Origin of the sequence: Streptomyces roseolus, assembly GCF_014649855.1 — a bacterium.
Classification (GTDB): domain Bacteria; phylum Actinomycetota; class Actinomycetes; order Streptomycetales; family Streptomycetaceae; genus Streptomyces; species Streptomyces roseolus.
In genome coordinates this window covers 56,011-104,281 of the sequence record NZ_BMTV01000022.1, presented here as the reverse complement: position 1 = coordinate 104,281, position 48,271 = coordinate 56,011, and the positions used below count along the sequence as shown (strand labels likewise).

Genomic DNA, 48,271 nt, shown 5'->3' with positions numbered 1-48,271 from the left:
TCCGCCCGGAGGCCGAACGCGTCGGCCTCATCCAAGAGGCTCGCCGCGCGCTTGCCCAACGGCGCGAGCTGCGGGCCCTGGAACGAGGTGAGCGAGGCTGACGCCGACAACGCCCCCGACATACGAATGCCCCCGCACCGGAAACGGTGACGGGGGCATTTTTTTGTGCCTTTGCACAGCTACCTACGGCCTGGCCGGCCTCATCGAATGATCTTCAGTCCCGCCGGCATCATCGAATGATCTTGAAGTCGGACCGAAAATGCGGACCGCGCGCCGGACCAGGGGGCGGACCGCGCGCGGGACCTCGGGACCACCGGCCGGACCGGGGGGCGCAGGACCGCGCGGGTGGAGGCGCCGGCCGGACCAGGGGGCAGGACCAGGAGCCGGACCGCGCGCGGAGGGCTTCTCAAGCTTCGTGATGATCTTGGATACAGGTCTCGACCATCAAGTTAGAACGGTATGTCCGGAACGTACCTTCTGTCAATCCCCCGGATCAAGATTCTTTCCGGACCTCGGACCGCGCGCGGGGGAGCGTTGGACCGGCGGGGGCGGCGCGGTGCCGGTGGACCGCCGGGCCGGCAGCTCGAACACATCCCAGAGCGCGTGTGCCGCCGTGCCGTACCGAGTGATCCGCCCCTCATTCGCCCAGCGGTACAGCACCTGCCGGGACCGGCCGGTCCAGGCGACGGCGGAGGCGGTGGGGATGAAGCGCTCCCCGGGGTTGTCCGTGTCGGCGGAATGGTGGCGGATCTTCAACGCCCTGATGTGTGCCATCAGGGCCGGCGACTGCTCGAACCACTCGCCCCGGACCCTCGCTGACTCGAACTGTCGGTGGCGGGCCCACTCCGTCTCCCGGGTGCCGGCTTCGGTGGCCAGGACCTCGTCGGGAGACAGTTCCAGCATGCGGCGGACCAGGTTCGTGGTGAAGCCGATCTTTATGCGACAGCAGGTCCGGATGTAGTAGACCACCCCGGATTGGTCGTTGGCCTCCCAACGGTCCACGCCGAGCTCGCGAGCCTTCTCGTGGAGGGCCTGCTTCTGCTCTTCGCTGTTCACGCCGGATCCCAGCAGTGGTCCCTGCCGTCCTCGTCGTCGGGGAAGTGGATGCCGAGGTAGCCCGACCTGGCTTCGCCCTCGCCGACGACCCGGAAGGTCTGGGTGGTGGATGCGTCGTACCCCTCGTGTACGGCCGGCGGGACCTGGAGGGCGTCCAGGCACATGCAGACCTCGTCGAGCCGTTCGATGGCGTCCCGGAGGATCTGTGCCTCCCCCGGGAGGAGCCGCCCTCCTTCTGCCCTGGTGACGAGATCGAGTAGCGACTGCTTGTTCTGCATTCTCACTCCGAAAAAGTGCAAAAAATTCGGGCTTGAAAAACTTCAGGGATTCGCGACCCCCTCCCCGCAAGTTTTTCTGACGGGCGCAAAATTTCCGGGTTCGTGGAGCTTCGGGGTCAGCTCGCCCCCTCCCCGCAAGTTTTGTAAACTCTTTGAGTTACCCCTGAGGGGGGTTGAATCATGAAGTACCGAACCCTCTGGACCGTCCGGCACGTGATGCACGATGACCGCCTGGCCCAGGTGAAAATCGACATCGACGAGGGTGTGATCGCCCTCGCTCTCAGATACGGGCACATCCATCCGGCCCTCGCCCGCCAGATGGCGATCTTCAGTCAGGCGTTCGCCGAGATCGGCCCCTTCGAGCTGGACCCCGGCCACATGACGCAGCGCCCGGAACTTCTGGTCTGGTTCGAGCGGGTGGACAAGCGCTTCACCGACGGGGAACCGATGCGCATGTACTTCGGCGGTCGTGGCCCCTGGTTCTTCGAGATCCTCGTACGCGACGACCTGGTCGACGAGGCCCTGGTGCGCGAGATGAACGACGTCATGCCGACGGCGTGCGGGCTTCTCGTGCCGGCCCGCCTGGCGGCGTTATCCGCCTCCAGGCCCGGTCGTCGGCCTTCCTCGGGGTTCGGAACTTCACCCCCATGTCGACCAGCTCGGCCCTGCACGTGGGGCAGCGTCCGAGTGCGTCCTTCCAGCGCTTCACCGCGTACCGGCAGCCGACGCACACGGCGTGCGTGCGCTGCATCCGGCAGACGCTACACATCGCGCTTCCCCTTCTCGTACAGCGCGACCCACTCCGACATGGGGTAGGTCTCGCCGCAGGGCGGCGTCTCGGGCGTGCCGACGCAGCGCACGTCGCTGGAGTTGTCCCACGTGATCGACAGGCCCCCGCCGCAGTTTCCGCAGACGGTGTCGCCGAACATGGCGTCCGACGCGTTCACCCGCAGCGCGCTCTTCGCCTGCCGTACCCACTTGTCGGTGAGCTTGAGGGTGTCGTGGGCGAGGTCGGGGCGGGCGTCGATGAACTGGGCGACCTGGTAGGGGAGGCCCTGGAAGACGCCCTTGAGGGGGGCGGACAGCCAGGTCCGGTCGCGGCCGGCCTCGATGAAGATGAGGTCGAGGGACATGTAGGCGTCGCAGGTGATCTCGTCCAGGGCGAGGAACCCGGTGACGTCGCCCGGCGGCCTGCCGGCGGTCTTGATGCGGGGGGCTCCGCGCGCGGCCTTGGGGTTGCGGTCGGTGTCGCGGTTCTTCTGGAACTCGCGGAGCTGTTCGAGGAGGCCGGACCTGCGCACCAGGCGGGTGCGGTTCTCCTCCCGGACGGGGCAGGCGCATTCCGCGCCGCCGGTGCAGGTGTCCTTGTCGTGGTACTTGACGGGGAGCTTGTACTCGACGCGCTCCCTGTATCCGTCCCCGAGGGTTGCGCAATTCTCCCTGAGTCGCTCCAGCAGGGCCTCGGTCACTCGCTATCACCCTCGTTATTCATTTGTTCCTGGATCTTCTCCAGAAGCGCCTTCTCGCTCTTGAAAGACGCCATGGTCAGCCGCTCCGCGGTGGCCCGGGCGTGGGTGCCGGTGACAAGGACTCCGGCTATTTTTGCCTGGTTGTGTTCGTAGTGGATTGACAGGCTCACCATGCCGTTATCGGCGGGCGCCACCTGGAGGTATATCCTCGGGCTCTCCCCGTCAGTCATACCGTTCCCGCTCTTCAGTTATCCGGGCATCGCCCTTCGGGCATTCCTCTATCCGCAGCACGTGCCAGTTTGCATTGTCGAGGGCCGCTTTCACGAAATGGGCTGTTCCCCTGTCTCCGGTCTCGGCCGAGTACTCCCTCGACCCGTTCCGGTGGGACTTGAAGACGACTCGGTATCTCACGGGCAGTCCCCGTCGTGGACCGCCCAGACCCAGGCGGCCCCCTGCTGGATGCCGACGTACAGCTCGTCGCTGCCGATGTAGGCGTTGCAGATGTCGCAGCGCGGGGGCCGCTCCGTGAGCCGGCCGGGCCGGGCGGTCCTCCGGTGCCCCGTCGCGGCGTCACCGAACGACCGTGGAGGCTTCAGGAGCGTGGCCCGGGGGACGGAGCCGTTGATGGCCTCCCAGGCTGCCTGCGCCTCGGCGCCGAGGTCAGAACGGGGGCGGTTCGCAGGCCCGGCAGGACGTGACGGTGTCGCCCCGGCGACGGGGGCAGTCCCGTGGGGGGTTCCACCCCTGGGATTGCCAGGCGTCGCAGGGGCTGGGGGAGGGACCTGTTCGACCTCGGTGAACCGGGTGGCGTCCATGGCGTGGGCGCCGCAGCCGTGCTCGACGAGCACTTTCCGCCGGCCTTGTGCCGTCTCCTGAGCGCCGTTAGTGTCGAAGGTCGGGGCGGGGGAGACGTGGGACCGGTTGAGGAGTTTCTGGGGCCGGCCGGTGGTCTCGGCGAGGTCGAAGAGGCGTCGGCCGGCGAGGACGGCGTTGATGTAGGCGTCGCGGCCGGCGACGGCTACGTCTGCGGCGGCTCGGATGCCGGAGGAGTGGGCGAGGTAGACGTACGCCCCGCACCGGTTGCAGGTGGCGAGGCGTATCGGGGTGTCGATGAGGTGGTCAGTCATCCCGGCCCCAAGCTGTACTCACTGGCGATTTACCGCCCCAGATGGTGGTCCCGGTCTCCGAGTCCAGGCGGGGCACCAGACCGGCTTCTTCGCACTCCGCCTCGGTGAGACAGCGGCGTTCCGGGCCGAAGGGCCCGACGCGGTGACGGTCTCCGGCTGTTGTGCCCCCGAAGGTGAGGTGGCAGGCCGGGCAGTGCTGTGGCCTCTTGCCCGACCAGGTGGTGCCGCAGGGTATGCACTTCGTGATCATCATGCGCTGCTCAGCTTCCAGGCGATGACGGCCCTGCTGTCGATCGTCCAGTCGTCCAGGAGAACGAATCCGGCGGTGGGGGCGAGCATCTTCACCCGGCCATTGAGGTGGTCACCGCTCTTGAGGATGACGGTGACGTGGTCGCCGACGTCGACAGCGTCGGCGAGGGCCATCCAGGCGTTGGTGTTCATGATTCGTCCTCCGTGCTGTCGGGTTCGTCGCCCATGAGCTCCGCGACGATCGCTTCGTAGCGGGCCTTGAAGGCGTCCAGCTCCTGCTGGGCGTCCTTCATCTTTTGCTCCCGGTGTTCGATCTGGCGGTGGAGCCGCCGGGCCTCCCGCGCCTTCATGGCGCGGTCCTCGGGGGTCAGTGACATGACTGCCTTTCTTGATCAACTAGGGGGGAGCGTCAGCGACTCCCTGTTGCGGAGCAACGGCGTGCGCATCCGCCGCATGCGGACACCCGGATGCGGACACCCGCATGCGCCGCGAGCGCGTGCGAGTACAGCCCTAGCCGTCGTCCGTCAAGCCGCCGATTCGCCGCTGGCCGAGCGAGGTCGCCTTCCAGGTCGATCCCTGCCGGGCGACGCACCCCTTCACCAGGAGCTGGCCGAGGGCTTCGCGGACGGATGCCTTGTCGGTGCTGCCGGAGGTCCTGGAGTTGATCATCTGCTCGGTGGCGCCGGCGGCAGCGAAGGCGACGACGACGTTGAGGACGGTGTGCTCCAGCGTCGGCAGCGGCGGCAGATCCTCGGCCCGCTGCTGGTACCACTTCGGCCGTGGCTTGACGGCGAGGGCGAGACCGGGGCCGGGGGTGACGAGGTCCATCTCGACGACGGGGTGCTCCCCGAGGTCTTTCTGGGCGACGGTCTCCAGCCGGACGCTCATGGTGTCCTTGTCGGGCTCGACCTTGAACTCGGCGTCGAGGGCTCCGAGGATGGCGGTGGCTCCGCGCGCCCTGGCCCCGTCGGCCCCGCTGTGGTGGACGAGCGCGATGCAGGCACCGGTGACTTCCTTGAGGACGTCGAGGGCAGCGACGACGAGCCCCATGTCGGTGTTGGAGTTCTCTTCGATGCCGACGGTGCAGCGCGCCTGAGTGTCGAAGATGATCAGGTCGTAGCCATTTTTCCGGGCGAATGCGATAAGCGCCCGGACTTCATTCCTCTTGCCTAGCTGGACGGCTTTCGGATAGAAATCGACGCCGGTCATCGAGCGGTTGTTCTGCTTTTCCCAGGCCCTCACCCGGCGCCTGATTCCCCGGATTCCCTCAGCCACGATGTAGAGCACTTTCCCGGACGTGACCCGCTTTCCCATCCAGGGGATTCCGGCCCCCACGCAGCCCGCCATGTCGAGCATGACGAACGACTTGTACGACTTCGGCGGCCCGTACAGCCGGACCACGGACTCCTTGTTCAGGAAGCCTTCGATCAGCGGATCGACCTCGGGCAGGTCTTCCAGGTCGAGGGAGGTGAGGACGTCGCCGAAGTTGCCGGCGTCGATCTCGCCGGCGGAACGCAGGGCGGCCTCTTCCTCGGCGGCGAGGTGCTCGGCGGCTCCCCGGCTGGCGCGGAGCCGGGCCGTCTCGGCTTCGAGGCGCTGGTCGGCCTCCCGCTTCTTGTCCAGGCCCTCCGCCTGGATCTTGACGTCCTGGACCGCGTACGAGAGATCAAAAAGCTCCCGGAGAACCTCCGGGAGCTGCTCGCGGATCTGGTCCCGCTGCCCGAGGGTGTGGGCGAGCTGGGCGGCCATGGAGATGAGGGTCGAGGAGGGCCCGTTATCGTCGTCGGATCCATCGGAGGATGGTTGCGAAAATACCGGGGACGTCATCGCTCTCCTCTTCAGTTGTGTGGTGCACGGCCTGGTGCTCGGCGTGCGCCCGTATCAGCTCGGCCTCGTCCCAGCTCCGTCTCGTCCACCCACACATCCCGCAGGCGACGGCGCCGGGTGACAGTGCCACGGGGGTGGCGGTGTCGGCGGCGGGGTCGATGCGGGGGAGGGTGCGGCCGTGGGGGCGGCGCGGCCGGAGGGGTGGGGTGGGCGGGTCGGACCGGATGTAGTCGGCGAGGGCGCGGGCCGCGTCGGCCGGCATGGGCGCCTCGTAGTGCTTCAGGCCCTCGTCGAGCTCCCGCTCGTGCTCGCCGCCGACCTGGCATCCGTCGCTGTAGGTGTGGCCGTCGGCGCAGGCGGCGGGGCACTGCTCGCAGTACTCGGTGCAGGCTTCGCAGGGGCAGCCGCAGGGGCCGGTGTCGTCGAGGACGGCCAGGACAGCGTCGGCTTCGCCGTAGTGGTGGAGGCCGGGTATGTCGTTGCCGGACAGGGCCTGTTCGGCGTCGTAGCGGTGGATGGCCTGGGCGATGCGCTGGCGGAGGCTGGTGTCGGCGTCAGCTCCTCCCGTCCCCTTCATCGTCTCTCCTTCCCGAATTCGGTGATGACGAACTCATGGTTTTTCCGGGGCGTTCGGGTTGCAGGGGCTCGGTGCCGTCTGCTGTGCTCGTCTTCTGACTGGGGGGTGGCTCATGGGGAATGCCAGCGAAGATCCGTATGTGGGCGAGGACGGCATACGGCTGCACGGTGGCAAAGGCCACACCGGCATCGTGCACTACGTGGCCGAAGCGGCGGTCGCAGGTGTGGGTTTCATGGCGGCTGCCATGTTCCAGGAGGCCCTGCAACGAGCGGCCAGCGACTCCTATGACGGTGCTCGCCGGTTCTTCACCTCGCTTCGCTCTCGCTTGCGCCGGGTGGTGCCGCAGGGAGCAGAGGTGGAGCTGATCGTCGTGCAGAGTGAAGAGGGGCGGTGGGACCTCCTCCTGCCCGGCGACCTCGACCACGAAGCTCACGCCGCGCTCATCCGCGACTTCGACGATCTCGTGCGGGACGAGAACGACGGCCAGCAGATCGTGATCCACTGGGCTGACGGCCGCTGGGTCAAGGAGCGCCGCGACGGGCGGTGACGGGCGTCATCCGACGTCATCGAACAGTGCCTCCTTCGCCCAGCGGAGCCGGATCCGTGCCCGTCGCCACCAGGGCTCCTCCTTGAACGTCCGGGTGGCCTCGCAGGCACGGCACGTCCGGTCGCAGGCGAAGCCGTGCTTATGCGGTTCTCCGTATCCGCAGGCGGGGTCGTCACAACCGGTACCCCCGTCGTCGGCGGCGAGACGCTGGTTGAGCCCGGCGGACACCGCAGCGACGTGGGCGGCGGCCTCGTCGCGGGCGGCGTCCCGGCGTCGTCGTTCTTCCGCGAACCACTCGACGGTGCCGGGCGGCGCGTCGGTGGCGGTGACCAGGTCGGCGACGAGCCGGCCGTCCTGGAGCCGCCAGTTCTTTGTTACGACCGGGCAGGCGGGGCAGGTGTGCGGCGCCTCGTCGCAGTCGCACATCGGCCCCCGGCATTCCCGGCAGCAGGGCTCAGGCGGCACCCGGGGAGGGGTGTCGACGGAGGCGAGGGTGCGGCGGGCGTCGCGGATGCAGTCCTCGGTGTGCTCGCCCCGGGCGGGGTAGCAGTACTCGTGGTGGCAGTCCTCGAAGGAGTGCCCGCAGTCGGAGCAGTGGTCGCAGGGCGGCCGGCATTCGTCGTTGCAGGTGTGGTCAGCCGACGTCATCGAATAGGGCCTCCTTCGCCCAGCGGAGTCGGATCCGCAGCCGCGTCCACCACGGTTCCTCCTTGAAGGTCCGGGCCGGCTTCACCTGCCCGCGCCGTAGCTCGGCCGGGGACTCCTCGAAGGCCTCGCGGAACTCGGGATTCTGCGGGTCGTCCTCGCCGCACCGGTCGTCGTACGAGTGCTGCACGACGACGCCGCCGACGGTGTTGCCGTCGCCGTAGAGACAGCCGGGGCACCATCGGACGTACTGGCGCCGCCCGACGGGGAGGACACCCCGGCAGTTGTGGTTGTCGCCGAGGGTGTCGCAGCAGTCCGGGCACACGGCCAGGGAGCACGGCCACTCGGGCACGTCCTCGCGGCTGGGATAGTGGGAGTGCTTCGGCACGCAGGTGCCGCACACCTGCACTTCGCCTCCGTCGTCGTCGCCGTCGGTGAACCAGCCGACGTCCCGCCAGACCGGGTAGTGGGTGTCGTCGAGGTACTGGCTGAAGTCGCCCCTGTCGGCCGTCTCGCCGCGCTGCGCCTGCTCGATCCCCTGGCGCAGCCGGTTGTCGAGGCTGTCGGGGTCGACGGGCTCGCCGAGGGCGTCCCAGGCGCCTACGACCCGGTACATGCCGGTGTCGGTGCGGTTGGCGCCGAAGCCGTCGGCGACGATGCCGTGATAGGGACAGGAGGGGTTCCGGGCCCATCGAGCGTTGCCGTTGTCGGAGTCGACCGCGCACCGGCAGCCGCCGACGCCGTAGGGGATGTCGGTCATGCGTCCTCCATCCAGTGGCCGGCGAAGTGGGCCTCCCAGGTCCGGTCGCAGTCGCCGCACATGCCGGCGCCGGGCTCCGGGTCGACGCCCATCAGCGGTACGCCGCAGATCGCCCTCGGCCTGGTGCTGCCCTCGGGGTAACAGCGGCAGCACTTCCAGTGGGCGTCGGGGATGACGTCGGCGACGATGTCGGTGAAGGCGACGGTCGCGGTGTCGGTGTCGGTGTCAGTCGTCACTGCTGTCCTTCCCGAGGATGATGCGGGCGACCTTCGACGCGGTCTCCCACATGCCGTAGCCGCCTTCGTGCTCCCGGTAAGGAGCAAGCCAGGCAAGGGAGTTGGCGGTTTCGTCGAGCCAGTCGGCGACCGGGTCGGCAAGGCCGGCGAGGGGGCCTTCGATCTGAGGTGCCGTGTCACGCAGCCGATCGGCGGCCTTCTGGAGGTCGGCTGCGGAAGGCCAGGTGGTGTTCCGCAGGGTCACGACTCGATCGCCCGCTTCAGCAGGAGCTTCACGTCCTCGACGGTCCGCGCGGGGTCGTCGTTCCATGCCCAGGGGGCGGCGAATCGGCATTCCTGCTCGACGGTGCGGCAGAGCGTTTCCCACGCATCGCCGGACGGAGTGGACGCGTAGAGGGCGTAGTCCTCCTCGGTGTCCTTGTATCCGCAGGCGGCCCGGAAGGCGCCTTCGAGGCAGACCTTGCCGTCGGGCTGCTGCATGGTCCCCTGACACCAGCCGCGCGCTTCGAGGATGTCGTAGGTGTCTTCGAGGATCTTCCTCGCTTCAGGGTTCATAAATGATCATTTCCTCACCTTTTAGGGTGTTCGGGTGAAAGTAGAAATGCGCCGCGAGTCGTACCGGGTTTCGTACGGCGCCCTGGAGTGGCTGATCGTCGCCGAGTGCCTGGAGGACTGGGGCTTGTGCGACGGCGCCTGGCCGTACGAGCAGGACGGCGCCCGCGAGGCGGTCACCTCCTGGGCGCGCGCCATCTACGGGGCGGCGATCTCGGATCGGCAGAAGTTCACGCTGCCCATGCCCCGCGACTGGACGCTGTGGCTGTGGCGGGTCCTGTCGGAGGCGACGAGCCGGGACGACCAGTTCCCGTGGACCATGGCCCCGTCGCTGACCGGGCAGATCAAGGCTCAGAACCGGCGGAACGCGTAACCGCGAGCCGACTAGACTCCGGCCGAGTCCATGTGGAGCCTTCGGTAGAGCAGGAGAGCCGTTCGCGATGAGCGCCGAGATCAAGCAGATCACGAAGCTGATGAAGCTGAAGCGCGGCCGGCGCAACTTCGACAAGGTCAAGGAGTGGGGGGATGACTTCGAGCAGAGCATCCTCCCCTCGCTTCAAGAGCTGGCGGACAAGATGGAGACGGTTCGCGATGCGCTGGGTGATCCGCTTACGGAGCTTGCCTCGGCGGCTTCCGAACTCGACGCCTACGCGCTGCTGCCTCCCAAGTACGCCGAGAGGCTGACCGAACTCCAAGAGCAGGCTCAGTCGCTCCTTGGTGGGGACGACAATGCGGCGCAGACTGCCGTCGAGGCCTGGGAAGCCGTGCAAGGCGCGCTTGGAGAGTTCGAGGAAACACTGGAAGACCCGCGTTCCTACGAGATCGAAGACAAAGAGCAGGCGTGGGAAGGAGTGTGCACCGAGCTGTCCAACCTCGCTGACGCACTCGCGGAGCTTGCTGCCGAATAGGTTGCCCGCCAGGGATAGTTGATCGACCGCATCGACCACCGGATGCAGGAGTAGGGGCTACTCCGTGGCCGGGTCGATGACGTCGGCTCCGTCGTACGGCTCCGCGCCGGGGTGGAATGGGTGCGCCCGGATCTTCTCGGCCAGTTCGTGAGCGATGACCTTCTCGAAGCGCTCGACTTCGGCGAGGGCCTCGGCGCGGGTGCACATGACGCCGAAAGAGCGGATAAGGATTGCTACCAGTTAGAGAGTTTGTCGGGTAGATCGATTGCCGGGATCTCGCCTCAACTGGAGGCGGGGTCCTGCCAGACGCGGATGTCGAAGTACTCAGTGGCGCCCGTTCCTGCCGGTTCCGACCTCCAGACCCGGACCTCGTACGATCCGTCGTCTTCCAGGACGAGTACGGGGCCGGGCTCCCGCCCTTCGACGTTGACCAGGTGCAGCTCGCGGCCTTCCACCACGACGGAGGACGAGCCGAGCAGGTCACCTTGCCCGTCAGGTGGCGTCGCCGGCCAGGCGGACAGAGCGACCTTCACGTTGCCCGCAGAGCTCCTCGTCGGAATCCCGACAGCATCACCGTTGGTGGCGATCGAGTCGGCCGCAGGGATGGCGGTCGAAACGTCCACAAAGCGGTCGGCCGCAGCAAGGGTCAGCCAGAACTGGCTGTACGTCACCCAAAGTGCGTCAAATACGACGTCCGTTGGCTCGCCGCCCAGGAACAAGTTGTTCTCGAACTCTGCTTCGTCGTCCATGCCTTGACCCTAGCTCCTCAGGGCGGCCGAGCCGCCGACGGACGACCTCCTCACCTGTCGTCTCCCTTCCGGATTCGGATTCCTGCCGTTCTGGGGCGCGGCTAGGGTCGAGGGCATGACGAACGGCGCCCTCCCGGACGCGTCCCTCCTCGCCGGCGAGGAGGGCCTGCTCCGCTACCTCCGGCAGATGTCCCAGCCCCCGTTCGAAACCGGCGACCGGCTGACCGGCTGGGCGTACCGGAGCCCGTATCACCTGCTGCTCACCGAGGGGCGGCGGCATGACGTCAAGCCCCTCCCGGACGGCACCGCGACGATGCCCGCCCGGCGCTGCTACGAGAACGCGGCCCTCTACGCCCGCTCCGAAGGCTTTCTGTACGCGGAGGGGTTCGCCCAGGCCTTCGCCGATGACGACAACCTCTTCCTCTCGCACGCGTGGGTGGTCCGCCGGGACGGCACCGCCCTGGACCCGACCTGGGAATGGGAGGGGCCCCGCGCCTACGTGGGCATCACGGTCGCCGACCCCGGCCTGTGGCCGTACGCCGGCGGAGGGCTGCTCCAGAACTTCGACCACACCCTGTCGTTGCTGCGCGAAGGCTTCCGGCCGGGAGCGCTCGCCGACGTCGGCCGGCCGCTACTTCCCGCCCCGGGTGATGCCGCGTTGCAGTGACGCCGCCAGGTTGATCTTGACGAGTTCGAGGGCCTCGCGCCGGGTGAAGCCGGCCTTGCGGTACATCGAGAAGACCTTGAACGTCGTCTCGGTGGCCATCTCCATGGCGATCTCGTTCGCCCTCTCCGGATCGATCACAACTCTCCCTGGGGTTGGGCATGATGGGGCGGTGGACGTATGGAACTACTTCGAAGGCAGGCCCGAGATCTTCGCTGCCGTGGTGGCGGCCGTCGGCATCGTCGGCGCCGTCGTCGGGGCGAGGATCCAGGCGAACGGTGGTCGGGCGCAGGCGGCGGCGGCACGGGAGGCAGCGCAGATCGCTGCCGATGCGCAACGAGAAGCCGCGCTGTGGAGCGTTCGTCAGGTTCGGACAGCTGAATTCATTCAAAAAGTCCGCGAGGTGGAACGTATTTGTGAGTTGTTCTATTCGGAGGGGGACCTGGTGGGGCAGAGGGTTCCTGGAAAGCTGCATGATGCTTTTCAGGAGATGATTCAGAAGCATGCGGAGATTGCGCTGATGGCCCCGAGTCCCGTAGTGCACGCGACCAATTTTGTAGGCAGCGCCGTAGAGGACTTAGCTGAGCTTGCCACCTCCGCCGGTCCAGGGGAATTTCTACGCGGCGCCTTGATTGATATGAGCGTCAGTGAGGATCCTGATTCATCTTCCAAGGCATTCCGTGCAATCGATGCGCTCTCGGAGTTGGCATCAGCCCGGTTGGCCAATGAAAACAGGGCAGTACTTTTTTCGCGCGCTTTCATTGATGCTACCGAGGCGCTCAGGGACATTCCGGGGATATCGGATGCCCATATTGGAAGTGCTCTAACAGAATTTCCGTTCGTGGTGCGAGATGAGAAGCTTCGACGGAAACAGGCCGTTGCTGAATCGGGTGGCGCTCTCGTGGAAGCCGCTCGCGCGATGCTTCGATCTGAAGACAATGTGACGTTGGTTCGCTTGCCGCGTGCTCGTCGATGGTTCCGTAACTCGGGCGACACCGAAGCAGGTTCGGCGTGATGTGCCGGTGACCTACTTCGAGGACAACCCCGAGATCTTCGCCGCCCTGGTCGCCGCCATCGCCATTCTCGGCGGCCTCCTCGGCAGCATCATCGGCGCCAAGATCCAGGCCAACGGCGGGCGGGATCAGGCCGCTGCCGCTCGTGAGGCGGCACGGATCGCTGCGGAGGCGCAACATGTTGCCGCCCTCTGGTCCGCGCGACAGGTACAGACAGCCGAGTTCATTCAGAAGGTCAACGAAATTAGGCTTCTCTCTGGTCTCTGGTATACGCAGGACGCGGATGATACCGGACTGGAAACCGCAATTCGTGACGCCTGGCAGGCCAATGGGCGGAAGCGGACGGAGGTAATCCTGATCGCACCTGCTGGAGTCGTTACGGCAGTGCGTGGCGTCGTCGAAGCTCTCGATAATCTCCTCAGGTTGGATAAGCGGCTGGGCTCGATGACATACGTCTTTGAGCGTGTTTCGCTCCTTCTGCTCAGTGAAGATCAAGAGGTGTCATCAAAAGCGCATGAAGTTTTGGGTGACATGGCGCTACTGCGTAACGCCGCGCCGGGCAGGATGACGAGTTCCTCTTTCTCTCCTGCTAGGCCTGAGGGCGAACTGGACGCTATCCGGGCGAGAATTTTGAGCGTAGTACAAGAGCTTCCTGGTATGTCTCAGCGGCATGCATACACTGCGTCTAGGTCTGAAGGCGTCCGAGACTTGCAGAGTGAAAAATCCCAAGCTGAAAACGAGCTTGACGCAAGGGAGGCCGTCTTGATTGAGGCCGCCCGAGAGATGCTGCGGTCCGAGGACCGCGTCGTCCCGGCGCCCGTGCCGGTGCAGCGCCGGTGGTGGCGGCGGGCGGCATAGCCGTGCGTGCCCTGTCGGGGCCCGCGTCGTTGAGCCTGGCATGACGATCTTCAACCGCCGTGTTCTTGCCTCCGCCGCTGTCGCCGCCACCGCCGTTCTCGCCTCCGCCGGGGCGGCGTCGGCCGACAGCGTCGGCAACCACCTCCCCGGGGTCGGGCTCCTGAACCAGGCCTTCGGGAACGGCGACCAGCAGGGCAAGGCCGCCGGGGACCTGCCCACTCACAACGCCCTGAACGATCTCCGCGTCCCCTAACCGGCACCAGGCCTACGCCTCCGCCCAGCCGTCGTTCTTCCACTGGTACCCGCCCATCAGGGTCCAGGTGTCGACGCCGTTCGTCTTGCCCGTCGTGCACGGCACGGTCAGCCGGCCGAAGGCGACCGGGTTGCCGTCGCCGTCCTTCTCGACGACCGTGCACTCGAACCGCTCCGTGACCTCGGCCGCCTGGGCGCGGATGCTCCAGTCGACGAAGCGCCGGTACTTCTTCCCGGGCTCGAAGAACGCCGGCTTCGGTGGACGGACGGCGATGGTGTAGGTGACGGTCCCGGGGCCGTGGTGGGCGGCGCTGCAACCGACACCGCACCGGTGGGTGATGACGTCCGCCGGGTACACGTCCTGGACGACGCCGTCGACGACGAGGACGGTGCCGGTGGCGGGGACGAGGACGCCGGGCTCGGCAGGGACGGGTTCGCAGGGAATCCCCATCTCGCACCATTCGTCCTCGTCATGTTCTGCGCCGTGGGCGTCGGGCGAATGGTCGGGGTTGGCCTGCATGCGGCGCGTCATCGGGCTTCCTCCCAGTCGTGGAAGTCCTTCTTCGTCACCCACTCGGTGTCGCCGTTGAGCCAGGTGATGATGCCGATGGCGACCGGGGACCCGTCGCTGTTGGTCTCGACCTGGTGCGCCTCGAACCGGTGGCCTGAGCCCCTCGTGTACTTCTTCCCGACCTCAAAGAAGGTGGGCGGTGGCGGCAGTTCGGTGGTGATCTTCCATTCGAGCCGGTCATGGCACCAGGAGCGGGAGCCCGTCGACTTGTGAACGACGCCTTCCTCGACGATGTAGGTGCCGGTGTCGGGGACGGCGACGGTGTCCTTGAGGACATCGAGGACGTCGCACCGGCGGACGCAGTCTGCGTACGGGGCGCCGAGGATGCGCGGAACGGCCTTGATGGTGTCGGCGAGGTCGGTCACGGGCTTCTTCTCCTTGACGGGTTCGCACGGGGGGTGCCGGTCGCAGTCCCACAGCTCGTCGTGCTCGACGTGGTGGGCGCGGGGCGCGTCGGGGTTGGCCTGCATGCGCCGGGTCATGGTGGAGTCCTTGGATCGGTCCGCACCGGTGGCGCGGCAGTGTTCCCCTTTTAGGGGATCTGTACACGTGGCGACTCGGGGATTTATTCCCCTAACGGGCTGAACTTTCCATGATCGCGTTCCAGTTGATCGAACGGGCGCCCTAGGCTCTGTAGAGCGAATCCACCCCACCCAACAGAGAGGGCACTGTTATGCCCAAGCGCTCCGCCATGCCCGAGGACGCCCAGCAGCCGTTCTTCGAACTCCGCATAGGCGTACTCCACTTGACCGTGCAGCGGGTCCCCGGATGGCTCATCGGCCTCGTCACGACCCTCCTCGGAGCGGTGGTCGCGTTGTGGAGTCAGCAGTAGGCGTTCGGCACCGCCGGCTCTCTTCGCGGTGCCTGTCGATGGCGCCGCCCAGGTTGCGGAACAGGAGGGCCGGGGCTTCGAGGCTCCAGCCGCAGGGGCAGGTGGCCCGGTAGCGCCACCTCCCCCCGGCGCCCCGTCGGCCCCGGACCGCGACCCGGCCCCCGGCCTGCCTGGTGAGGTCGTCCATGGCAGTTCCTTCAGTCCCACATGTCGCTGAAGCGATCGGCGAAACGGTGCATGGCGGCGACGCCGGCGGCGTGAGCGTCGGCGTCGAGGAAGTTGTCGGAGTCGGCGTAGCGGCGCAGCTCGACGGCGATGCCTTCGAGGAAGGTCTCCCACTCCTCGGCGGTCATGTCGTTGGGGTGGCTGTGGCCGGCCCGGAGCTGGTCGCAGGCCGCCGCGATGACGCCCGCGATGTAATGGTCGAAGCCCCAGACGTCCATGCGGCTGAAGCCCCGGCGGGCCCGCTCCCAGCGGTGCCGGGGCTCGCGCTTGAGCCGGACCCAGCACCGCTGCGCGCGGTAGCGCCACCCCCGGAGCCGGGAGTGCCACGGGTGCTCGCGCGCCCACTGGTCGGCCTCGGCCAGGACCTGGTCAACAGACGAGTGGTTCACAGGCGAGCAGCTCCTTTCCCCGGTTCTCGTACCAGGCGGTGACGGCGGCCTCGACGACGTCGGCCAGCTCGGCGGAGACGTCGTCGGCGTACATCTGCTCCCCGGCGTTCGTCGGCAGGTGCTCCGGATCGTCCACCGTGAAGGCGATCTTGATGTGCCGGAGTTCTCTGCTCACGGCTTCCCCCAGTACGTTTCCTCGGCCAGGCTCTCGATGGCGTGGGCCGGCACCTTGTGCCCGGCCTCGTGGTGCCGCCGGAGGTGGGCGACCATCTCGGCACGGGACTCGGTGATGTAACTGGTCGGCTCCCCGGTCGCAGACTCGATCCGGCCCCCGAAGACCGGGTCGTCGACCCAGCGGATGTCGACGAACAGGCACTGCATGCACTCGAAGACCTCGGCCCGGTCCGGCCCCCACACCGTGCCGAAGACGTACACGTCGCCCTCGCTGAAGCGTGCGTAGGCCATGGCTCTCCTCCTAGTCGGTCGGCTCCTTCATCCAGGCGTGCGCCATGGCCACGAGGAGCGTCCACTCCCAGCCGTCGGCGCCGGGGCCCTTCAGCTCGCCTCCCTGAACGAGGGCGATGGCGTTACAGATGAACTATTTGTCCTTGTCGGAACGCGGACAGGGTCGGGCGACTGGTGGCGGCAGGGGAACAGTCGGCGTACTTGGCTTCGTTCATGGGTTAGTCCCATGTACCGCTGAAGCGATCGGTGACGCGGTGCATGACGGGGGGCACCGCCCGCAGCACTGCCGCCCGGCCGGCGACGAGTAGAAGATGGCGGTCACGAAGAACCTGACACATCTTTCGATCAGCAGGGGGCTTGACCAGCCATCCCCTGCCGCCGTAGGCCTCTCATTAAGAGGCGAGGGAAGCCGGATTCTGCAACTTCTTTAGGGGTTTCAAGGGTTAATCTGTCAAGTCGGAGGTGTCGATCAGGGAAAACTGGCCTGCCGTGCCGCTAATCGAGCACGTGTTCCCGGGGGCGCCTAGGCTAAACATGATGTTCTGATCTGACCTGTTTTGGTTGTCACGCTGTGGAATTTCGATGCTCCTTCCATAAGGTTCTGACCGGCCGCTTCACCAAGGAGTGGTCTCTAAGGGGAGGAAGTCAAATGAACCTTCGTCGTGTCACGGGAGTCGCTGCCACTACCGCCGCCATGGTCGGCGCGATGGTGGCCTTCGGGTCCCCCGCCCAGGCCGCTAGCTCCTGTGTGAGCACTGGCAGCGGCAGCTTCTGTGTGTACACCGACCCGGCCGGCTACGACGTCAGCTACCACAAGATCTCGGGTGCCACCGCGCTCGTTGACTTCAACCTGGTCTGCGACAACGGCCGGACGTTCGGTGACGGCGGCGCGTTCTACATCGCGGCGGGTCAGCAGAAGACCTACACCTTCGCCGTCGGCAGCCAGGGCGCCTGCCGTGGCAAGCTGATCGACAAGAACACCGGGACCTACTGGCTGACGGGCCGGGTCTCTCGGTAGTTAGCATGTAGTATTTCTGTTCAATGAGTCGGGCCCGCGAGGTGATTAATCACTCTCGCGGGCCCGACTCGTATTTTTGCTAGCGCAGGATGATGCTCCTGCCTACATCCGAGGGGACCTTCTCCCGGACCGGTACGCTATTCGGTCCAGGAATTCTCATTCCTGGAATCGGCATCCTGTCCACTCGATGCAGCAGAGTCGTGTCATTTTTGCTCCATACCTTTGCGTAGCCATGATTCAACAACAGTTCAATCCGCTGCTTCTGCTCCGACGGATCGCCGAAAGGGAAGGTTCTGTCTTTTTCGCGGAGCAGGACCCAGTCAGCGCCTCGTGGGGCATCATCCGCGATCACCACATTGGCGCGATTGGTCAAGCGGGGTGCCACGGAATTATCGGCCTCAACCGTCGCACCGTCTGGGATCAACTCCACAGCTTCTGCTAGGGCTTGCTTGTCAGGGCTCGGCTTCCAATATCCGGGATTCAGCAACGGGCTCAGCCCAAGAAAGATTGAGGCTGCCATGCTGGTTGCGGCAGCAGTAGCTGCGATTCCGGCAGGTAGCCTAGGCCATCTGTCTTGGCTCTTCGCCAGGCGGCCAAGGGTTTCGAGCGATGCTACAAGGAGGATCGGCCACAAGAACGCGTCATAATGGTTGATGACCACCCAATGGTTCGGGTTATCCGAGAGGACGCGTTCTGCGAGGAGCGGTAGAGCCAGCAATGTGGTCCCTGATCCAAATGGCAGGAACGCCAGGGTTCCAAATATCCACAACATCATCAGGATCTTGATCGAAGGTGTGAAGGCTACCTCGAAAATAATCCACGGAGCCTTCAGGATATTGATAATTGCATCGCCGCCATCGGCCCCCAGGCGCTCGTAGCTCCAGTAATACCCTTTGGGTCCGCCCATTGCGGGAAGAAACCAGCCGATGGTGAGCGCCGATACAATCGGACCTGCGAAGGCGAGAGTTACCCCGGTTCGGAAGCCCCTGGTGTCGCGACTTCGGCGCGCCCGCAAGGCGATCAAGAACCCAAAGGCGCCCGCGATCAATCCCATGTCTTCTTTAACCCCGCAAAGAAGAAGCCCCCAAATCGCTGCCGCTGTGTAACGTTGAGCTAGGCCCCGCTCCAGCATCATGAGAATGATGGGAACCGCAAAAGCCACCTCGTGGAAACCGTTGTACGCCGCATTCAGTAGAGGCCATCCGAAGGCGTAGATGAGCCCAGCGGAATCGATGGCGCGGCGCCGATTCTTACCGGCCAAACCATTGAAGCAATGGTTTGCTATGCGTCGGATGGTCGGGACGCCGATCGCGAACAGCGCGGCTTGGGCGATGATCAGAACGCGGGGATCGTCCCATAGCCAATAAAGTGGAGCTAGTAGCGCAAGGAAGGGAGTGAAGTGATCTCCGAGCAGAGTGAAATTCGGCGGAAATTCGTGATGGAAATTCTTGATTGCCGACGAGGGTGGTTCAAAATTCGAGTAGGCGCGCACGGCCTGGTCGAAGATTCCTAGGTCGAACCCCGCTACCCGCAGAGTAACCCAAGACTGAAATCCCAAGCCGCAGCATATGGTGAAGCACAGAAGGGCAGTGATAACCCCCCTGAGTCGGTAGCTGGCTGCAAGGGAACTGGGGTCCGTATCAGATGCCGCCTGGCCTCCAGCGGGATCTTTCTCCTCCGCCGATGAAGGGCTGGCGACCCGGTTCTCAAGATGGCCGACTCGACTGGTCATGCCGTGACGCTACGGGCAGCCGCAGGCGTGTGCCAAATGCCCCCAGGACAAACGTCACGTCGACCCAGCGGGTAGGTCATGAGCCGACGGCAGGACTATCTGACGGGACACAGTCTAGCTGCGGGCGGCGTACGTCCAGGTGCCGGCGTGCGGGTCGCGGACGGCATAGACCTTCGGCTTCATCCCGGCACCACCTTCGCGCCGGCCAGGCAGGACGAGCACTGCGGCTTCCCCTTGGCGCTCTCGACCAGGTCCCAGGAGCTGTAGGAGTAGTCGCCGAGGTGGATCCCGCACGCGGTGGAGCGGGCGGGGCTGCTGCCCCAGGACGAGATGTGGGCGAAGAAGCTGTTGCTGTCGCTCACCCAGATCACTTCGTCGGCCATGGCCGCCAGATCCAGGTCACCTTGCCGTCGGCGCCGATGACCTTCACGCGCTGCTGCGGGGACCGCTGCGTCGGCTGGCTGTTCTTCTTCTTGCGGGCGGTGCCGCCCTTGCCGGACGAAGCCGGCTGAGGCTTACCTTTCGGCGGTGGAACCATCGTCAATCTCCTTCCATGCATAGCTGTTGGGGTAGGGAACCGCCAGCTGATTTTGGGCCGCAATCCGGGGCTTAGGTGTGCTCGAAGGTCATGACAGGCGTACCTCGACGCCTAGAGAAGGGAGACCGCACGGAGTAAGGTCCTGCCATGCTGGAGGTCATCATTGCCGCAGTTGCTGTCGTCGTAGGCGCTTCTCTTGGGTCATGGGCAACACTGCGAGCAGCTCGCACAGCGCAGCGGACCGCGTTGGAGACGGCTCGGACTGCTGAACGTTCCGCGCTAGGGACGGCTCGGATAGCGAGGGAGATCAAGGAAGCGGACGTCGAGATCGTCGACGTCTTCCTTGCCACTCGCGAGGACCTTGACGAACTTAACGAAGAGCAGCGCGCCAGCCTTGGGCTCATTGGAGACTGGAGCGCCAGGTCTATCTTTGATGTAAAGCTACGCAATAGGGGTGGTGAAACTGCGTACGTATACGAAGTGCTGATATATGCATGGGGCATTAGGACTGTTTCCGAGCCCAGGCTGCCGGGAAAGTACCAGCCGTCGACGCAACAGCAGCAGGGTGCGCACCAAGCACCCCCCGATTCCTTTTACAGGAATTGGGGCCGGGACAGTGAGGACGGCGGGCACATCTACCGTATCTCTCAGGTAATGGGACCTGGCGAAGCTGATCGGTTCCTACTCTCGGCTATGGTGCCTGCGGGCTTCTTCAGGGCCGATGTGAAGGTTCTCTTCAACGGAGGTCGCACGGTCGAGGCTAAGGATGTGAAATGTTTTAACCCTCCTCCCTGGGTGGATGCCGCGACCATGCTGGGGCGCTTGAGGGACCGTCTTGACGAGTGCGGCTCGATGGCCACGTGGAACTCAGTAATTATGTACGCGGCGCGAGCTGGCACGCTTTGTCTGGACGAGTACGACGAAAATCTAGCTGCTCACGCGGCTCTCTATGAGCTAGCAGGCCGAACCAGCGACGCGGAATATTTGACCATTCACGAATCCCGGTCACAGGTTCCGCAGATTCGGGCGGAGCTGGGCCTGGACTAGGAACGGTGGCCCGGTACTCATACAAAGCCCTCCGCCTCCTTCCAGTCGGGCGGCATGACGCCGTTGCGCCGCTTGAAGGTGAAGCCCATGGCCTCGTACTGCTGCTTCCGGGTCGGGGTCAGCTTCACCAGGCCCTTGTAGGCGCCGCTCTGGTCGTAGGCGAAGAACGACGACACGACCGTCTTGATCTTCGATTCCGGTTTCGGCTGCCGGACGTACCGGCGCCGCAGTTCATCGGGGCCCATCGTCTTCCTCCTCGTCGATCACGGCGGTAGCGGTGGTGTCGCAGAAGATGCAGTTGAGGCTGTCGCCGCTGTACACCTCCCAGGAATGGCCGGCGGCGCAGTCGTCGGTCACGACTCCGTCACTTCGAACCAGACGACGTCGTCGCTCGGGGAGGCGTCCATGACTTCGAGATCGTTGAGACGGAAGACCTCGCCGTACTCGGAGTCATGGAAGATGAGGCTGGGGTTGTCGCCGGAGAAGGCGCCTCCATGCCGGATTTTCAGCTTGTTCTCGTACTCGATTACGATTCGCTTCACGGCAGTGCCACCGCCCCGCCCGGCCAGATGATGACCTTGACGCTGCTCCCGTCGCGGAGGTATTGGACGTACTCCTCGGCTGGCTCCTCGGTGAGGTAGACGGTGTCGGTAGACCCCGCGCAATGCGTTTCCGGATTCACATGCAGCTTCCTTCCGTGACCGTATCGGGTCACCGGCGTTGGTCAGGGCGTGGACGAGACGACCTACACCTTCGCCCCCCGCCTGCCGCTGATCACGCTCGACGAAGCCCGTCGGGCGGTCGCCCTGCTGACGCATTTTGAGGACGAGACGGAGGAAGGACGGGCGGCAGGCGACCTCGCACACGACCTCGCGCTCCGGCTGCCGGTGGCGGAGAGCTGAAGGGCGGGCGCGGTTTCGACCCGTCCTGGCCCGTGCGGTGCTTCGGGCTTTTCCAGGGCGGCGAAACTTTTGAGGCTTTCCATGCCCCAAAAAGGTGGTATTCCATAGGACTAATCAGATGCACCGGCATGTCGATAAACCGGGTTGGCGATACTCGGGGCATGACTTCTCCCCTCCGCCCTTCCTTCAGGAAGGGGGTACGACGTGCCGTTTCGTCTCTCGCCCCTCTCTGTGCTTCCCTGGCTCTGATCGTGGCGGTCCCTGCTCCTGCCCATGCCGCCCGTGGCGTCCTGACGGTCAACGGGACCTGGTACCCCGATCCCGAACGCCAGTGCATTCTCAAGATCAACGGGCACCCGCACTACCCCTACTGGGATGTCAGCAACCACACCGACCAGGCGGTGCGTCTGTACAAGAACCTCTCAATCCACGGAGGTTGCTGGGGCGACCCCGTCGCGATGATCCCTCCCGGGGAGAGCATGACAGGGGAAGAACACCGGGACACGGTCAGTCTGTGGGTTCCCGCCTGACCGCATCTCGAAGTCTTGGGCGCGGGGTGCCTCGCTCGGCTATCTGGCGTCTGAGAATGATCGGAAGGAAACGCCTCAGACGGTCCGCCCCCGCAGGTGGTCCGCGACGTCGCGGCGCAGAACCGCGTACAGGACGGAGTCGGACTCGTTGTGCTCCCCTCCTGGGTGCCGCGACGTACATGTGGTGCCCGAGGAGGATGATCGGCCAGATTCGGTACCGGACCTTGGTGAGGGTGCCGGTGCCGTTGGCGAATTCGAGCGGGGTCGGCGGGGCCACGACCTCGGTCTCGACGACCGCGCCGCCGGCGCGCACGGGCTGCACGTCGCGCCACTGCCCGTCGGCCGGGCCGCCGCAGAACAGGACCCTCACGACCCTTCCTCGACGGCCAGCTCCTTGAACAGGAGGATGACGTCCTCGGCGGTGCGCTCGGGGGCGTCGTTCCACCGGGCCAGGGCGTGAAGCGTTCCAGAGGGGAAGCGCGCCATTCCCAGATACTCCGCTGCCTGGTCGGCCAGGGTCACGGCCTGTTCGGAATTGCCGGCGGCGTCGCAGAGGGCGCCGATCGCGCAGACTGCCCCCTTCCCGTTCCTCATGTCCCCCTTGTGGTGGCCCTTCTCCATGAGAACCTCGGCCGCCTTGGCGAAGATGTTCATACGGGTGTCACCTCGTCGATGTCGTGCCAGATGATCCGTCGCTGGCCGTTCGTGTCGTGCGTGACCCAGATGCCGGCCTCGTCGAAGCCGTCGTAGGTGTAGTTGCCGACCGGCACTGGCCAGTGGGGCTTGAACCGGACCTTCACGCGCCGGCCCATCCACTCGTGGCGGGAGAAACGTTCCTTCTCATCCGCCATGACGCCGCCTCCGCCGCAGGGCCTCCGCCTCCTCGGGTGTCAGCTCACCGCTCCGAAGCCGCTGACGGAGGAGCTTCCAATCCGTTCCCTGCGCCCACGCCGAGCGCCAGACGCTGATGATCGACTTCACAGCTTCCTCCTCCGTCGGTCTATGCCGGTGCCGGGCGGGGCCGGCCGCTGCTTCTTCGCCTCGATGGCGCGGGCCATGGGGGTGTCATCGGCGGCCTCGGGGGCGGTGTGGGCGGCGGTGAGCTTGTTGAAGCCGGCGGCAGCCGCCTGCGCCGCGACGCTGACCTGCCCCAGTTGCCACCGCAGCGAGGGTTCGGCGGGCCGCTCTTTCTTGATGCCGAGGGCTTCGAGGTCCGGCTCCGGGTACTTCTCGTACATGACCTTCGGGTCGAGGAAGTGCTCGGCCTCGTACAGGTCGGCTGCCTTGCGGGCGTACAGCTCGTACTGGGCCTGGATCTCCTGCTTGGGCCCCGTGACGATCCGCATGGACGCGTCGTAGTTGAGGTCACGACGACCGAGGTGGAAGGGGAAGCCCGGCGGGTCCAGCTCCACCCGCTGCTCCGTCGCCGTGTGGTCGACCTTCGCCCAGTCGACGGCGAGTGCGCGGACCTTCAGCCGTTCCGCGCGGACACCGCGACGGCCCATGACGATGCGCCCGGACAGCTCGACGACGGCACGGAGGATGGCGAAGCCCCGCGCGCTGCTGTAGCCGTAGAGCCCCGTCCGGGGCTGCCACGAGGGCAGGTAGGAGCTGGAGAACAGCTCGTCCTCGGTCGCCGGAGTCCAGGAGCAGCCCACATAGAAGTCGGTCTTGCTGCTGTAGTGGGCGTAGAAGCCGCAGGTGCAGTCGATCACCGGCGACTTGTGCGAGCCCCCCATGAGCGACGGGAACACCCTCCAGCTCGGCGGGGGCCGGAGCCTGAAGCAGTCCGCCCGGAACCGCCCCTCATGGCGGTAGCGCACGTCGTAGACCGATACCTCCGGGTCCGCCATGGGGGCGAGGGTCTGGTTCTGGGGCACGAGGGCGAAGTGCCGGTAGGCGATGAGGGAGCCGGGGACGAGGGTGCTCTCGGCGCTGGCGCTTCCGTAGTCTTCTCCGCTGGTCATGGCGGGTGCACCTCGCTTAGGCGGGGACGGGCTCGGCCGGGGCCGGCGTCTCCACCGGCGCGGTCTCGGGCAGCGGCTCGAACTCGATGACGGTGGTGTCCTCGTCCTGGCCGATGTCGGCGGCGCGGGGGCCGGCCAGGGCGCGGAATAGGGCGACGACGTCGGCGCCGGTGCGCTCGGGGGCGTTGTTCCAGCGGACGAGCACGGAGGCGTAGTCGATGTCGCTGGTGGGGGTGAAAAGCGGCCGGTCGAGGCCGGCCTCGATCAGACGACGTCCGGCGGTGGCGGTGAGCGGGATGTCCTCCAGGCTCCACCCGTTGACGATGAGGTCCAGCTCGGGCGACAGGGCCGCGAGGAGCGCGCCCCGGGCGCAGTGGGCGCCGTTGGTGTCCTCCAGGGCGAACTTGCAGTGACCGTGGCTCTCGATGATGTCGGCGGCCTTCGCGAAGATCTCGTTACTCATGGTGGGCGGCCTCCTTGAAGGCGAGGATCATGTCCTCGGCTGTGGTGGTGGGCATGTCGTTGTAGCTGGTGACGACCTGGTGAGCGTTGAGCCACTGCCCGTGAAACAGGTCTGGGAACTTGGCCCGCAGGTGCTTGGCGAGCCTCCGGGCGGCGGTCTCGACACTTTCGCTGTCGACACCGACCCGGGCGAATTCGGTGGTGTCGTCCGAGAGCGTCATGAGCGTGTAGTCACCGCTGACGCGGGCGAGGGTGCCGTAGGCGCAGGCCGGCGTGGTCTCCCACTGCGTCGGGTCGGCGAGATAGCGCCGCTTCCCCAGGCCGTGCTTCGCCATGTCGTCGGCGGCGGCGAGGAGGTGCTCTTCAGGTGTCACGATCCGCTCCAGGCTTCCATTGCTTCTTCCAACTGGCTTTGCCACAGCGGGCATTCGGGGTCTCCGCCTTGACACTTCTCGCCGTAGCTGTAGCTGGCGGTGTGGACGTGCTTGCCCTCGCGGAGCTGCGCGTCCTGGACGACCCGCTGAACGATGGCCTTCCCGGCCTTGCGGTTCTCGTTCCACGCGGTCACACGTAGTCACCCTCTCCGAAGCCGGCCCACAGATCGTCCTCGCGTTCGTAGGCGTCTTCGATCTTGCGGACGATGCTCTTCAACTCGCCCTTGTAGCTGGTGCCGACGGCGACGACCGTCCCCGAACTCCCCTCCTCCTGCACCTGGTTCGGGGGCAACTCGACGCGGTCGCCGACCTGGAGCGGCATCACGCCGGCCGCCGGTTCGAACCACCAGGAGTAGGAGTAGGGACGCTGGGCGCCGAGGATGCGGACCTGGACGCGCTGCTCGAACTTCACAGGGTCTGGACCTCCCGCATCTCCCACCCGGTGAAGCGCCCCTCCACGAGGAACTTTCCGGTCCTCGTCCAGCCGACGGTGTGCGTCTCCGGCTTGTCCGCGTTGGAGTAGACGAAGGCGCGAGCGGCAGCCGCGTCGCCGGCGGCGACCACAGGCCTGCCCATGTGGTGGACGACGAAGGTGGTGTTCGGCTTCGGTTCGCGGCGGCGCTTGGAGCGCCAGATGTAGCTCACCGGTAGAAGTCCTTCCAGTCGACCCCCAGCTCCTCGGCCGCCCGGACAATCTTCGGGATCTTCGGGGTGTTCTTGCCGTTGAGCCAGTAGTAGACGGCCATGTGCGAGACGCCGATTCGGGCGGCGAGGGCCTTGTACTTCAGGCCCTTTTCTTCCAGGGCCATGGCGAACCGGATCCGGTTGAAGTCGTGGTCCTGGACGACTTCTTCGTCGCCCTCGATCAGGTCGTTGAACTTGCAGTCGAGGACGCGGGCCAGGGCCTCGATGTGCCTGGTCTGCGGTCGTCGCTGCCCCCACGCCCAGCGGCGAATGGAGTCGACGCAGACACCCGCCCTCTTAGCCACCTGGTGGGCATCGAGTCCGGCCTGGTCCATGAGGATGCGGAGCTGCGTGCCGGAGAAGCGCCGGGACGGCCCGTCGAGCTCGACGAGGCGCCGGCACGGCTCACACAGGGGGATCTCCTCGCGGATGTGGATCCGGTACCCCTCGTCGGTGCCGCAGGCCCCCGTCCACTCGGGGATGGCGTCCGGGGCGTCGATGGTGTCGTCGTCCCACGCGGTCGGCGGAGCGAAGCCGTTGCGCTTCGCGGCCGTCTTGATCCGCTTCACGCCGGCCTCGGTCTCGCCGACATCGACGGGGTCCACGGCGGAGTACTTGTCGTAGATGTCCGCGACCGCCCACGCGGTGGACGCGGCCACGTACGTCTTGCCTTTGCGGCCGTGGATGAAGTTGTTGAGGTTGCGGTTGTAGTCGCCGCTCTCGCCGCTCTGCGGCATCTGCCTGGCGATGAACCTGCACGAGTAGCCCTGCGCCACGAGGGCCTGGAGCCTGCGCCGGGTGCCGTGAGGGGGAAGGCGAGAGCCGCCCTTCCGGCCGTCCGTCGGCGGAGGGACGAACTCGATCTTCTCTAGCTTCTCCAGGGTGGACCGGTAGAGCCGGTCGAAGTCGTGCACGCCGTGGTTGTAGCGGCGGACCCCGAGGATCATGGCGACGATGACGTCCCGGGCGACCCCCGACTGCTCCACCATCGGCGTGGTCGACATGCCCGCGTTGTAGAACTCGCGGAGCCGGGTCTGGACCCTCTCGTACTCGTCCTCGCGGACCGTCGACGGCTTCCCGATGGCTATCAGGTATTCGCGGCGCTTGTCGTCACGGCGCTTCTTCTTCAGCTCTTCGGGGGTGAGCTGGCTGCGCGGCAGATCGTTACTGGCCATCGGTGGACCTTTCATAAAGGTGCGAAACGAGCCAGACGATCCCGGCTCCGAATACCACCTGCCCCGCACGGTGGTGAAGCGGCGATTGCCTTATCCCCAGCGTCGTCCTCATGAAATATGAGAAAGGGGCCTTGGGATTTCGCGCCTTCAATGCGGCGTATTCCGCAGCCGCGAAATACGTGATCCACCCGGCCCATATCATTCGCCAGCGGCGGTCACTCATCTCCCCGAATCGCATCAGCGATCACCTCTTCGTACGTGACCGGCTCCGCTTCCGGACCCGGCTGCGCCGCAGGCGGCATGAGGCTGCCGTAGCAGCGGCGCTTGATGAAGCCCATGTCCATCCGCTCGTGGGCGAGCATCTGGCCGGCGTCCGGATCGAGTGCCACCTCGAACGCGCAGTACGGGCAGTACCCCCAGGCGGCGGGGTCGTCGAAGGCGACGCTCACAGGGTCAGCCACCCGTTCCGGCGGTGGCCGAGCACGGCCCGGCACTGGGAGCAGTGCCGAAGGTCGGCTGCCTTCTCCTCTTCCTCCTGGCTACCCGTCCCGTGCCACATCCCGGGCCACGGGGTGCGCCCGCACATCGCCTCCGAGTCCTGGGCGTTCGGGCTTTGCAGGGTGTCCAGGTAGTGGGTGACGGTGCCGCCCTCGGTGTAGACGCGGGTGACGTCGTCATCCATCGCGCTTCTCCTCGCGCTCAATCAGGTACGCGAGGTAATTCCGCGCCTTCTTCAGATCCTTGAGCTTGGACTCGCCGTCCTTCTTTCCGGAACGAAGGATGTACTTGGTGAGCGCCGCCTCCCACGGGTCCAGCTCGAACGCCTCCCACACCGCCCACGGATCGATGCCCTTGTCGGTGCCGTAGTGGCTCGGCGGAGGGTCGTAGGTTGACGGCGGGGACTGGAGCTTGGGGGCGTAGGCGACGCGCTCGTCGTACTCGAAGCACCTCGGCTCCATCTCGCAGAAGCCGTTCCAGTCGTGCACACCGGCGTGCGACAGGCCGCCGGTGGCCGCGCTGCGGCCGATGCCGTCGCCGACCATCTTCCTGGTCATGATCACTCCTCGTTGAAGACGTCCCAGGCGTCGTCGAGGCCGGCGGCCTGGAGCCTGGCGTATACGTACGGCCCCGCCCAGCGGGCGAGGAGCGACCCGGCGGCGTAGCCGATGCCGCACCAGAGCCCGAGCCTGATCAGGTGCCTCACCGGACGTGCTTCCAGGTCTGTCCCCGGGCGGCCATGCCGATGGTGGTTGCCGACTCGATGCCGAGATCCAGGAACGTCGACAGCCAGATCGACTCGATCGTCTCCCCGGCCGCCACCCGCTTCCGGATCTCCCGGACGTCGTCCTCGATCAGCTTTGCCTTGTGGTGCTTCTCGCCCTGCTTCGCGGACACGGGGGATCACCTCCAGATCAGGCAGACGAAGCCGCCTGCGGTACCGACGCCGACCCGTCGGCCCTTGGCCCGGGCGGGGACGTCGCTCTCTACGAACTGGCCCGCGTACGACATGACGCAGGCCGGGTCACCGGCACTGCCGGCAGAACTCATCCGGAGGGCAGCAGCCTCCGCCGGGGCAGAGCGGTAGAACGTGGTCACATCGGTAGGTGGTGTCGGGGACGTCGGCGTGACCGTCGAGGGAGCAGTAGGGGTGGGGCGCGTCGCAGGTGTGCTCGCCGGCCTTGGCGTCGGGGGTCGAGAGGACGGCTTCGCAGGCCTCGGCTGCGCGGAGCGCTTCGGGGCAGTCCTCGTGGGGGCCACCGCAGAGCTGGGGCTGGAAGCAGCAGGGCGGGGTGACGATGCAGCCGGCGCCCGGGTCGGCGCAGGGGCCTTGCTCTTCGCAGGCGGTGCAGAGGTCCGGGGCCTTGAAGGTGTCCGGGACGGCGGCCCTGGCGACTTCGGCTTCGGCTTCACGGACGGCGTCGATGACGGCGCTGTCGACGATGATGCGGCCGGTGCCTTCACACTCGGTGCAGTCGGCCCGGAGGGCGTCGATGACGGAGCCGTAGAGGGCGACGGCGGAGTCGGTGTGGCAGTCACAGGGACAGGGGACGGTGGCGATGACGTATCTCCGATCGGCATCATCGACGCCCCCACACCGAGGCCGCCGAGCAGTAGGACGGCGGCACCCCCCAGGTACCAGGGGGCTCGCCGTGGGGGGGCGCCGATGCCGGGTCACGACAGCAGCCGGTCCGCCTCGGCGCGGAGCTTGCCGGAGACATCGGCATGGAGCCGGGACAGGGCCAGGAGGGTGCCGACCTCCTGGTTCCGCCGGTCGCCCTTCCGGCGCCGGGCGACACCCTCGGCCAGGACGACGCTGTCGTCGTCGCTGTCGAGAACCTGGGCGACCGTCGTCGTCCCGTCGGTGACGAGGTTGACCGCGATCGACTCGTCGAGGCTGAAGCGGAGGTTCTGGTTGTATCCGGTGGGCTCGGACATGGATGTCTCCTACTTGGTTTGGGTGTTACCGACGCCGGTCTCGCGCCGGCTGCTTCTCGACCAGGTCCCGCAGTCACGGCACTGGTGCCGCTGGAAGCGGCCCATCGCGGTGAGGGCGTAGCCCTGGCGGACGAGGTCGGCGCTGCCGCAGTTCGGACAGCAGTCGGGGTCGCCGGTGTAGAGACCGACGTGGGGGTGGTTCTTGATCCAGGGCCGGACCTTCTCGTAGAGGTCTTCGAGGAGCTTCACGTCCCGGATGTTGTAGCGCCGCATCTCCGCCCAGGCCTTCGGGTCGCCGGCCAGGCAGCGGATCCACAGGTCGTGGCCGGAGTGCTTGATCTTCCCTTCGAGCCCCAGGCGCTCCGTGATGTACGCCAGCTTGTTGGAGGGGAAGCCGAAGTTCTTCCGCATGATCTTGAGCAGGTCGATGCTCTGGTACGGCGCGGGCGGATCGAGGCCGGCCAGCAGGAACTCGCTGTTGAGCCGGGGGAGATCGAAGCCGTCGCCGTTGTAGTGCATGACGATGTCGGCCTCGGAGATGAGGGTGTGAGCGGCATGGAACATGACCTCGGGGCCGTGCTCGTGCTCGCTGTAGAAGTGGACCTTGCGCTCGTTCAAGAACTTGGCCGCGAAGCAGATCGTCCGGGGGTGCTCGATGATCTGATTGACGCCGATGCTGGTCTTGAAGAGGGTCCAGGCATGGGCGACCACCGGAGAGGTCTCGATGTCGATCGACAGTATCCGGGGGCCCGCTATTGAATTGTTTGGCATCGCTATCCGTTCGGCGTCTTCTGTCAGAGCTCGGCCAGCTCTTCGCAGAACACGCATGGATGGTTCGCAGTGCAGCGCCACCAGGAGTAGCTCCCCTTGGCGCTGCGGCAGGCGCGGACGAGTACGAGGGCGTGCCGCTCCTGGGCGGTGAGGCGCTCGTCCCTCTTGATGGCTCGGCGCCGCTCGAAGTCGAGGACGGAGACCTCGTCACCCGGCAGCCACAGGGTCCGTATCGGTCGGGCCATGACGGGTGCACGCCTCCTTCGCTCCTCGAAGGCCGCAGTGGCAGGCGGGCCCTACGTTCATCTGCTCCGCCCACTTACCGGGGTACCAGTCGATCAGGGTTTCGCGGATGCGGGCGATCATCGCCGCCTTCGCCTCCGCCTCCAGGACGGCCTTGGTTTTTTTCAAAGATCCCTACCTGGCCATTAGCAGTCGGCTGAAAATGTGGCCTCAAATCGACGGATGGTTCTGGGTATCCTCCCGACACGTCTGACCGCTCATCAGAGAGAAGGGGGACCTTTATGGCGTTCCGGACCAGAAGGGGATTCGGCGCTGCTGCGGCTGCGCTGGCCTTGGCGACTTCGCTCATCTCCGCGAACGGAGCCTTCGCCGCCTCTTCTGCCCCGACGGGAGAAGCCGCCGTTCAGCGGACGTGCGACTTCTACTGGGGCACGACGCTGACCGTTCGAGGCCACACGGGGCCGCGCGTGCTGGAGGTGCAGTGCCTCCTGCGGTCCCGGGGATACCAGTTGGCTCTGGACGGAGACTTCGGGCCTGACACCGAGAACCGCGTCATGCTCCTCCAGGCCTGTATGGGCCTGACCATCGACGGCAAGGTCGGTGTGAACACGTGGCGCGCGCTGCGGAGCAACGGCTGCGACCACGACGGTTAGCGGGAACCGCCGTGGGGGCGGAGAGCTTAGCCGCTCCCACGGCGCTCGGCGCACGACGGCGGTGGTGTCGATGACGTCGACCACCAGTGGGCGTGCGTGCCGCTACACTTCGCGCACGGCAGCATCCGGACCACGAACTTCACGCTGCGCTTCAATTTTCAGCTCCCTTTTCCTACGCTTTCGCCGAGCGTTTCGACTCTCGCGAGCCTCATCCTTACGACGCTTCTTGTCTCTGTCGTAAAAGTGCCAGGATTCGCAGACGCATTCATAGGTACGGAAATTTCCGGGGAACTCAGCCATAGCGGCTTCAGCTTCCGCTTCGTCGGCGTACCTGACCTTTCCGTCGGGACACCATGGCCGCTTCACAGGTTTTTCTCCTGGCAGATCCGGCAGTTGCGGGTGTGGTTCTCCCACGTGAGAGGGGCCTCGTCGAACGGCGTCTCGATCGGCTCCACGCCCTTGCGAAGGAGGTCTCGGACGGCGTCCGACTCCGGCTCCGGCTCGTCGACGCCCCCGTGCTGGGCGTCCCAGGCCAGATACGTCGCCATGAGAAGGAGGAGGATCGCCCACACCCACTGGCCGGTCACCATGTCGTAGACGGCGACCCCGAGGGCCACGAGCGCCAAGGCCGCGCTGAAGTGCTTCATCGCGGCACCTGCGGCAGAGTGAGCGGCGGGCCGGCCTTCGGGCAGATCTGGGGCAGGTGCAGCATGGTGACGACCTTGCCGCCCCCGTTGCCGTCCTTCGTGGTCGCGATCAGGTTGCCGGAGTCGTCGCACTTCTCTGCCCAGTTCGCGAAGCCGTCCGGCATGGAGCCGACGACCGCCGGGGCATCGTTCTTGCGCTCGACGGGGGCGTCGTTCCACTCCTCCGTGAACGAGGCGCAGCCGGTTGCGCCGAGGGCGACGACGACGGCGACGGTGCCGCTGATGAGGATCTTCTTCACGACTTGGCTCCTTGCAGGCGGTAGGCGGATCGGATCGTGGCGAGGGCCTGGCGCTCGCCGCCGTCGAGGCCGCACTCCATGGCGGCCGGCACCAGCAGCTCGATGCACTGGTCCTCGGTCGCTCCGTCCTCGCACATGGAACGGGCCGCCCACAGAAGGCAGTTGTTCCGATTCCCCTCCTGTGCGTACCGGACGGATTCGACCAGGCCGCCGTAGTTGGCGTGGCCGGGCTGGGAGAACAGCGACGGCTTCACAGGTTTCGGTTTCGGCTTCTCCCGGCACAGCTCGACGAGCCACGGCGGGGCGTCGGCGATGGGGAGGTCGTTCTCGGCGACGTACGAGCCCTTGCGGGTTATGGACCCGGCGGCGAGGACGTACCCGCCCTTCGATCCGCCGTTGCAGCGAATGTCCAGTACGCCAGGTACAGGCGACGCCTGAGACGCCTGAACACCCTCGGGCCACCGGAAGTACAGATGCAGACCGAGCGATGCCGTACAAACTCGATACGTCCGTTCGAGCCTCTCGTAACTATCACCGAAGCGGCTGCACATCTCCCGCAGCACATCACTGCCGTCGACAAGGGGGCCCATTCGGTCATGCAGATACCCCCAAGGCGTGTCGCGGAGCAGCCCCTGCTTCTTCGGCACGTCGCAGTCGACGACGAGGATGCCGGACGGCTTGCAGGCGACGCCGATGTTGGCGTTGGGGGAGTACTGCCACCACTGGACGACCTTGTCCATGTCGTTGGTGGCGGCCTCGCCCCACTTCAGCTTCCAGGGCCGGCCGGGGCGGATCAGGTGAGGCATCTTCTCGATGTACTCACCAGGGTTCTCCGGGTCCTCGGTCCCGAGGGGGTTACAGGGGAAGATCGAAAATCCCATGCTCACGGCCCGTGCCGCATAGCCGAGCAAAGACATCAGCCGTCCTCGTCGTCCAGGAACGTCATCGCCGCCGGCCCGTACAGCAGCCAGTTCGCCAGGTCGAGGACGCTGGAAGGCAGGATGATGACAACCTCGTCCTCGATGCCGGTTCCCCACTTGGCTTCGTGCAGAAGCTTCTCCGCTGCCTTCCACGCGTCGAGGCGGTCGAGCATCGTGGCGGTGACAGGGTCGGTCTCAAGCTGCTTCAGCGGGTCCTTCTTCCGCTTCCGCTTCTTCTTCCGTTTCGGGGATTTCTCGGCTACTTCCTCGCCGGCGTGATTCTCGTCCTCGTCCATATCGGTCCTATTCAGTTGTAGGGGCCGGTCGCGGTTCACGCGGGGCGGGACTCCCAATCCCCCACCGGCTCTGAGACGTCTCCCAGCTCTCATAACTCACACGGATCCCACCCGTGAGGCCGACCCATTGCCTGGGTAAGGTCGGTAGCGGTACGGCTCCACGCCGGGACAATCAACAGTCACCGTCGCAAACGGTGACGTCGCCCCTTACGGGGGCGTTCCCACCAGGCACCGCGTCTTGGGGGCCGGGGCCCCTGGCCTCCCCACCTGTACTGGGCAGGGGCCCCGGCGGTCTCACTGCTCCCAGGGCCAGGCGGCGTTCCGCCCGGCCTCCAGGAGCGGGATCATCCGGAAGGCCGCGTCGGTGAGGCCGCCGAAGGTGTGCCGGTTCCGGCCGCCCGACGGGACGTGCCCGGCCCGGTAGCCGGCCAGGTTCCAGGTGTACAGCGGGACGCTGGCCGGGATCACGTCGCCGGCGCTGCCGTAGTAGGAGCGGTACGCCTGCTCGTCGGTGACGATAACGACCCGGTCATGGCCGTGGAAGTGCTCCTGAATCGCCCGGACGGTGTTGGTGCCGCCCATGCCGTGGAACCGGTCTAGCATCGGCAGCAGCGACTCCGACTTCCGGAACGCCACCCGCGCGCTGTTCGTCCCGAACTCGACGAGCGTCGCATCCTCAGCCCGCAGCGCCAGCGCCGAACCGAAGACCGCCGCCGCATCCGCACGGGTCAGATCGGACCGATCCGAGACCCTGTCGTAGAACATCGAGCCCGACCGGTCGACGAGGATCAAGGTGCGGCCGGCGAGGGCGGGGACGGCGGCGAGGGAGTGGCTGATCGCCTGCTCCAACGCCCACGCCCACCGCAGCGACGGGGCCGCCCGGTAGGCCGACAGGAACCGCATCGGGAACTGGCGCGACTTCGCCACCTGTGCGGGGTCGGCGAGCCTAGCGGCGACACCGGCGGCGACGGCGTCGCTGACACCGGCCTCGTCGAAGTTCCTGAGGTTCCGCAGCAGCGCCATGTACCCCATGGACGGGATCATGGCCTCCCACAGCCGGGCCTTGTCGACCTTGGAGCCGACGGCCGACAGGGCGTCCTCCCACGTCATGCCGGCCTCGCGGAGTGCGTCGGCGTTCAGCCAGTCCCCGGGGTCTCCCTCGGCGCGCAGCAGCGCGTTCCTGCCGAGCATGCCCAGCGACGCCGGGATGGTGTTCACCCGCTGGTGTCGCCGGTCGATGGCGTGCTTGAACAGGTCGCCCTGCCAGGCCGCCGTCGGCGTCGGGTGGGTGAGCTCGATGACGTCGCCGAACCGGTAGGCGTGGGAGGCGGTGTCGTACTTCAGCAGCGCGCGCTCGTTGTAGAGGCGGCGGACGGCGTCGGCGGTCCCGCGCTTGACGGGCTTCGGGATGCTGCGGCCGTAGCGGGACGTCCAGTAGGCGAGGAGTTCGCCGGGCTCGTCGGGGCGCTGGAGCACGGAGTCGACGACCTTGCGGTTGCCGCCGGCGATGCCCTTGTCGAGCCGGGCCTTGACGTACTCGGTGGCGCCGACGACGGCGGCCGTCCGCATGTTGCCCTCGCCCCGGAGCCAGCCGAGGAGAGCGGCGGTCCAGTCGGGGTCCTGGACTGCGAGGCGGGCGACGAGCTGGGCGTACCGGTCGTCGCGGTCCTTGCCGGTCTCGTAGAAGCTCTGCTGGCTGACGAGGTTGGCGACGGCCAGGAGGAAGAGCTCGCTCTTCTCGTCGCGGAGGTAGCCGGCGCCGCCTTCATGGGTGGTGGTCTTGTCAGTCGTCTTGATGGGGGAGGTCCCGCTCGCCTTGGCGTCGCGGACGTTGAATCGAGACATGCGCGGGTCCTTCGGGCAACGAAAAGGACGCCCGGGTGGGCGTCCTGAGAGATGTTCGCGAGATCTATTCGGCAGTCCGGGGAAATTTCACCAAAAGAAGTACCCGGTCGCCTTCGCACCGCGAACGCAAATATGAGATGCCAGAGATCAAATCGGGGACGGAGACATTAGGCGCTCTGCCAACTGAGCTACGCCCCGAAGGGCGGCGGGACTCGAACCCGCGACCACCCCATTAGCAGTGGAAGTATCCGTCTCCTGCGCACCTGGCATCGGCGCTTGAGGGGTCAGAGATCGAGATCGGCAGCCGGGGATCTTTTCATTGGCAGTGAAGTACCCGGCGCCTTCGCACCTGACCGATATTGCATAGAATGCCCGTTATGCCGAAATGCGTCAATAGGGGTGACGATTACCGTCGCCCGAGGATCTTCCTCAGCGCCAGCTCGGCAGCGACACCCAGCTCCCGCGTCTCCTCGTCGGTCAGCTCCAGCTCGGGAGCCACCGGGATCCGGATCCGGATCTCCGGGGACGAGGACGGCTCGCGGGAGCCGACGGCCGGCTCACTCATCTACGTCGGCGACGGTGTCGAGGTCGAGGTCGTCGAGGCTGGCCTGGAGTGCCTCCACCGCCTCCTTGTACTCGGCCTCGGCGGCCGTCAACGCCTCGGCGACGCGTTCGACCTTCGCGGCGTTGGCACGGGCCTTGAGGAGGTTGGCCTTGGCCCGGGCGACGCGGCTGACGGGGTTGGGCTTCGGGCCCTTGCGCTTCGACGTCTCGGTCTCGGTCTCGGGGGTCTCGACGGTGTCGCTCACGGGGCTCTCCACGGGGGTGTCGTTCTTCGGCTTGCGGGATCGGGGTGCCGCCTTCTTGGCGGGCTTGCGGGTAGCAGGGGGCACGGGGCTCCTCGGGTCAGTACTGCGGGAACTGCTGCGCGAAGTCGGGGAACGTCTTGCCGATCATCACGGCGGTCCCCATGTCGGTGATCTGGGGCGCCTGGGTCACGCCGTGCTGCACCAGGAAGCTGATGAGCTGCGGGTCAACCGACCCCGGGGCACCAGAAGGGGCAGGGGACGGTGTCGCAGTCGGCGCGGCCGGCGGGGCAGTCGGGGGCGCCGCCCACTGCTGCGGCGGAGGCGTCCCCGGCACCTGCGGGGCATACGCCCCGTTCGCCGCCTGTGGAGGCTGCCACTGCTGCTGTGGGGCCTGAGCAGGACTCGGAGCAGGAGCCTGGTACTGGGGCGCATAGGGCGCAGCAGCAGGCGTCGGGGCCGCAGCACCCTGCGGGGCAGCCATCGGGTTCGCCGCCGGCTTGAACAGTCCCTGCACGTACTGCTGGTGCACCGGGCCGGCCATCGCCGCATCCTGCTCCGTGAACGGGTTCAGCACCCACGGCGTCCGACCTCCCTGCGTGCTGATCTGGTCCAGCCGGCCCAGCACCTGGCCGCCGATGTCGTTGCGGACGGAGTTGGCCAGGTTGCCGAAGAGGCGGGCGCCGATGAAGCTGAGCGGCTTCCCGTCGGGGCCGGGCTTGTCGACGACGATGATGTCCACGTCGGCCGCCGACGAGGGGCCGTTCTTCGTCGGCACCTCCGACTGATACTGCTTCGGGTACACCAGCATGAGGTGCCCCTTGTGATCGGCGGCATTGAACGTGTCGCCGCCGCTGCCCCCCGATGAGGGCTGCGAGAACTGCTGCTGTGGCGGGTAGGTCACTATCCCTCATTCAGTTGTGTATTCAGTTTTTGCCGAGGATCCGTTCCACTTCCGACCTGCGGAAGCGGCGGTGCCCTCCCAGTGTTCGTACGCTGCACAACTTCCCCTCGTCGGCCCACCGAGCGATAGTTCTGGCATCTACACCGAATAGCTCGGCGACCTCCTCGGGGCGCAGCAGCGGGTCATCGCTTGGCATCGCGCCTTTCGGTTACTTCCCCTGGGCGAAGCGTCGGAGGGACTGGATGTCGCCCTGCCGGATCTTGCCTTTGACGTTGAGGACTTCGAGCTGCCAGCCGTTGCCGGAGCGGAAGGCCTTGCAGACGGCGTTGGCGTTGTCGTTGCCCAGGAGGGACGGCCAGATGTCCGCGACCTGGGTCTCGGAACCGCCGGTGCCGTCGTAGACCTTGAAGGACACGTTCGCGGCCTTGTCGAGCGAGCTGCCCTTCTTGAAGGCGGCGGCGATGAAGACGATGCTGTCGACGTTGCCGGGGACCTTGGAGAAGTCCACGCGCACGGTCTCGTCGTCGCCCGCGCCGCGACCGGTCTGGTTGTCGCCGGAGTGGACGACGCCGCCGTTCTGGAGGGGGTCCAGGGAGTCGAGTCCGGCCTGACGTACCGGTTCGTCGCCCTGCATGAGGACGGCGATCAGGTCGAGGTCGGTGCCGCGCTTCCGCCGGGCCCAGCCGACGATGCCGCCGTCGGCCCCGCCCGTCGCGTCCCATGAGGCGCCGACGGCCATGTTGGTGACGCCGCCGAGGTCGGCGGGGCCGTCTTCCTTACGGAGAGTGAGCATAGTTTCACCTTTTGCCGTTGCAGCCCTGCGTGATGTCGCGGGCGTTCGGGAGATAGAAGGGGCAGAAGCGGCAGTCGTCGGCGACGTCGTAGTCGGCGGCGATGCGGGCCTTGATCTGGAGGAGCTGGTGCTCGTCCTTGGCTGGGATGCCGTAGGTCTCGGTCAGCTCCTGCTGCTCGACCTCGTCGCCGATCCGGTGCACCCGCTCGAAGGCCTTCTGGGCGATGGAGGGGTTGTACGGCTCGGTCCAGACGTACAGGTCGTCGAGGGTGGCCTCGTCGCGGGGCCAGGAGATGATCGCGACGTGCTCGATCCTCTCGCCGCGCTGCCGGGCGCCGTAGGCGTAGACGTGGGCCTGGACGCGGTAGGTCTGCGACGGCCCCTGCGACTTGAGCTTGTTGCGGGACCAGCGGCCCTGACACTTGTGATCGTCCAGCATGAACAGGGTCCGGTCGATCAGGTCGGCCGTCCCCTTCGGGACGTACTTGCTGTCGAACGCGAGCTTTGTCTCGCAGGCGAAACGTCCAGTTCCGTGATCCGCCCACATGAACATCTGCTCCAGACCCGCGTGAATGCAGGTCCCGACGAAGGCGGCCCACCCGTCTCCGCCGGGGTTGACTGGCGGCATCCGCATGAGAGACAGCGCCAGTCGACGGTCACAGGGGGTCCCCATCTCACTCGGGCCCATAGTGGTCTGAGCGGAACGGTTGTCCTCCGATCGTCGGTTGTCGAAGGCGTAGAACATCTCCTTCAGCCGGGCGGTCAGGTCCCGGCCGAGGTCCGTCATCGGCTCCGCCGGCTGCTCCGACATCCGTCCGGAGGCCGGCTGGCTAAAAAGCGGGACCTGCTCGGCAGCGTCGTCGAGCGGCGGCGCCGGCTGCGAGAACGGCGTCAGCCTCGCCTCAACCGTCGCCCTGTACTCGGCGAGCTGGGTCGACGCCAGGCCGTTCAGGCCTTCCGCGTACTCCGCGACGCCGGGAAGTGCAGGGTCCGCAGGGGCAGGCGTCGAGGCAGTAGAACCGCCCCCCTCTTCCGGCGGCGAAGGTGAAGAGGGCGTCGAAGAGGTCGCATGCTCGGCACGCTCCTTCGCATCGTCCTGAGGTGGCGGCGCAGACGTGGCAGTCGGGGACGCTGCACCAGTCGAAGTCGAGTCGTTCGGGCATCCCTCTTCCTCGGGGGGTATGACGGTGCCCCCGAAGTCGCAGGGGGTCTTCGACGCCGGCAGCAGGTGCTGGCGGTATCTGCCGTTGGTGGTGGGAGCCAGGCTCTTGCCGCACTGGGAGCTGGGGCAGGTGATGCGGTCACTCATCCTTGAACCACTCTGTCCAGCCCTCGCGCATGGCGCGGCAGGGCGGCAGGTTCAGGTAAGAAATGCAGCGACGGAAGAAGGCCAGCTTGTCCCGGGCGTGACCGAGAAGAGAGTTGCACGGTCGGCACAGCAGGCCGCGCACTTCCCCGGTGGCATGGTCGTGATCGACACTGAGCCGTCGAGATGCACCTGTAGCACGTCGACACAGGGCGCACAGACCGCCTTGGAATTTGTAGAGTCTGGCATACTCGCCGGCCTCCAATCCGTACGTTTCCTGGACGCGCTTCTCGTGGTTGGCGGCCTTGCGCTCTTTGACCACATTCCGCCAATGAGAGGCGCACCGAGGGCCCTGCTCAAGGGCAGGGCGCTTCGGCATCTTCGGGATCTCACCGGCAAGATACTCAGCCAGGCAATCCCTGCACTGTTTAGTTGTCATTAAGCCTTATTCGGTTGTGAGGTCTTCCAGCTTCTCCTCCAGCTCGACTACGCGAGCCGCCAGCTTTCGAACCTGTAGGGGATGACGGCGAGGGTTCAGGGCGACAAGGGCGCGCATTGCCTCGTCGAGCTGAGCCTCGGTGTCAGCGACCTCGGCTTTCCAGGCGGCGTATTCGGAGGCCGCCCGCTGTCGCTCCTCGGCCCGCTGCTTCGCCTCTCGTGTGGCGGATCGCATATCGAAGCGCGATTGCCGAGGTGATTCATGCCGGTACCGGGCGGCAGGGCCGCTGTCATTCGGTACGCCGGATATTCGGCGTATCTTGGCCCTGGAGTTCTCCAGGCTGCGTGTATTCCGGGGAGTGCAGGGCAGGTGTACGCACTGCCCGGTCGGATCGTGCCGGAGAACCCAATGGTTATGGCTGTCGGTCTCTTCCAAGAGGGTCCAGCCGAGGGGTTCGGCCCATTCAACCACCTCCCGGACTTCCTTCTTCAGTTTCCGGTTCACTGGGCGTGGCACTGTCGTCTCTCCTATGCCCACACAGACAGCACCAGTCCCGACGGATCCACTTCATCGGGACTGGAAACGTAGCGGAGTACCAGAGGTGCCTATTCCGGGGGCACGGCGACGTAGCCATCGGAAACACGCCGGTGCTGACAGGTGCAGGTGAGAGGCGCACTACAGTGCGGCTTCTTCTTGCGCGTGTGCTTGATCCTCGCGGCACCGGTGCCGGGGAATCGCTTCGCGAGGTCGGCGAGTTCCTTACACGAATCGCATATCACTTGCAAGACACCTGCTTCCGCTCGCGCACCTTCGCCAGTCGGGCCTGACGTTCTTCCGGGGTTTCCGGCCAGGAGGTGGTATTCACGGCTTTTCCTGAATGACGTCGAGATTGCCGCCGGCAACGACCCATCCCTCGTCGACCATCTTCGGGAAGTGCTTCCGCCAGTGATGGACGCAGAAGAGCAGGTAAGGAGTGGCGACGAGCTTGGTGTTGAACGGGTCGGCCGGGTCGGCGACCGGCTTTTCCACCATGTACGCGGCGCCGGCGCCGCATCCGTCGCACCGGTCTGCGGAGGTCAGGTTGATGCTGCTGGGGTGTCGCATCTTCGCCGCCTCCACGGACGCTTCGAGAACAGGGACCATGTCGCCGTTCGGGTCGACAGGCCAGGTGCCGGTCATGACACGTGCTTCCACGACTCGCGCCGGACGATCATGTTCATCGCCGTCCAGGAGACCGCGTACTTCTTGGCGAGCGCGGCAACCGTGTACTTGCCGGCGTCGTAGTACTTGCGGGCCTGGCGGACCTTCGCGGTGGTCATCTTCGCGGCGTGGTGCTTGGCACCCTGACGTGCGGCCATGGCGGTATTCCTTTTCGGTGAAGGGATGGAAAGTAGGCGGCCCCGGCCGGGCCCATCCCAAAGCCCGGCCGGGACCTTTGCTCGACCCCCGCCCAGCCCAGTGGTAACTACGCCTGGGCCCGTCACGGGCAGGGGGAGCGGCCCCCGCTCAACGCCCGTGACACCGGAGCGGAGCGGGGGAGTGGGGCCACGGTCCTCGGAGTGTCCAGCTCGTTCCCTCGGAGATCATCTGGATGTCTGAGGTGAGGACCGTGGAGCTTCAGTGACGGGCTTCGCCGTACTCCGCGTGCTCGCGGGGGGCGAACTCCGGCTCGTCATCGGAGCCCGGCAGTGCCGGGAAGGAGGTGCGACGGACGTGCTCACGAGCCTCCGCGCGGATCGCTTCGAACTCCTTGTCCGTCATGACGGATCACATCATTTCGATCTTGAGAGGGGGTGTTTGCGTCTCGGCGAGGGGCCGAGGCATGATGCAGTGCAGCTCAGAGGAGCTGGGCGCATTGATGAGTGAAGGGCCTCACGGACGCCATGCTCCGCTGGCAGACGGACCGGCTCGCGGAACTGGCCGTCGAGGACGACGGCTACACGATGCGGGTCCGGCCCGAACTGGTCGTGGAGATCGCCTACGACGGCCTCCAGCGTTCTACCCGCTATCCCGCCGGCATCACCCTCCGCTTCGCCCGCGTGCTGCGTCACCGTCCCGACAAACCCGCGGCCGAGGCCGACACCGTCGTCACCCTCATCGGCGAGGGGTGACGGCGGCCGGGCCGGAGCCGTCGACGTACGCGCGGGGGAGGGGGATGCTGGAAGGGTGGCACGTGGGCCGCGAGGAGATGAGCGACGTGTACGACTTGCACATCGACACCGACGTCAACGTCCAGCTGAGCGACTGCCGCCAGGCGGACGCCCGGGCGGTCTTCGACGTCCTCGATCGCTACTACCTGCTGGAGGACGTGGAACCCGCCTCCCCGGCGGAGACGGGACCGGCCGCCACCGTCTGGATGGCCACCTTCGACACCTCCGGCGGCCGGCGCGAGAGCGTGCCTCCCCCCGCCCTGGACGGAAAGGTGGCCGCCGTGCTGACCGGCGGGTACCACGCCGTCGCCGAGGTCGAGAAGGTGCTCGCCGCCGAGTTCGACATCGAGTCCCGCCAGGCGGTCTCGGGCGACCAGGAGACCGAGGCGCGGCTGCTCCTCGCCTCTCGCTGAGCCATCCGGAGACCCTGGAGGCCCCGGACACCCCCTGCACCCCACACCCCGGACGGAGCGGACGGGCTCCGTCCGGGGCGGAGCCATGCCCGCGGAGGAGAGAGGAGGGGGAGGAGGGGAGAGGAAAGGGAGCCCCCTGCCGACCCCGGTATACACCGTGTGTAGAGTTCACGACGGCCCTTCGGTTCCCGCGTCCTGACCAGGCGCGGCCGGGGCCGCGTCACGCACGAAACCGGGGAAAGCGGGTTCCACCATGTTCCGATCCAGTCCGGGCCGTCGCGGCGGGAGGAGCGTCGCCGTGCTCGCCGCCGCCGCGCTCATGCTCACTCTCGGCGGCTGCGGCGTCGACCCGCTCACGCCCCAGGAGGCGCGGGCCGAGTCGGGCGGCGACGACAAGGCGGGCACGGCCTCCCGCCGGGTCGACTGCGCCCAGGTGAAGTGCATCGCGCTCACCTTCGACGCCGGACCGGGCAAGGACACGCCGCACCTCCTCGACGTCCTCAAGGAGAAGCGGGTCCCCGCCACCTTCTTCCTCCTCGGCCGCAAGCACGTCGACCGCTATCCGGAGGTCGTCAAGCGGATCGCGGACGAGGGCCACGAGGTCGCCAACCACACCTGGTCCCATCGCATCCTCACCGACCTCGACGAGAACGAGGTGCGCGAGGAACTGTCCCGCACCCAGGACGCCGTCGAGAGGATCACCGGCCGCAAGCCGGTCCTGATGCGCCCGCCCCAGGGCCGTACCGACTCCACGGTCGGCGACGTCAGCCGGGAGCTCGGCCTCGCGCAGGTCCTCTGGAGCATCACCGCCAAGGACTACTCCACGACCGACTCCGCCCTGATACGCAAGCGCGTCCTCGACCAGGCGCACCGCGACGGCATCATCCTGCTCCACGACATATACGACGGCACCGTCCCCGCCGTCCCCGGGATCATCGACGAGCTCCAGAACCGCGGCTACACCTTCGTCACGGTCCCCGAACTCCTCGCCCCGGGCACCGCGCGCGCCGGAGCCGTCTACCGGCCCGAGAAGGACTGAGACGGGAGGAGCGACGCCAGGGAGGGTGACCCGACTCACACCGTTCCTCCCGCATCCTCCGGAACACGGGGCAATCGTTCACCGTTCACCTTTATGTGACGGCGAAGGGGCCCGGTCCCCAAGGTCCCCCCCAGAGGTGACCGCCCTTCGCCCCGTCACGGTGAGTGGCCCCGGCTGGAACCCCCCGTCCAGCCGGGGCTCCGCCATGTCCGGGGCCGCCACGTCCGGGTCGTCGCGCGCGGTCGGCGCACGGCGCGCAAGGGGCGCGCGCGACGGCGCGTTCGACCCGTTCGAGTGAGTCCAGGCATGGTCGCCTCCGCCACGGGCAGTGATCGTCCGGGCCGGCCGACGATCATCCTCCGGCCCGCCGACCAGGCGTGGTGCCACCGCGCCGAGGGGGACCCATGCCACTCGCCACCACACCGCTCGCCCGCCGGGCTCTGCCGGCCGCCGCCGCGCTCGCGCTGCTCACCGGCTGCACCTCCGTCCACCCCGACGCGCCCGGACCGCCCGCCGTGCCGGCCGGGCGCGCCGCGCAGGACGCGCTCCTCAGGGCCGCCGAGCGCCGGCTCGTCGACGACTGCCTCGCCGACCGCGGCATCCGGGCCACCGCCGAACCGCGCGCCCCCGCCGGGGACCGGGCCCTCCAGGCCGCCTTGTTCGGCACGGGGCCCCGGGAACTCTCCGTGACGCTCGCCACCGGCGCCACCGTCACCGCCCACAGCGACGGCTGCCTGGCCGCCGCCAAGGACCGGCTCTACGGCGACCAGCACCGCTGGTTCCGGGCCCAAGTCGTCGTCGACAACCTCCGCGCGGAGGCCCAGGCCCGCTACCGCGACGACCCCGCCCACCGATCCGCCCTCGCCCGCTGGACCGCCTGCGTCGCCCCGCCGGGCCGACCCCGCCCCGAGCGTCCCGATCCCGCGGAATCCGCCCGCTGCGCGCGGGAGTCCGGACTCGACGAGACCCGCGCCCGGCTGGAGCGCGCCGAGCTGACCGAGGTGCGCGCCCTGCACCGCGACGAGCTCACCACCTACCGGCAGTTGCGCGACGGCGCGCTGCGGCGGGCGGCCCTGCTGCCCGCACCCACCCCACCACCGAAAGGCGACACCACCTCGTGAAGCGCTTCCTGGCCACCACGGCCGCCACCCTCTTCGCCGTCACCGCCGGCCTCACCGCCGCCGGCTCCGCCGCCGCCGCCGAATGCCCCTCCGGACACTTCTGCGTCTGGCAGGACTCGAACTTCGGCGGCCAGCGGGCCAACTGGAGCGGTGACGACGGCTGGTGGGAGAGCTGGATCTCCGACACCGACTCTTCGTGGGCCAACCACGGCATCTCCGGGCCGGGCATCAAGGACCACGTGCGGGTCTACGAGAGCGCCTGGCAGGGCGGCAGCATGACCATCTGTCTCGCCCCCGGCCAGGAGGTGGGGTACAACGGCGCGGCCAACGACCGCGGCGACTCCCACATCTGGTCGACCGGCTGCTGACACCGTCCCCGGCGCCCCCCGGTCACGGGGCGCGCCGGGCCCCCGGGTGGCGCAGCGCGGAGGCGAGCATCAGTCCGGCGCCCCGGACGACGCTGGTCGCCGGGTCGTTGGCCAGCCGGACCCGGGCCCGCAGCACCTGGGCGAGCCGCGCGGTCACGTCCAGCCGCAGCGCTCCGCCGCCGGTCACCAGGACCCCCCGGCGCAGCGCTCCGCGCACCGCGCCGGTGGCGTCCTCGCGCCACATGTCGCTCACCATGTCGGCGGCGGTGCCCACCACCGCGTCCGGCGCCCCGCCGTGCGGCGGCAGGTCGTCCACGCCGAGCTCGGCGAGCCGCGCGTCCTGCACCTGTCCGTCCACGACGAGCGTGACCTCGGTCAGCCGGGCGCCGAGGTCGACCACGAGCAGCGGGCCGCCGCCGGGCGGCGCCGCGTAGGCCGCGGCGGCCCGGGCGCTGTCCACGGCGATCACCCGGACCGGCCCGAGGCCGGCGACCACCCGGCGGGCCGCCTCGCGCTCGGCGGGGGCGGAGAGCACCGGATGGGTCAGCATCACGACGGTGTCGTGGCCCTCGGCGCCCGGGGCGGAGGCGGCGAGCCGCTTGAGGAGCAGCAGCTGGGCGGAGTCGTCCGACACCCGGCCGCGCCGGACCGCCGTGCTCGGCACGTCCGCGTAGACGCCCGCCCCCGGCGCCCAGGCCCGCGTCCGAGAGCTGCCGATGTCGAGGGCGATCCCCCGCACCGGCCGCCGCGCGTCCCGGTGGGCGCCACCCGCTCCGTACGATCCCATCGCTTCCGTCCATTTCCTGTCGGTCCCACTGATTGTGAGGCCGATCCGCGCCCACACTATGCAGGATCTGCTGCAGGAACGCTACGGCGCTTGGGGATCGAAGGTCGGGCCGCGGTGCCGAGCCAAAGGTCCGGACCGAAGACCTCGTAGTGGACGTCGGCGGCGGCGACACCGGAGGCGAGGAGGTCGCCGCGGACCGCGCGCAGGAAGGGGAGCGGGCCGCAGAGGTAGGCGTGCGTGCCGGCCGGAAGCTCCAGGGCGGTCACGTCGGCGCGGCCCTCGCGGGCGCCGGACGCGCCCGGTGCCTCGTACCAGAGGTGGAGGCTGCCCTGCGGCAGCCGGCCGACCAGCTCGCGCAGCTCCTCGGCGTGGGCGTGCGCCCCGGGGGAGCGGTCGGCGTGCACGACGACGACCCGGCGCTCGGCCCCGGTGGCGGCGAGGTGGTCGAGCATGGCGAGCATCGGGGTGCTGCCGATGCCGGCGGAGGCGAGCAGCAGCGGCCCGTCGCCCTCGGGCAGCACCAGGTCGCCGAAGGGCGCGGAGACCTCCAGGACGTCGCCTGCGGCCGCGTGGGCGTGGAGCCGGTTCGAGACCTCGCCCGCCGGGTCCCCGTCGACCCTCTTCACGGTGATCCGCCAGGCGGGGCGGCCCGGGGCGCTGGAGAGGCTGTACTGGCGGATCTGGTGGGCGCCGTCCGGGAGGGCGACGCGCACGCTCATGTACTGGCCGGGCCGGAAGGGCGGCAGCGGCTCGCCGTCCGGGTCGGTGAGCGTCAGGGAGACGGTGTCCGCGGTCTCCTCGCGCCGCTCGGAGATCCGCACCGGGCGCCAGACCTGGCCGTCGTCGACGCCCGCCTCCTGGTAGAGGCGGCTCTCCAGGGCGATGAGCGCGTTCGCCATCAGCCAGTAGACCTCGTCCCAGGCCCGGGCGACCTCGGGGGTGACGGCCCCGCCCAGCACCTCGACGATCGCGGCGAAGAGGTGCTCGTGCACGATCTTGTACTGGTCGGCCGTGACGCCGAGCGAGGCGTGCTTGTGCGCGATGCGGGAGAGCAGGGCGTCGGGGCGGGTGTCGGGGTGCTCCAGGAGCGCGACGGCGAAGGCGGCTATGGAGCCGGCGAGGGCCCTGCGCTGGTCGCCGTTGGCCTGGTTGCCGCGGTTGAACAGGTCGCGCAGCAGCTCGGGGTGGGCGTCGAAGAGCCGTCCGTAGAAGCGCTCGGTGATCCGGTCGAGTGCTCCGCCGACGGCGGGCAGCGTGGCGCGGACGACGGGTACGGCCTGCTCGGACAGCATCGGAACTCTCAATCTGGTAAATGATCTACGTATTTAAAAAGAGGGGGAATCCCGTGCGGAGGGGGCCGCACGGGCGGGGGAGGGAGAGGTCAGGAAGGTGGTCGCGGAGTGAGGGAGAGCAGGACGGGGCCGGTCGGCGACCGTACGAGATCGGCCACCGTCAGCGGGTCGAGCGCACGGTAGAAGGCGTCCTGGGCCTCCCGCAGCGCGCCTCGCAGCCGGCAGGCCGCCCGCAGCGGGCACGGCGGATCGCCCTCGCAGCCGACGACCTCCTCCTCGCCCTCCAGCGTCCTGGTCAGCCAGCCCACCGAGGAGCGCCGGCCGAAGTCGGTGAGGGCGAGTCCGCCCCCGCGCCCGCGCCGGGCCTCCACCACTCCGAGGTGCTGGAGCCGGGTGACCGCCTTCGCCATGTGGGCGTGCGGCACCGCCAGCTCCTCCGCCACCGCGCGCGTGGTGACGGGCTCCGCGCCATCGGCGACCGCCAGGCGCATCACGGCGCGCAGGGCCAGGTCGGTGAATTTGGTCAACCTCACGGCGCGACCGTATCAAAGCGGCATCCCGGACTCGCATTAAGGGTGCGTGTCCGGGATGCCGGGGGCCCGCGGGGCGGGCGTGGGCGTGCGGGTCAGGCGAGGATCTTGGCCTTCGCCTGCTGGAACTCCTGCTCGGAGATCGCGCCCTTCTCCTTCAGGTCGGCGAGCCGGGCCAGTTCGTCGGTGGCGCTCGGCGCGCCCGCCGCGGCCTGGGTGCCGGCCGTCTGCCGGATGTACTCCTGGAAGCGGGCCTCCGCTTCCTTCGCCTGCTTGGCGTCACGCAGCCCCATGCCCTTGCCGCGGGCGATCACGTAGACCAGCACGCCGAGGTAGGGGAGCACGATGCAGAAGATCAGCCAGCCCGCCTTGCCCCAGCCGCTCAGCTCGTGGTCCCGGAAGATGTCCGTGATCACCTTGAAGAGCAGGAAGAGCCACATGATCCAGAGGAAGAACCACAGCATCGTCCAGAAGACGTTCAGGAGGGGATAGTCGTCCATTCCCGTACACTCCGTTCCCGCCGGCCGGGGGAGGCCGCGCGTTGGAGCGAGTCTCACCCGTCCGGCCCGGACCCGCATGTCGTGGCCGCCCGCCCCGACTCGGCGTGCGGGCCGGTGTCCGCCGTGGTCGCATGGAGGTCCCGTACGCGGACGGCGGCCCCGCCGCCGAGGAGCGGAGAGCCATGGGACCGGTGGAATGCGTGGTGCTCGCCTTTCCGGGCGAACGACTGAAGGTGGCGGCCGTCGCCGCGATCGCCGAGCTCCGCAAGGAGGGGCAGGTCCGGCTGATCGACTCGCTCGTCGTCGTGCGGTCGCGGGCCGGGGAGGTCTCCACCTCCGAACTGATCGAGTACGACGAGTACGACGAGGCCACCGCGGAGATCGGCCCCGAGGCCAACCTCCTCGGCCCCGAGGACGCGGCCGAGGTCGCCCAGTCCCTCGAACCCGGCTCCTGCGCGCTGATGCTGCTCGTCGAGCACATCTGGGCCGGCCGGGCCGCCGAGGCCGTACGGGAGGCGGGCGGCCGCGTCGCGGCCCGGGTGCCCGTTCCCGACGCCCACGTGGAAGAGGCGCGCGCCGCCTACGAGCAGGCGGTCGCCGCCGCCGCGGGAAGGAGCTGACGCCCGATGTTCATGCGCCGCCGTCCCCTCGCCCGTCCCGTGGTCCGCCCCGCCGGAGCCCCGCTCCTGCGCGGCGCCCTCGTCGGCGGAGCCGCGTACGCCGCCGGCCGCAGCGCCGCCCGGAACGCCCGCCGCGAACAGGACCAGGAACAGGCCATCGCCGACCTCCAGTACCAGCAGCAGGCCGAGCGGCAGCCCCTGCTGCGGGAGGCCCCCGCCGCCCCGCCCCCGCAGGCCCCGGCCGCGCCCCCGTCCGGCGGGCAGGCCGACGCGGGCGGCCTGACGGAACAGCTGGCCCGGCTCGGGGCGCTCGCCCAGCAAGGACTGCTCACCGCCGAGGAGTTCGCCGCCGCGA

General features: G+C 67.5%; 86 protein-coding genes, 1 tRNA gene and 1 pseudogene (2 of these 88 running past the window's edge). 21 read left to right on the top strand and 67 right to left on the bottom strand.

From position 1 onward, the window contains the following. Positions 1-101, top strand: the 3' end of a protein-coding gene (locus IE245_RS25145) for a hypothetical protein (RefSeq protein WP_189951407.1). It extends 847 nt beyond the left edge of the window; 101 of the gene's 948 nt are visible here — the last part of the coding sequence; its start codon lies off the left edge, out of view; the stop codon is at positions 99-101. A gap of 379 nt (positions 102-480) precedes the next feature. Here the strand turns inward: IE245_RS25145 and IE245_RS25140 are convergent, their stop codons facing one another. Both IE245_RS25140 and IE245_RS25135 read right to left on the bottom strand, forming a co-directional pair. Continuing rightward, entirely contained in the window at positions 481-1,056 is a 576-nt protein-coding gene (locus IE245_RS25140; RefSeq protein ID WP_189951405.1) for a GIY-YIG nuclease family protein, read from the bottom strand. Then, positions 1,053-1,334, bottom strand: a complete 282-nt coding sequence (locus IE245_RS25135) for a hypothetical protein (RefSeq protein WP_189951403.1) — start codon at positions 1,332-1,334, stop codon at positions 1,053-1,055. The genes IE245_RS25140 and IE245_RS25135 overlap by 4 nt, the downstream gene beginning before the upstream one ends. A gap of 180 nt (positions 1,335-1,514) precedes the next feature. Between IE245_RS25135 and IE245_RS25130 the strand changes: the two genes are divergently transcribed. Next, the gene (locus tag IE245_RS25130; protein ID WP_189951401.1) at positions 1,515-2,150 is read left to right on the top strand and encodes a hypothetical protein; all 636 of its coding nucleotides are present in this window, start codon (positions 1,515-1,517) and stop codon (positions 2,148-2,150) included. Here the strand turns inward: IE245_RS25130 and IE245_RS25125 are convergent. From IE245_RS25125 to IE245_RS25095, 8 genes are all read right to left on the bottom strand, one after another. Further along, complete coding sequence (locus tag IE245_RS25125) at positions 2,096-2,803, bottom strand: hypothetical protein (protein WP_189951399.1); 708 nt, start codon at positions 2,801-2,803, stop codon at positions 2,096-2,098. The genes IE245_RS25130 and IE245_RS25125 overlap by 55 nt on opposite strands. Continuing rightward, positions 2,800-2,997, bottom strand: coding sequence for a hypothetical protein (locus IE245_RS25120; RefSeq protein WP_189951397.1), 198 nt, complete (start codon positions 2,995-2,997; stop codon positions 2,800-2,802). Before IE245_RS25120 ends, IE245_RS25125 begins: the two co-directional genes overlap by 4 nt. Before the next feature lie 213 nt (positions 2,998-3,210). Continuing rightward, positions 3,211-3,930, bottom strand: coding sequence for a hypothetical protein (locus IE245_RS25115; RefSeq protein WP_189951395.1), 720 nt, complete (start codon positions 3,928-3,930; stop codon positions 3,211-3,213). Beyond that, positions 3,923-4,180, bottom strand: a complete 258-nt coding sequence (locus tag IE245_RS38250; protein ID WP_444545743.1) for an FDXHR family putative zinc-binding protein — start codon at positions 4,178-4,180, stop codon at positions 3,923-3,925. The genes IE245_RS25115 and IE245_RS38250 overlap by 8 nt, the downstream gene beginning before the upstream one ends. After that, complete coding sequence (locus tag IE245_RS25110; RefSeq protein WP_189951393.1) at positions 4,180-4,371, bottom strand: hypothetical protein; 192 nt, start codon at positions 4,369-4,371, stop codon at positions 4,180-4,182. The genes IE245_RS38250 and IE245_RS25110 overlap by 1 nt, the downstream gene beginning before the upstream one ends. Continuing rightward, positions 4,368-4,556 carry a hypothetical protein gene (locus IE245_RS25105; protein WP_189951391.1) on the bottom strand — a complete coding sequence of 63 codons (189 nt, stop codon included), beginning with the start codon at positions 4,554-4,556 and terminating at the stop codon, positions 4,368-4,370. Before IE245_RS25105 ends, IE245_RS25110 begins: the two co-directional genes overlap by 4 nt. A gap of 133 nt (positions 4,557-4,689) precedes the next feature. Further along, the gene (locus tag IE245_RS25100) at positions 4,690-5,928 is read right to left on the bottom strand and encodes an AAA family ATPase (RefSeq protein ID WP_189951389.1); all 1,239 of its coding nucleotides are present in this window, start codon (positions 5,926-5,928) and stop codon (positions 4,690-4,692) included. 25 nt (positions 5,929-5,953) lie between these two features. Then, positions 5,954-6,583, bottom strand: coding sequence for a hypothetical protein (locus IE245_RS25095; RefSeq protein ID WP_189951387.1), 630 nt, complete (start codon positions 6,581-6,583; stop codon positions 5,954-5,956). A gap of 112 nt (positions 6,584-6,695) precedes the next feature. Here IE245_RS25095 and IE245_RS25090 point away from each other — a divergent pair, with 112 nt between their 5' ends. After that, a complete protein-coding gene (locus IE245_RS25090; protein ID WP_189951385.1) occupies positions 6,696-7,130 on the top strand; it encodes a hypothetical protein in 435 nt (144 codons plus the stop codon). Positions 7,131-7,136: 6 nt separating this feature from the next. Here the strand turns inward: IE245_RS25090 and IE245_RS25085 are convergent, their stop codons facing one another. Genes IE245_RS25085 through IE245_RS25065 form a run of 5 tightly spaced genes read right to left on the bottom strand, consistent with a single transcriptional unit; the run spans position 7,137 to position 9,326 of the window. Beyond that, positions 7,137-7,778 (bottom strand): hypothetical protein, encoded by a 642-nt coding sequence (locus tag IE245_RS25085; RefSeq protein ID WP_189951383.1) that lies wholly within the window; start codon positions 7,776-7,778, stop codon positions 7,137-7,139. Continuing rightward, on the bottom strand, positions 7,765-8,535 hold the full coding sequence (locus tag IE245_RS25080) for a hypothetical protein (RefSeq protein ID WP_189951381.1): 771 nt from the start codon (positions 8,533-8,535) through the stop codon (positions 7,765-7,767). The genes IE245_RS25085 and IE245_RS25080 overlap by 14 nt, the downstream gene beginning before the upstream one ends. Next, entirely contained in the window at positions 8,532-8,771 is a 240-nt protein-coding gene (locus IE245_RS25075; RefSeq protein WP_189951379.1) for a hypothetical protein, read from the bottom strand. Before IE245_RS25075 ends, IE245_RS25080 begins: the two co-directional genes overlap by 4 nt. Then, the gene (locus IE245_RS25070) at positions 8,761-9,015 is read right to left on the bottom strand and encodes a hypothetical protein (RefSeq protein ID WP_189951377.1); all 255 of its coding nucleotides are present in this window, start codon (positions 9,013-9,015) and stop codon (positions 8,761-8,763) included. The genes IE245_RS25075 and IE245_RS25070 overlap by 11 nt, the downstream gene beginning before the upstream one ends. Beyond that, entirely contained in the window at positions 9,012-9,326 is a 315-nt protein-coding gene (locus tag IE245_RS25065) for a DUF6197 family protein (protein ID WP_189951375.1), read from the bottom strand. The genes IE245_RS25070 and IE245_RS25065 overlap by 4 nt, the downstream gene beginning before the upstream one ends. A gap of 34 nt (positions 9,327-9,360) precedes the next feature. Here IE245_RS25065 and IE245_RS25060 point away from each other — a divergent pair, with 34 nt between their 5' ends. Together IE245_RS25060 and IE245_RS25055 are read left to right on the top strand one after the other, a co-directional pair. Continuing rightward, positions 9,361-9,696, top strand: coding sequence for a hypothetical protein (locus IE245_RS25060; protein WP_189951374.1), 336 nt, complete (start codon positions 9,361-9,363; stop codon positions 9,694-9,696). A 67-nt stretch (positions 9,697-9,763) separates the two neighbouring features. Then, entirely contained in the window at positions 9,764-10,231 is a 468-nt protein-coding gene (locus IE245_RS25055) for a hypothetical protein (RefSeq protein ID WP_189951372.1), read from the top strand. Positions 10,232-10,288: 57 nt separating this feature from the next. Here IE245_RS25055 and IE245_RS25050 read toward each other — a convergent pair whose 3' ends face one another. Continuing rightward, entirely contained in the window at positions 10,289-10,438 is a 150-nt protein-coding gene (locus IE245_RS25050) for a hypothetical protein (protein WP_189951370.1), read from the bottom strand. Positions 10,439-10,512: 74 nt separating this feature from the next. Then, the gene (locus tag IE245_RS25045) at positions 10,513-10,980 is read right to left on the bottom strand and encodes a hypothetical protein (protein WP_189951368.1); all 468 of its coding nucleotides are present in this window, start codon (positions 10,978-10,980) and stop codon (positions 10,513-10,515) included. A 115-nt stretch (positions 10,981-11,095) separates the two neighbouring features. On the opposite strand from IE245_RS25045, the gene IE245_RS25040 reads away from it, so the two are divergent. After that, positions 11,096-11,647 (top strand): hypothetical protein, encoded by a 552-nt coding sequence (locus IE245_RS25040; RefSeq protein WP_189951366.1) that lies wholly within the window; start codon positions 11,096-11,098, stop codon positions 11,645-11,647. Here the strand turns inward: IE245_RS25040 and IE245_RS25035 are convergent. Next, positions 11,612-11,785, bottom strand: coding sequence for a hypothetical protein (locus IE245_RS25035; RefSeq protein WP_189951364.1), 174 nt, complete (start codon positions 11,783-11,785; stop codon positions 11,612-11,614). The genes IE245_RS25040 and IE245_RS25035 overlap by 36 nt on opposite strands. Before the next feature lie 31 nt (positions 11,786-11,816). On the opposite strand from IE245_RS25035, the gene IE245_RS25030 reads away from it, so the two are divergent. Genes IE245_RS25030 through IE245_RS25020 form a run of 3 tightly spaced genes read left to right on the top strand, consistent with a single transcriptional unit; the run spans position 11,817 to position 13,768 of the window. Continuing rightward, positions 11,817-12,659, top strand: a complete 843-nt coding sequence (locus IE245_RS25030) for a hypothetical protein (RefSeq protein WP_189951362.1) — start codon at positions 11,817-11,819, stop codon at positions 12,657-12,659. 7 nt (positions 12,660-12,666) lie between these two features. Then, complete coding sequence (locus IE245_RS25025) at positions 12,667-13,515, top strand: hypothetical protein (protein ID WP_189951359.1); 849 nt, start codon at positions 12,667-12,669, stop codon at positions 13,513-13,515. 40 nt (positions 13,516-13,555) lie between these two features. Beyond that, positions 13,556-13,768: a hypothetical protein gene (locus IE245_RS25020; protein WP_189951357.1), complete on the top strand. Its 213-nt coding sequence runs from the start codon at positions 13,556-13,558 to the stop codon at positions 13,766-13,768. Between the two features lie 12 nt (positions 13,769-13,780). Here IE245_RS25020 and IE245_RS25015 read toward each other — a convergent pair whose 3' ends face one another. Together IE245_RS25015 and IE245_RS25010 are read right to left on the bottom strand one after the other, a co-directional pair. Continuing rightward, a complete protein-coding gene (locus IE245_RS25015) occupies positions 13,781-14,299 on the bottom strand; it encodes a hypothetical protein (RefSeq protein WP_189951355.1) in 519 nt (172 codons plus the stop codon). Beyond that, entirely contained in the window at positions 14,296-14,820 is a 525-nt protein-coding gene (locus IE245_RS25010) for a hypothetical protein (RefSeq protein ID WP_189951353.1), read from the bottom strand. The genes IE245_RS25015 and IE245_RS25010 overlap by 4 nt, the downstream gene beginning before the upstream one ends. Positions 14,821-15,011: 191 nt before the next feature. On the opposite strand from IE245_RS25010, the gene IE245_RS25005 reads away from it, so the two are divergent. Next, a complete protein-coding gene (locus tag IE245_RS25005; RefSeq protein WP_189951351.1) occupies positions 15,012-15,170 on the top strand; it encodes a hypothetical protein in 159 nt (52 codons plus the stop codon). Positions 15,171-15,367: 197 nt separating this feature from the next. On the opposite strand, the gene IE245_RS25000 is transcribed toward IE245_RS25005, so the two are convergent. Genes IE245_RS25000 through IE245_RS24990 form a run of 3 tightly spaced genes read right to left on the bottom strand, consistent with a single transcriptional unit; the run spans position 15,368 to position 16,249 of the window. Further along, positions 15,368-15,784, bottom strand: a complete 417-nt coding sequence (locus IE245_RS25000; protein ID WP_189951349.1) for a hypothetical protein — start codon at positions 15,782-15,784, stop codon at positions 15,368-15,370. Next, positions 15,765-15,959 carry a hypothetical protein gene (locus tag IE245_RS24995; RefSeq protein WP_189951347.1) on the bottom strand — a complete coding sequence of 65 codons (195 nt, stop codon included), beginning with the start codon at positions 15,957-15,959 and terminating at the stop codon, positions 15,765-15,767. Before IE245_RS24995 ends, IE245_RS25000 begins: the two co-directional genes overlap by 20 nt. Continuing rightward, on the bottom strand, positions 15,956-16,249 hold the full coding sequence (locus IE245_RS24990; RefSeq protein WP_189951345.1) for a hypothetical protein: 294 nt from the start codon (positions 16,247-16,249) through the stop codon (positions 15,956-15,958). Before IE245_RS24990 ends, IE245_RS24995 begins: the two co-directional genes overlap by 4 nt. 748 nt (positions 16,250-16,997) lie before the next feature. Between IE245_RS24990 and IE245_RS24985 the strand changes: the two genes are divergently transcribed. After that, a complete protein-coding gene (locus IE245_RS24985) occupies positions 16,998-17,267 on the top strand; it encodes a hypothetical protein (RefSeq protein ID WP_189951343.1) in 270 nt (89 codons plus the stop codon). A gap of 79 nt (positions 17,268-17,346) precedes the next feature. On the opposite strand, the gene IE245_RS24980 is transcribed toward IE245_RS24985, so the two are convergent. The 3 genes from IE245_RS24980 to IE245_RS24970 form a co-directional block, all read right to left on the bottom strand. Further along, entirely contained in the window at positions 17,347-18,999 is a 1,653-nt protein-coding gene (locus tag IE245_RS24980; RefSeq protein ID WP_189951341.1) for a DUF2079 domain-containing protein, read from the bottom strand. 179 nt (positions 19,000-19,178) lie between these two features. Next, positions 19,179-19,382 (bottom strand): hypothetical protein, encoded by a 204-nt coding sequence (locus tag IE245_RS24975; RefSeq protein ID WP_189951339.1) that lies wholly within the window; start codon positions 19,380-19,382, stop codon positions 19,179-19,181. Continuing rightward, positions 19,367-19,537 carry a hypothetical protein gene (locus IE245_RS24970; RefSeq protein WP_189951337.1) on the bottom strand — a complete coding sequence of 57 codons (171 nt, stop codon included), beginning with the start codon at positions 19,535-19,537 and terminating at the stop codon, positions 19,367-19,369. Before IE245_RS24970 ends, IE245_RS24975 begins: the two co-directional genes overlap by 16 nt. Positions 19,538-19,684: 147 nt before the next feature. Here IE245_RS24970 and IE245_RS24965 point away from each other — a divergent pair, with 147 nt between their 5' ends. After that, on the top strand, positions 19,685-20,584 hold the full coding sequence (locus IE245_RS24965) for a hypothetical protein (RefSeq protein ID WP_189951335.1): 900 nt from the start codon (positions 19,685-19,687) through the stop codon (positions 20,582-20,584). Between the two features lie 17 nt (positions 20,585-20,601). On the opposite strand, the gene IE245_RS24960 is transcribed toward IE245_RS24965, so the two are convergent. Genes IE245_RS24960 through IE245_RS24955 form a run of 3 tightly spaced genes read right to left on the bottom strand, consistent with a single transcriptional unit; the run spans position 20,602 to position 21,126 of the window. Continuing rightward, positions 20,602-20,829: a hypothetical protein gene (locus tag IE245_RS24960; protein WP_189951333.1), complete on the bottom strand. Its 228-nt coding sequence runs from the start codon at positions 20,827-20,829 to the stop codon at positions 20,602-20,604. Continuing rightward, positions 20,816-20,941 carry a hypothetical protein gene (locus tag IE245_RS37775; RefSeq protein ID WP_268256586.1) on the bottom strand — a complete coding sequence of 42 codons (126 nt, stop codon included), beginning with the start codon at positions 20,939-20,941 and terminating at the stop codon, positions 20,816-20,818. Before IE245_RS37775 ends, IE245_RS24960 begins: the two co-directional genes overlap by 14 nt. Continuing rightward, a complete protein-coding gene (locus tag IE245_RS24955) occupies positions 20,938-21,126 on the bottom strand; it encodes a hypothetical protein (protein WP_189951331.1) in 189 nt (62 codons plus the stop codon). The genes IE245_RS37775 and IE245_RS24955 overlap by 4 nt, the downstream gene beginning before the upstream one ends. A gap of 189 nt (positions 21,127-21,315) precedes the next feature. Between IE245_RS24955 and IE245_RS24950 the strand changes: the two genes are divergently transcribed. After that, positions 21,316-21,486 carry a hypothetical protein gene (locus IE245_RS24950; RefSeq protein ID WP_189951329.1) on the top strand — a complete coding sequence of 57 codons (171 nt, stop codon included), beginning with the start codon at positions 21,316-21,318 and terminating at the stop codon, positions 21,484-21,486. An 896-nt stretch (positions 21,487-22,382) separates the two neighbouring features. On the opposite strand, the gene IE245_RS24945 is transcribed toward IE245_RS24950, so the two are convergent. The 17 genes from IE245_RS24945 to IE245_RS24865 form a co-directional block, all read right to left on the bottom strand. Then, positions 22,383-22,670, bottom strand: a complete 288-nt coding sequence (locus IE245_RS24945) for a DUF6197 family protein (protein ID WP_189951327.1) — start codon at positions 22,668-22,670, stop codon at positions 22,383-22,385. Then, positions 22,667-22,867 (bottom strand): hypothetical protein, encoded by a 201-nt coding sequence (locus IE245_RS24940; protein WP_189951325.1) that lies wholly within the window; start codon positions 22,865-22,867, stop codon positions 22,667-22,669. The genes IE245_RS24945 and IE245_RS24940 overlap by 4 nt, the downstream gene beginning before the upstream one ends. A 126-nt stretch (positions 22,868-22,993) precedes the next feature. After that, complete coding sequence (locus IE245_RS24935; protein WP_189951323.1) at positions 22,994-23,983, bottom strand: hypothetical protein; 990 nt, start codon at positions 23,981-23,983, stop codon at positions 22,994-22,996. A gap of 16 nt (positions 23,984-23,999) precedes the next feature. Further along, positions 24,000-24,446 (bottom strand): DUF6197 family protein, encoded by a 447-nt coding sequence (locus IE245_RS24930; RefSeq protein ID WP_189951321.1) that lies wholly within the window; start codon positions 24,444-24,446, stop codon positions 24,000-24,002. Further along, the gene (locus IE245_RS24925) at positions 24,439-24,819 is read right to left on the bottom strand and encodes a DUF6197 family protein (protein ID WP_189951319.1); all 381 of its coding nucleotides are present in this window, start codon (positions 24,817-24,819) and stop codon (positions 24,439-24,441) included. Before IE245_RS24925 ends, IE245_RS24930 begins: the two co-directional genes overlap by 8 nt. Next, positions 24,816-25,013, bottom strand: a complete 198-nt coding sequence (locus IE245_RS24920) for a hypothetical protein (protein ID WP_189951317.1) — start codon at positions 25,011-25,013, stop codon at positions 24,816-24,818. The genes IE245_RS24925 and IE245_RS24920 overlap by 4 nt, the downstream gene beginning before the upstream one ends. Next, complete coding sequence (locus tag IE245_RS24915) at positions 25,010-25,291, bottom strand: hypothetical protein (RefSeq protein WP_189951315.1); 282 nt, start codon at positions 25,289-25,291, stop codon at positions 25,010-25,012. The genes IE245_RS24920 and IE245_RS24915 overlap by 4 nt, the downstream gene beginning before the upstream one ends. After that, complete coding sequence (locus IE245_RS24910) at positions 25,288-25,524, bottom strand: hypothetical protein (protein WP_189951312.1); 237 nt, start codon at positions 25,522-25,524, stop codon at positions 25,288-25,290. Before IE245_RS24910 ends, IE245_RS24915 begins: the two co-directional genes overlap by 4 nt. After that, positions 25,521-26,738 (bottom strand): helix-turn-helix transcriptional regulator, encoded by a 1,218-nt coding sequence (locus IE245_RS24905; protein ID WP_189951310.1) that lies wholly within the window; start codon positions 26,736-26,738, stop codon positions 25,521-25,523. The genes IE245_RS24910 and IE245_RS24905 overlap by 4 nt, the downstream gene beginning before the upstream one ends. 215 nt (positions 26,739-26,953) lie before the next feature. After that, positions 26,954-27,187: a hypothetical protein gene (locus tag IE245_RS24900; protein ID WP_189951308.1), complete on the bottom strand. Its 234-nt coding sequence runs from the start codon at positions 27,185-27,187 to the stop codon at positions 26,954-26,956. After that, positions 27,184-27,420 carry a hypothetical protein gene (locus IE245_RS24895; protein WP_189951306.1) on the bottom strand — a complete coding sequence of 79 codons (237 nt, stop codon included), beginning with the start codon at positions 27,418-27,420 and terminating at the stop codon, positions 27,184-27,186. The genes IE245_RS24900 and IE245_RS24895 overlap by 4 nt, the downstream gene beginning before the upstream one ends. Then, entirely contained in the window at positions 27,413-27,793 is a 381-nt protein-coding gene (locus IE245_RS24890) for a DUF3310 domain-containing protein (protein WP_189951304.1), read from the bottom strand. The genes IE245_RS24895 and IE245_RS24890 overlap by 8 nt, the downstream gene beginning before the upstream one ends. A 2-nt stretch (positions 27,794-27,795) precedes the next feature. Beyond that, a complete protein-coding gene (locus IE245_RS24885; RefSeq protein WP_189951301.1) occupies positions 27,796-27,942 on the bottom strand; it encodes a hypothetical protein in 147 nt (48 codons plus the stop codon). Then, complete coding sequence (locus IE245_RS24880) at positions 27,939-28,133, bottom strand: hypothetical protein (RefSeq protein ID WP_189951299.1); 195 nt, start codon at positions 28,131-28,133, stop codon at positions 27,939-27,941. Before IE245_RS24880 ends, IE245_RS24885 begins: the two co-directional genes overlap by 4 nt. Before the next feature lie 777 nt (positions 28,134-28,910). Continuing rightward, complete coding sequence (locus IE245_RS24875) at positions 28,911-29,174, bottom strand: dsRBD fold-containing protein (protein ID WP_189951297.1); 264 nt, start codon at positions 29,172-29,174, stop codon at positions 28,911-28,913. Positions 29,175-29,183: 9 nt separating this feature from the next. Continuing rightward, a complete protein-coding gene (locus IE245_RS24870) occupies positions 29,184-29,945 on the bottom strand; it encodes a ribonuclease H-like domain-containing protein (RefSeq protein ID WP_189951296.1) in 762 nt (253 codons plus the stop codon). A gap of 23 nt (positions 29,946-29,968) precedes the next feature. After that, positions 29,969-30,190 (bottom strand): hypothetical protein, encoded by a 222-nt coding sequence (locus tag IE245_RS24865; RefSeq protein WP_189951294.1) that lies wholly within the window; start codon positions 30,188-30,190, stop codon positions 29,969-29,971. A 465-nt stretch (positions 30,191-30,655) separates the two neighbouring features. Between IE245_RS24865 and IE245_RS24860 the strand changes: the two genes are divergently transcribed. After that, positions 30,656-30,841 carry a peptidoglycan-binding domain-containing protein gene (locus tag IE245_RS24860; protein WP_189951292.1) on the top strand — a complete coding sequence of 62 codons (186 nt, stop codon included), beginning with the start codon at positions 30,656-30,658 and terminating at the stop codon, positions 30,839-30,841. A gap of 362 nt (positions 30,842-31,203) precedes the next feature. Here the strand turns inward: IE245_RS24860 and IE245_RS24855 are convergent, their stop codons facing one another. The 17 genes from IE245_RS24855 to IE245_RS24775 form a co-directional block, all read right to left on the bottom strand. After that, positions 31,204-31,488, bottom strand: coding sequence for a hypothetical protein (locus IE245_RS24855; RefSeq protein ID WP_189951290.1), 285 nt, complete (start codon positions 31,486-31,488; stop codon positions 31,204-31,206). Further along, positions 31,485-31,787 (bottom strand): hypothetical protein, encoded by a 303-nt coding sequence (locus IE245_RS24850; RefSeq protein ID WP_189951287.1) that lies wholly within the window; start codon positions 31,785-31,787, stop codon positions 31,485-31,487. Before IE245_RS24850 ends, IE245_RS24855 begins: the two co-directional genes overlap by 4 nt. Further along, a complete protein-coding gene (locus IE245_RS24845) occupies positions 31,784-32,704 on the bottom strand; it encodes a bifunctional DNA primase/polymerase (RefSeq protein WP_189951285.1) in 921 nt (306 codons plus the stop codon). The genes IE245_RS24850 and IE245_RS24845 overlap by 4 nt, the downstream gene beginning before the upstream one ends. Next, on the bottom strand, positions 32,704-33,003 hold the full coding sequence (locus IE245_RS24840; protein WP_189951283.1) for a hypothetical protein: 300 nt from the start codon (positions 33,001-33,003) through the stop codon (positions 32,704-32,706). Before IE245_RS24840 ends, IE245_RS24845 begins: the two co-directional genes overlap by 1 nt. A gap of 294 nt (positions 33,004-33,297) precedes the next feature. Then, a complete protein-coding gene (locus IE245_RS24835; RefSeq protein ID WP_189951281.1) occupies positions 33,298-34,848 on the bottom strand; it encodes a TROVE domain-containing protein in 1,551 nt (516 codons plus the stop codon). Positions 34,849-35,046: 198 nt separating this feature from the next. Next, positions 35,047-35,113: transfer RNA gene (locus tag IE245_RS24830), tRNA-Ser, on the bottom strand. Positions 35,114-35,254: 141 nt separating this feature from the next. After that, positions 35,255-35,413, bottom strand: coding sequence for a hypothetical protein (locus IE245_RS24825; protein ID WP_189951279.1), 159 nt, complete (start codon positions 35,411-35,413; stop codon positions 35,255-35,257). Continuing rightward, positions 35,406-35,741 carry a hypothetical protein gene (locus IE245_RS24820; RefSeq protein ID WP_189951277.1) on the bottom strand — a complete coding sequence of 112 codons (336 nt, stop codon included), beginning with the start codon at positions 35,739-35,741 and terminating at the stop codon, positions 35,406-35,408. Before IE245_RS24820 ends, IE245_RS24825 begins: the two co-directional genes overlap by 8 nt. Positions 35,742-35,754: 13 nt before the next feature. Beyond that, positions 35,755-36,558: a hypothetical protein gene (locus IE245_RS24815; protein WP_189951275.1), complete on the bottom strand. Its 804-nt coding sequence runs from the start codon at positions 36,556-36,558 to the stop codon at positions 35,755-35,757. A 22-nt stretch (positions 36,559-36,580) separates the two neighbouring features. Further along, positions 36,581-36,754 carry a BldC family transcriptional regulator gene (locus tag IE245_RS24810; RefSeq protein WP_189951273.1) on the bottom strand — a complete coding sequence of 58 codons (174 nt, stop codon included), beginning with the start codon at positions 36,752-36,754 and terminating at the stop codon, positions 36,581-36,583. Positions 36,755-36,766: 12 nt separating this feature from the next. Next, the gene (locus tag IE245_RS24805; RefSeq protein WP_189951271.1) at positions 36,767-37,351 is read right to left on the bottom strand and encodes a TerD family protein; all 585 of its coding nucleotides are present in this window, start codon (positions 37,349-37,351) and stop codon (positions 36,767-36,769) included. Positions 37,352-37,355: 4 nt separating this feature from the next. Continuing rightward, positions 37,356-38,162 carry a hypothetical protein gene (locus tag IE245_RS24800; protein WP_189951269.1) on the bottom strand — a complete coding sequence of 269 codons (807 nt, stop codon included), beginning with the start codon at positions 38,160-38,162 and terminating at the stop codon, positions 37,356-37,358. Positions 38,163-38,652: 490 nt separating this feature from the next. Continuing rightward, entirely contained in the window at positions 38,653-38,979 is a 327-nt protein-coding gene (locus IE245_RS24795; RefSeq protein ID WP_189951267.1) for an endonuclease VII domain-containing protein, read from the bottom strand. A 123-nt stretch (positions 38,980-39,102) separates the two neighbouring features. Beyond that, positions 39,103-39,600: a hypothetical protein gene (locus IE245_RS24790; RefSeq protein WP_189951264.1), complete on the bottom strand. Its 498-nt coding sequence runs from the start codon at positions 39,598-39,600 to the stop codon at positions 39,103-39,105. A 357-nt stretch (positions 39,601-39,957) separates the two neighbouring features. Continuing rightward, positions 39,958-40,275: a DUF7455 domain-containing protein gene (locus IE245_RS24785; RefSeq protein WP_229851488.1), complete on the bottom strand. Its 318-nt coding sequence runs from the start codon at positions 40,273-40,275 to the stop codon at positions 39,958-39,960. Next, on the bottom strand, positions 40,272-40,454 hold the full coding sequence (locus IE245_RS24780; RefSeq protein WP_189951262.1) for a hypothetical protein: 183 nt from the start codon (positions 40,452-40,454) through the stop codon (positions 40,272-40,274). The genes IE245_RS24785 and IE245_RS24780 overlap by 4 nt, the downstream gene beginning before the upstream one ends. A 259-nt stretch (positions 40,455-40,713) precedes the next feature. Then, positions 40,714-40,857 (bottom strand): hypothetical protein, encoded by a 144-nt coding sequence (locus IE245_RS24775; protein ID WP_189951260.1) that lies wholly within the window; start codon positions 40,855-40,857, stop codon positions 40,714-40,716. 104 nt (positions 40,858-40,961) lie between these two features. Between IE245_RS24775 and IE245_RS24770 the strand changes: the two are divergent. From IE245_RS24770 to IE245_RS24750, 5 genes and pseudogenes are all read left to right on the top strand, one after another. Then, positions 40,962-41,207, top strand: a pseudogene (locus tag IE245_RS24770) (ATP dependent DNA ligase); the annotation flags it as partial. 77 nt (positions 41,208-41,284) lie between these two features. After that, complete coding sequence (locus IE245_RS24765; protein ID WP_189951528.1) at positions 41,285-41,659, top strand: hypothetical protein; 375 nt, start codon at positions 41,285-41,287, stop codon at positions 41,657-41,659. A gap of 253 nt (positions 41,660-41,912) precedes the next feature. After that, on the top strand, positions 41,913-42,698 hold the full coding sequence (locus IE245_RS24760) for a polysaccharide deacetylase family protein (protein WP_189951258.1): 786 nt from the start codon (positions 41,913-41,915) through the stop codon (positions 42,696-42,698). A gap of 404 nt (positions 42,699-43,102) precedes the next feature. After that, on the top strand, positions 43,103-43,819 hold the full coding sequence (locus IE245_RS24755) for a hypothetical protein (protein WP_189951256.1): 717 nt from the start codon (positions 43,103-43,105) through the stop codon (positions 43,817-43,819). Next, a complete protein-coding gene (locus IE245_RS24750; protein ID WP_189951254.1) occupies positions 43,816-44,187 on the top strand; it encodes a peptidase inhibitor family I36 protein in 372 nt (123 codons plus the stop codon). Before IE245_RS24755 ends, IE245_RS24750 begins: the two co-directional genes overlap by 4 nt. A 22-nt stretch (positions 44,188-44,209) precedes the next feature. Here the strand turns inward: IE245_RS24750 and IE245_RS24745 are convergent, their stop codons facing one another. The 4 genes from IE245_RS24745 to IE245_RS24730 form a co-directional block, all read right to left on the bottom strand. Then, a complete protein-coding gene (locus IE245_RS24745; protein WP_189951252.1) occupies positions 44,210-44,974 on the bottom strand; it encodes a rod shape-determining protein in 765 nt (254 codons plus the stop codon). Positions 44,975-45,030: 56 nt separating this feature from the next. Continuing rightward, positions 45,031-46,266: a globin domain-containing protein gene (locus tag IE245_RS24740; protein WP_189951249.1), complete on the bottom strand. Its 1,236-nt coding sequence runs from the start codon at positions 46,264-46,266 to the stop codon at positions 45,031-45,033. 89 nt (positions 46,267-46,355) lie between these two features. Then, the gene (locus IE245_RS24735; RefSeq protein WP_189951248.1) at positions 46,356-46,799 is read right to left on the bottom strand and encodes an RrF2 family transcriptional regulator; all 444 of its coding nucleotides are present in this window, start codon (positions 46,797-46,799) and stop codon (positions 46,356-46,358) included. 92 nt (positions 46,800-46,891) lie between these two features. Beyond that, positions 46,892-47,296 carry an SHOCT domain-containing protein gene (locus IE245_RS24730; protein ID WP_189951246.1) on the bottom strand — a complete coding sequence of 135 codons (405 nt, stop codon included), beginning with the start codon at positions 47,294-47,296 and terminating at the stop codon, positions 46,892-46,894. A 131-nt stretch (positions 47,297-47,427) separates the two neighbouring features. Here IE245_RS24730 and IE245_RS24725 point away from each other — a divergent pair, with 131 nt between their 5' ends. Together IE245_RS24725 and IE245_RS24720 are read left to right on the top strand one after the other, a co-directional pair. After that, a complete protein-coding gene (locus tag IE245_RS24725; protein WP_229851487.1) occupies positions 47,428-47,916 on the top strand; it encodes a DUF6325 family protein in 489 nt (162 codons plus the stop codon). Between the two features lie 6 nt (positions 47,917-47,922). After that, positions 47,923-48,271, top strand: partial view of an SHOCT domain-containing protein gene (locus IE245_RS24720; RefSeq protein ID WP_229851486.1) — the 5' portion only. The gene runs 23 nt beyond the window's last position; the window shows 349 of its 372 coding nt (coding positions 1-349); it begins with the start codon at positions 47,923-47,925; its stop codon lies off the right edge, out of view.

Excerpts from the sequence above, each read along its gene's own strand:
- IE245_RS25135 (WP_189951403.1), bottom strand. The coding sequence starts at position 1,334 with ATGCAGAACAAGCAGTCGCTACTCGATCTCGTCACCAGGGCAGAAGGA.
- IE245_RS25130 (WP_189951401.1), top strand. The coding sequence starts at position 1,515 with ATGAAGTACCGAACCCTCTGGACCGTCCGGCACGTGATGCACGATGAC.
- IE245_RS25115 (WP_189951395.1), bottom strand. The coding sequence starts at position 3,930 with ATGACTGACCACCTCATCGACACCCCGATACGCCTCGCCACCTGCAAC.
- IE245_RS38250 (WP_444545743.1), bottom strand. The coding sequence starts at position 4,180 with ATGATCACGAAGTGCATACCCTGCGGCACCACCTGGTCGGGCAAGAGG.
- IE245_RS25110 (WP_189951393.1), bottom strand. The coding sequence starts at position 4,371 with ATGAACACCAACGCCTGGATGGCCCTCGCCGACGCTGTCGACGTCGGC.
- IE245_RS25105 (WP_189951391.1), bottom strand. The coding sequence starts at position 4,556 with ATGTCACTGACCCCCGAGGACCGCGCCATGAAGGCGCGGGAGGCCCGG.
- IE245_RS25100 (WP_189951389.1), bottom strand. The coding sequence starts at position 5,928 with ATGGCCGCCCAGCTCGCCCACACCCTCGGGCAGCGGGACCAGATCCGC.
- IE245_RS25095 (WP_189951387.1), bottom strand. The coding sequence starts at position 6,583 with ATGAAGGGGACGGGAGGAGCTGACGCCGACACCAGCCTCCGCCAGCGC.
- IE245_RS25090 (WP_189951385.1), top strand. The coding sequence starts at position 6,696 with ATGGGGAATGCCAGCGAAGATCCGTATGTGGGCGAGGACGGCATACGG.
- IE245_RS25085 (WP_189951383.1), bottom strand. The coding sequence starts at position 7,778 with ATGACGTCGGCTGACCACACCTGCAACGACGAATGCCGGCCGCCCTGC.
- IE245_RS25080 (WP_189951381.1), bottom strand. The coding sequence starts at position 8,535 with ATGACCGACATCCCCTACGGCGTCGGCGGCTGCCGGTGCGCGGTCGAC.
- IE245_RS25065 (WP_189951375.1), bottom strand. The coding sequence starts at position 9,326 with ATGAACCCTGAAGCGAGGAAGATCCTCGAAGACACCTACGACATCCTC.
- IE245_RS25055 (WP_189951372.1), top strand. The coding sequence starts at position 9,764 with ATGAGCGCCGAGATCAAGCAGATCACGAAGCTGATGAAGCTGAAGCGC.
- IE245_RS25050 (WP_189951370.1), bottom strand. The coding sequence starts at position 10,438 with ATGTGCACCCGCGCCGAGGCCCTCGCCGAAGTCGAGCGCTTCGAGAAG.
- IE245_RS25045 (WP_189951368.1), bottom strand. The coding sequence starts at position 10,980 with ATGGACGACGAAGCAGAGTTCGAGAACAACTTGTTCCTGGGCGGCGAG.
- IE245_RS25040 (WP_189951366.1), top strand. The coding sequence starts at position 11,096 with ATGACGAACGGCGCCCTCCCGGACGCGTCCCTCCTCGCCGGCGAGGAG.
- IE245_RS25020 (WP_189951357.1), top strand. The coding sequence starts at position 13,556 with ATGACGATCTTCAACCGCCGTGTTCTTGCCTCCGCCGCTGTCGCCGCC.
- IE245_RS25015 (WP_189951355.1), bottom strand. The coding sequence starts at position 14,299 with ATGACGCGCCGCATGCAGGCCAACCCCGACCATTCGCCCGACGCCCAC.
- IE245_RS25010 (WP_189951353.1), bottom strand. The coding sequence starts at position 14,820 with ATGACCCGGCGCATGCAGGCCAACCCCGACGCGCCCCGCGCCCACCAC.
- IE245_RS25005 (WP_189951351.1), top strand. The coding sequence starts at position 15,012 with ATGCCCAAGCGCTCCGCCATGCCCGAGGACGCCCAGCAGCCGTTCTTC.
- IE245_RS24990 (WP_189951345.1), bottom strand. The coding sequence starts at position 16,249 with ATGGCCTACGCACGCTTCAGCGAGGGCGACGTGTACGTCTTCGGCACG.
- IE245_RS24980 (WP_189951341.1), bottom strand. The coding sequence starts at position 18,999 with ATGACCAGTCGAGTCGGCCATCTTGAGAACCGGGTCGCCAGCCCTTCA.
- IE245_RS24975 (WP_189951339.1), bottom strand. The coding sequence starts at position 19,382 with ATGGCCGACGAAGTGATCTGGGTGAGCGACAGCAACAGCTTCTTCGCC.
- IE245_RS24970 (WP_189951337.1), bottom strand. The coding sequence starts at position 19,537 with ATGGTTCCACCGCCGAAAGGTAAGCCTCAGCCGGCTTCGTCCGGCAAG.
- IE245_RS24965 (WP_189951335.1), top strand. The coding sequence starts at position 19,685 with ATGCTGGAGGTCATCATTGCCGCAGTTGCTGTCGTCGTAGGCGCTTCT.
- IE245_RS24960 (WP_189951333.1), bottom strand. The coding sequence starts at position 20,829 with ATGGGCCCCGATGAACTGCGGCGCCGGTACGTCCGGCAGCCGAAACCG.
- IE245_RS24945 (WP_189951327.1), bottom strand. The coding sequence starts at position 22,670 with ATGAACATCTTCGCCAAGGCGGCCGAGGTTCTCATGGAGAAGGGCCAC.
- IE245_RS24940 (WP_189951325.1), bottom strand. The coding sequence starts at position 22,867 with ATGGCGGATGAGAAGGAACGTTTCTCCCGCCACGAGTGGATGGGCCGG.
- IE245_RS24935 (WP_189951323.1), bottom strand. The coding sequence starts at position 23,983 with ATGACCAGCGGAGAAGACTACGGAAGCGCCAGCGCCGAGAGCACCCTC.
- IE245_RS24930 (WP_189951321.1), bottom strand. The coding sequence starts at position 24,446 with ATGAGTAACGAGATCTTCGCGAAGGCCGCCGACATCATCGAGAGCCAC.
- IE245_RS24905 (WP_189951310.1), bottom strand. The coding sequence starts at position 26,738 with ATGGCCAGTAACGATCTGCCGCGCAGCCAGCTCACCCCCGAAGAGCTG.
- IE245_RS24895 (WP_189951306.1), bottom strand. The coding sequence starts at position 27,420 with ATGGATGACGACGTCACCCGCGTCTACACCGAGGGCGGCACCGTCACC.
- IE245_RS24890 (WP_189951304.1), bottom strand. The coding sequence starts at position 27,793 with ATGACCAGGAAGATGGTCGGCGACGGCATCGGCCGCAGCGCGGCCACC.
- IE245_RS24875 (WP_189951297.1), bottom strand. The coding sequence starts at position 29,174 with ATGTCCGAGCCCACCGGATACAACCAGAACCTCCGCTTCAGCCTCGAC.
- IE245_RS24870 (WP_189951296.1), bottom strand. The coding sequence starts at position 29,945 with ATGCCAAACAATTCAATAGCGGGCCCCCGGATACTGTCGATCGACATC.
- IE245_RS24865 (WP_189951294.1), bottom strand. The coding sequence starts at position 30,190 with ATGGCCCGACCGATACGGACCCTGTGGCTGCCGGGTGACGAGGTCTCC.
- IE245_RS24855 (WP_189951290.1), bottom strand. The coding sequence starts at position 31,488 with ATGAAGCACTTCAGCGCGGCCTTGGCGCTCGTGGCCCTCGGGGTCGCC.
- IE245_RS24845 (WP_189951285.1), bottom strand. The coding sequence starts at position 32,704 with ATGTCTTTGCTCGGCTATGCGGCACGGGCCGTGAGCATGGGATTTTCG.
- IE245_RS24840 (WP_189951283.1), bottom strand. The coding sequence starts at position 33,003 with ATGGACGAGGACGAGAATCACGCCGGCGAGGAAGTAGCCGAGAAATCC.
- IE245_RS24835 (WP_189951281.1), bottom strand. The coding sequence starts at position 34,848 with ATGTCTCGATTCAACGTCCGCGACGCCAAGGCGAGCGGGACCTCCCCC.
- IE245_RS24825 (WP_189951279.1), bottom strand. The coding sequence starts at position 35,413 with ATGAGTGAGCCGGCCGTCGGCTCCCGCGAGCCGTCCTCGTCCCCGGAG.
- IE245_RS24810 (WP_189951273.1), bottom strand. The coding sequence starts at position 36,754 with ATGCCAAGCGATGACCCGCTGCTGCGCCCCGAGGAGGTCGCCGAGCTA.
- IE245_RS24805 (WP_189951271.1), bottom strand. The coding sequence starts at position 37,351 with ATGCTCACTCTCCGTAAGGAAGACGGCCCCGCCGACCTCGGCGGCGTC.
- IE245_RS24800 (WP_189951269.1), bottom strand. The coding sequence starts at position 38,162 with ATGTCGGAGCAGCCGGCGGAGCCGATGACGGACCTCGGCCGGGACCTG.
- IE245_RS24785 (WP_229851488.1), bottom strand. The coding sequence starts at position 40,275 with ATGACCGGCACCTGGCCTGTCGACCCGAACGGCGACATGGTCCCTGTT.
- IE245_RS24780 (WP_189951262.1), bottom strand. The coding sequence starts at position 40,454 with ATGGCCGCACGTCAGGGTGCCAAGCACCACGCCGCGAAGATGACCACC.
- IE245_RS24775 (WP_189951260.1), bottom strand. The coding sequence starts at position 40,857 with ATGACGGACAAGGAGTTCGAAGCGATCCGCGCGGAGGCTCGTGAGCAC.
- IE245_RS24765 (WP_189951528.1), top strand. The coding sequence starts at position 41,285 with ATGAGCGACGTGTACGACTTGCACATCGACACCGACGTCAACGTCCAG.
- IE245_RS24760 (WP_189951258.1), top strand. The coding sequence starts at position 41,913 with ATGTTCCGATCCAGTCCGGGCCGTCGCGGCGGGAGGAGCGTCGCCGTG.
- IE245_RS24755 (WP_189951256.1), top strand. The coding sequence starts at position 43,103 with ATGCCACTCGCCACCACACCGCTCGCCCGCCGGGCTCTGCCGGCCGCC.
- IE245_RS24745 (WP_189951252.1), bottom strand. The coding sequence starts at position 44,974 with ATGGGATCGTACGGAGCGGGTGGCGCCCACCGGGACGCGCGGCGGCCG.
- IE245_RS24740 (WP_189951249.1), bottom strand. The coding sequence starts at position 46,266 with ATGCTGTCCGAGCAGGCCGTACCCGTCGTCCGCGCCACGCTGCCCGCC.
- IE245_RS24730 (WP_189951246.1), bottom strand. The coding sequence starts at position 47,296 with ATGGACGACTATCCCCTCCTGAACGTCTTCTGGACGATGCTGTGGTTC.
- IE245_RS24725 (WP_229851487.1), top strand. The coding sequence starts at position 47,428 with ATGGAGGTCCCGTACGCGGACGGCGGCCCCGCCGCCGAGGAGCGGAGA.